This is a genomic window from Corynebacterium propinquum DSM 44285 (genome assembly GCF_000375525.1).
GTDB lineage: Bacteria > Actinomycetota > Actinomycetes > Mycobacteriales > Mycobacteriaceae > Corynebacterium > Corynebacterium propinquum.
On sequence record NZ_AQXC01000010.1, the window covers coordinates 57,672 to 114,136 of the forward strand.

Sequence of the window (56,465 nt, forward strand, 5' to 3'; positions counted from 1 at the left end):
TATCAAGGCTCCATGATCGATGCACCTCTAGTGCACCAGGCACGGCGCATGCTTGCTCTGGAATCACGGGACAATCCTGACCGGCGGTAGAGCTAATATACCGCTTTACTATTCCTCATGGCCGTAGCTATAGTTCACTGACAAATTTTTCGAAGCGGTGAGCAATAATTTCTGGTTGACGTGCCCACCGATTGTGGCCAAGTTGTTCGGGGTATTCCTCGATATAGATATCGGCGTTGGGCATACCAGCAGCGAGGTTTTCGGCGGCGCCTCGTGTGCAATCTGTGTCGTTGTCGAAGCGAGTGAGAACAACCGGAATCGTGAGATTGTGCTTGGCATCGTCGTAGTCTCGATCCTCGCCAAGCAAATTACGCTGCTGGTTGGTGTGGGAATATTTTCCCCATTCCAGCATGATGTGCTTCGCTTGACGTCCGTAACCAGTGAGATCCAATATGCCTGCTGGTTGGTAACCAATCGCCGACACGATGGCTTTGATGATGACGGTACCGATGCGTAGCTTGCGTCTGATGGAACCAGAATAGCCAGGATAGTAGGGGCTTCCCGCGCCAACCCCGAAAAATCCTTGTACGTTGAGCTCTGTGGCTTCTTTGCGAGTGAAAAACAGAGGGGCGATTTGACCGCTAAGGGAATGGCAAAGAAAGACCGTGGGATGGTCAACAGCGAGCCCGAGGTCTTTTTTGACGGATTTGATGGTCAAAGGATAATCCTGCGAAGCTAAATGGTGATAACCCCACGTGTGCGCACGTGTGGCTTGTGCCGTCGAGGTTTCTTGCCCACGTAATTCTCCGCTGGCGACGAGAAAACCTCGCGTGGCAAGCTCCCGACCCATGGGGTCGAAATAACGAGCTCCCATCCCAAATCCAGGCCAAATTATCACCAACGGCTTAGCGGAATCGGTAGCGGTGGATTTACTGGTTCTATTACTGGACTGGACAGCAACACTGTCCTGTCCGGCAGGCGCATTACCGTCACTTTTGTAGTGGTCATTTTGCGCACAGTGGTATTTCGGCTCGAAGATCCGGACTTGCGAAGTGGAGTTATCAGGCATGGTTACTTCGAGTAGCCGTGGTGAATGAGGTTGTGGACTCGTCGGCTGAGAACTAGGCATAGGACATCTCCTAACGGGCAGTGACGTTGCCGAATATACGTGCGAGCGGTGCTAGCACCATTGGTCGGGCAAAGACGACCGCTGCGAACGTGACTGCCAATCCGATGACGAAGAAAACAAAACCGGACCAATTTCCGGCGTAGACCGCAGGATCGGGATCGCCTTGTGCAGCCCACATATGGTTGAGGTTACGCAGTGCGCCCGTCGCAAAGACCATGAGCACGTGAATTACGGAAAAGACGATGAAATACACCGCGATTGGCATATGGATCTTGCGGGCGATGCTGATGGGGTAGATGCTGCTGAAAGCCTGCGATTGCGGCCAGAGGGTAGACATGCGCAAACCTGTGGCAATGGCGAGCGGAGCCACCACGAATACGGTGAAAAAATATAACAGTAGCTGTAAACCGTTGTAGTGCACCCAACCGTTTTCGGTTGGCCAATCCAATGATGCGTACTGCACAGCAGCAGAAGCCGCATGCGGAAATACATCCAGGCTGGTAGGAATGATGCGCGCCCATTGCCCGGTGGCAAAGAGCAAGACGAAAAAGATCACGCCGTTGATGACCCACAGCAGATCAAAAACCAGGTGCGTCCAGATAGTCAGACTGATCTTCTGTGCAGATTTCTTCTTCGGTGCCCAATACGCCGGTGCTTTGCGCTCGTAGCGGATCGACAGCCCCGTCTTGACGATCAAGGCCATGAAGAAGAAATTCAGGAAGTGCTGCCACGAAAGCCACGCAGGGAACCCAACTGGGGTACCTGCCGGGAGTTCAGGGTGTCCGTCGTAGTTTGCTATGAATTCTGCTCCGGTCTCCGTGTGTAAGAACCACCGCGCACCGACAACGATGAGTGTGGCGAGCGCGATGATGCCGCCAAGTGCAATCAAGCCACCGCCAAGCCATTGCTTCAGACTGAATGCGCCGTATTCGCGGTCGAGCACAGAATCTGTCTTCGATTGCTCTCTGTGTTTTCTCGAAACTGCAGAAACTGGTGCAGGACTTCCAGCTTCAGCCGATCCGGTGTTTCCGGCAGGGCGAGCGGGCGCAGTCGTCTCAGTAGGTTTAGTCGTGTCAGTAGACTTAGCATGTTGAGTAGGTGCAGTAGGCCGTGCTGGTTCACTGCTTACGGGGGATTTTGTGGAGCCGGTGGAGGGGTCCGCAGACTCAGGAGTTTGTGTCCCGTCGTTGAGTTCACATGCGGATACTGGAGGCCAAGGGCTACCACCAGGGGTTCGCGGTAAGCCTTGCCGCAACACAACGTGTGACGATGCCGTGCTTGTTGCACCGCTTTGTGCGGGTGCGCCGTGTGTTGGCACAGCACCGGAAGCTGAATGAATACCTGATGTAGAGTCTGCGACCTGGTGAGCAGCAATCTTGGTTACTGGCGGCCATGGCTCACCACCGCTCATACGCGGCAGACCACGGCGAAGCGTGAACTCTGTCGATGCCGGGACCGCCTCATTGTGAGCGGGACCAGCAACGCTTGCTGGCGGCCATGGCTCGCCACCCGGTGTTCGCGGAAGTCCGCGACGGAGAACCTGCGTAGAACTCATTGCTTAACCCTTTCGCTGTGCAAGCAAGCTCGTAAGCTTAGGGAGGATTTCGACGACATCGCCGACGACACCGAAATCAGCAAGATCGAAGATTGGTGCATCTTCGTCCTTGTTAATGGCAATGATGTGTTTGGATGACTTCATACCAGACACATGCTGGATGGCGCCGGAAAGTGCAAGTGCGAAGTAGACATCAGGCTGGACGGAAACACCGCTGTGCCCGATTTGAGCCGCAGGATCCGCATAGCCAGCATCAACAGCAGCCCGCGTAGCACCAACGGCACCACCGAGGGCGTCGGCAAGATCTTCTACGGCCTGAAACTCTTCCGTGGAGCTAAAACCACGGCCGCCGGCGACGACAACTTGTGCGTTGGGCAAAGCAGGGCGCCCGGAAGTCTGCGGTAGTGCGGTGGACTCAGTGATAATCGCCGCGTGTGACAACGCGGCTGCCTGTAGTTCTGTTTTACGTCCTGCACCAGGTTTGGCGCGTAGCTCGACTGCGTTACGGCGCAGAGTAATGATTGGAGAATTAAAGGTTGCTGCGGAAGTGACATCATATGTATCGCCAAGGACTGAGTGATAAGCAATGATGCCTTCGTCGTCGCGATCGATACCCGTGACGTTGGATAGCAGAGCGCGTTGCACATGGACAGCAGCGCGTCCAGCGAGATCGGTGCCGTCTGCATCTGCAATAAACAAAGTTGCGACTGGAGAAAATTCCGAAATCGCTTCTTCTACAGCGGCAACCGCCGAACCGAGCTGGCTATAATCTTGCACGACTATCGCAATATGCTCAGCGCCGGCTTGGGCAATTGTATTAGTGGTGGTCTCTGCAACTTCACCTGGTGCGATAAGAAGTACTACTGGAGTTCCAATAGCACTTGCTGCCCCGCACAATTCAGAAATTGTCTCCGGGAGCCCACCATCGGCAGCTAATTCGCAGACGACAAGGACACAGTTGTCAGGGTAGGTCATGGGAATACTCCTAAATAAGCTTATTGCGCTCGAGGTATTCGACGATCTTTTCCGCAGCGTCGCCCTCGTCGTTAATCTTGGTGCCAGCCTCGCGCGCTGGAGCTTGCTGCACAGCCGTCATGATTGCACGTGGGCGAGAAAAATCTTCTGCGTCGACACCTAGCTCCTCGAGGGTGAAAGTAGTGACCGGCTTTTTCTTCCCCGCCATGATGGCCTTGAAATTAGGAAAACGAGGATCTGGGAATACCTCAGAGATTGATACCACTGCTGGGCACGATGCTTTTAAGGATTGAACCGCATGCGTGGTACTGCGCGACGCCGTGATGGTGGCGATGCCGGATTCGGATGGCTCGAGGCTAAGCGACGTTAAATGACTTAAAAGGACCACATCGAGGTGTTCTGCGAGCATGGCTGGTAAGGCACCGGAAGCGCCGTCGGAAGAGTGCGTGCCCGTGATGATGAGGTCATAGTCTCGTTGGCGTAATGCTGCAGCTAAAACTTCCGCGGTCAGTGTTAAGTCCGCGCCTAGCAGCTTGTCATCGCGAATATGAACTGCTTCATCGGCCCCCATCGATAACGCGCGCCGAATAGATGTCAGTGCGGCCTCGGGAGCCATAGAGATAACCTCGATAGTAATCTCCCCAGCAGGGCTATCAGCGTCATGCTCTCTTAGGCGGAGTGCTGCTTCTACAGCACGCTCGCTAATTTCGTCGAGCACCATGTTAGCCCCGCTTTCGCTATCCCGTCGCTTGAGAAGGCCGGTTTCTAAACTGAGCTCTTGCTGTTTATTGGTATCGGGGACTTCTTTCACAAGGACTGCGATGCGCATAGATGATCCTTTCAGCAATCTTTCGGGGCTATTAGAAGCTTAGATGGCATAGTTCCATTGAGCGCAACCACCCGTTGTGCGAAAAACGCCCGCAGTGTTGGTGTAGTTACTTGTGGATCGGAATAAGAAGATCCAGAGTCCGCTGCTCGCGATCCGCCGGCAGGGGGGCGCCGATGACTGCCATGGCTGCGTCGGCAAGCATGACTGCCGCTTCTGGCAAGACGTCCTCACGCAATGGCTGGGGAGCGACGCCGTCGTTAGGGCGCATCTCGATGGTGGAGAGAGCTAAGTGGAAAGGGAGATCAACGCGAAGATCGTCGGCACCGACAATTTCTGCGGCTGATTGCCGGAAATACTCCGCCAAGCGCGCCTTACGACGGTGGTAATCGTCGAACTCAGGAGAATTCGCCACCGGCAACTGATACAGGCGCCCAACATTCCAGCGTCCGGAAAGCAGCAATCGAGATTCAGCAGCGACCAGAGCCCACAAGCGAAGCTCCACGGGGTTATCAGATGTGGACAGGAATTGCGCCAGTTTGAGGGAAGGCTCAATAGTCGAATTCAGCAGGGTAAGGAAAATTTCTGCCTTAGAAGGGAAGTGGTAATACAACGATGCCTGCCGGATTCCGACAGCGTCAGCAATCTGGTGCGTGGAGGTCATCGCAAAACCCTGCGTGGTAAAAAGCTCTGCGGACGCGTCCAAAATCTCCTCGCGTGCGTTTGCGCCCCGTCGACGTGGACGGTTTTTGCGTGGACGGCCGACAGTCCCCGTCATAGATGACCTCCCTTAACCTTCACTCTGTCCGAGAGCGTGCTTGCTAAAATATTCGTCTCTTATGGTCTCAAAAATATTGCTAGGCAATACCCCTCAAGAGTACACAACAACAAAAGACGGTCGATGGCATTGCGATACACAAAACCCCGGTCCATCCAAAGACAATGGATAAACCGGGGGGAAATGCTGATGGCTGCTGTTGTTGCCTTGTTCTAGCCCGTCTTTAGCGGGTAGTGAACGGCAGGAGTGCCATCTCGCGTGCGTTCTTGATCGCGGTAGCAACCTGGCGCTGCTGCTGCGGGTTCAAGCCGGTGACGCGACGGGAACGAATCTTGTGACGATCCGAGATGAACAGGCGCAAGGTTTCAGTATCCTTGTAATCTACCTGAGTGATGCCACGTGCCTTCAAAGGATTCTTCTTTGGGCGACGGGACTGTTCCATGCGGAACTTCTTTTGGTTATTACGCTTCGAAGCCATGGTGGTGTCCTCCCTTTACCAGCTGGACTTACGAACGCCAGGAAGCTCACCGTTGTGGGCCATCTGACGCATACGGACACGGGACAAACCGAACTTACGCAGGTAGCCGCGAGGGCGACCGTCGTGAGAGTCGCGGTTGCGAACACGCACCGGGGAAGCGTCGCGTGGCTGCCGGTTCAGTTCGAACTGGGCATCCAGGCGCTCTTCTTCGGACTTGGTCTGGTCTTTGATGATTGCCTTGAGTTCAGCGCGACGCTCCGCATAGCGGGCAACGATTTCCTTGCGCTGCTCATTCTTGGCGATCTTTGACTTTTTAGCCATTTCTATCGCTCCTCGCGGAATTCGACGTGCTTACGGGCAATCGGATCGTACTTCTTCAAGCTGATGCGATCCGGGTTGTTGCGCTTGTTTTTGCGGGTCACGTAGGTGTAACCAGTGCCTGCAGTGGACTTCAGCTTGGTGATTGGGCGAATGTCATTACGGGCCATCGTTATACCTTCTCTCCCCGTGCGCGGATTTTCGCGACTACGGATTCAATGCCATCGCGGTCGATGATCTTGATTCCTTTGGTGGACACGGTCAACGTGATGGTCCGGCCTTCAGAAGGCAGGAAATAACGCCGACGCTGCACATTGGGGTTCCAACGGCGCGACGTGCGGCGGTGCGAGTGCGAGACTTGCTTGCCAAATTCTGGCTTGCGTCCCGTTACCTGGCAAATAGCCGACATGGGTAATCTTTCTCCTAGCCGCCCACATCGTGACTGATTGCGACAACACTCGGTGAGGTCCTTTAAAAGTGAGGGTGTGAGGGTAAAGGACCCGAAGTGTTGCATATGACCAGTTGACGGGGCGTTTGCGAACATTTCGACAACAGCACTCAAAAACGTTACACCCTACAAGAAGAAAAACCAAGTGTAGCGGGCGGTTTTCTAAAACTAGCCTTGATCTGTAGGATAACTAGAGTTGTCCATTGTCGAACCCAACCTGGGTGCGATCTTCGAAAGATTTACTGCGCAAAACACGAGAGTACGTGCAGTTGCGCGTGGTAGGTCTGAATTGAAGAACCGGCCCAGTTACAAACCTTAGGGAATCGAGAGATGAAAAAAGATATTCACCCGGATTACCACCCAGTGGTCTTCCAGGACGCCGGTACCGGCACACAATTTTTGACTCGTTCAACCGCGAAGTCTGACCGCACAACTGAGTACGAGGGTAAAGAGTATCCACTGATCGTTGTGGACGTTACCTCTGAGTCTCACCCGTTCTGGACTGGTGCTCAGCGCGTCATGGACACCGCGGGTCGTGTGGAGCGTTTCCAGAACCGCTTCGGCGCCATGGCTCGTCGTCGCAAGAAGAACTCATAAAGGAGGGTAGAAGAACATGGCAGTTCCAAAGTTCAAGAAGTCCCGTGCGAACACCCGCATGCGTCGTTCCCAGTGGAAGGCTGACAATGTCGCCCTTCAGGAAGTCAAGATCGACGGTCAGACCGTCCGCATTCCGCGTCGTCTGGTGAAGGCCGCGCAGCTTGGTCTCGTAGACGTCGAAGAATTCTAAAGTTAGAGTTCGGGATATCGTGAGATAAATTTTGTCCGTTACAGGAGGTCTTCCTGCAACGGACAAATCAACGCAACCCCAGGTCTATTACTCCGAATACTGGAGCTAGACTCTGGGGTTTTGTCTATCTGTACAAACGCTGTGAGAATACCGCGTGATACTTGGTAGGGTAGGCGGGAGTAAAAATTACTTAAAGCTTATTTTTACATAGCCAGCAGAGTTTCAAAACCGGTAATACAGCGAGAAGACAGTCAGGGCTTTCATAATGTCATCCATGAACGAAAACGGATTCCGCGGCGGCGAGCGCCAGTTCGGTAGCGATCAGCCTAACGGCCAGCACCAGCAACAGTCAGCATTTGAGCAGACCTCTTCTCCATCTAACTCAGACAACTCAGTTAGCTCGAACAACTCAGGCAACTCAGCGTCGTCTTCACCGTCGCCCTACCAGGCGCCGTATCAATCCTGGAATAATGCGCATTCTGGCAACAATCCTGGCTCTTCTGGCCAAGGCCAAGCAGAAGGTCACGTACAAGCAGAAGGACACACACAACCGATTCGGACCGGATCCGATGTGCATGGTGGGGCTGAACCGTGGGGTCAGCAGCCGCAACAACTGCAGGATTCCATGCGAGGAATGAATCCACAAGTAAGCTCCCCAGAAGCGAAGAAACCAAAACGCAGTGTCGGTCTGGTGCCCGCTCTTGCATTGATGTTGGCTGGCTCTGTTGCGACTGGCGTTATCACCGGGGCAGTAGTTTCTTCGGGGGCTGATCATATAGAACAGCCTGCGACCACCGCGAGTGAAAATCTCAGCCATCCAGTATCCAATAATAAGGAGCCTGCAGCCGAAGGATCCGTGGAACAGGTTGCCGATAAAGTTGTTCCGGCTGTCGTGTCCATCCGAGTCGCTGATCAGCGCCAGGTAGCCGATGGCTCAGGTTCTATTATTTCCTCGGATGGTTATGTCTTGACCAACCACCACGTCGTTGCCAGTGGCGAAAATGGGCAAATCCAAGTCACGATGAGTGATGGAACCCGCCACGCCGCGGATTTTGTGGCCTCCGACCCGGCAACCGATATCGCCGTCATTAAGATTCGGGACGTCGAGGGGCTGCCAACGATTAACTTTGGCAATTCCGATGATATCCGCGTAGGGCAGCAGATTGTTGCGATTGGTTCCCCGCTCGGGCTTAGTTCTACAGTGACCTCGGGTATCGTTTCTGCGACAGACCGCCCCGTGCGTGCTTCCCAGCAAGGCGGAGAGTCTTCGCTGATAGATGGTATCCAAACAGATGCCGCGATTAACCCCGGAAATTCTGGTGGCCCACTGGTTGATATGAACGGCAACCTCATCGGTATGAACTCGGTGATCGCGTCGCTATCAGCCTCGAATGACCGGGCTGGTTCGATTGGCCTGGGCTTTGCTATCCCATCGAATTTCGTTGCTCGCGTGGCGCAACAGCTCATCGACCATGGGGAAGCTCGTCATCCATTGCTTGGCGTGCAAGTCGATGCCCGTAACCCAGTCAACGGCGCTCTGGTTGTGGCCGTGGAACCTGGTAGCCCGGCTGATGAAGCAGGATTGCAGCCTGGTGATGTGGTCACTCGGCTGAACGATCGACAGGTCGATGACTCGGATACATTGATTGCCGCCACACGTTCGCATGAGTTCGGTGACACTGTGACCCTCGAGGTGACCTCGGAAGGATCACAAGAGCCGCGAGAGGTAGAGGTAACGCTGTCGAACTAGTAAGTTACTAGTTAGCTTTGCCCCTTGCTCATTCGATAAGCACCTGGAGTTGGAATGTCAGAAGAATCTGATTTGCGCGCTACGAGCGCCGAACGGCCATCACTGCTGGACCTGGATGATCCAGACGCGGAATTCTTCTTGGCCGCAGAAAAAGAAGGCGACCTTCCTGCTTATCGACGTGCGCTGGTCGTTATTGTTAGCGATCGCGAACCAGAATCCTGGGAAGATACTGGGCGACTGGTGACTGAGCTTCTGGCCGAAGATGACTTCACGGTTGATGGCATCGTGATTGTTCGCAACGATCAAGCGCAGATCCGGCAAGCGATTGAAACTGCAGTTGTTGGTGGAGTCGATCTCGTCGTCTCCATCGGTGGGACGGGGGTTGGCGCTCGTGATTGCACTCCAGAAGCCACCAGCAGTGTGGTCGATATGCGAGTTCCTGGCGTAGCTCAGGCGCTGCGCTCATCAGGGCAAGCCTGTGGCGCGGTCGATGCTTGTACTTCCCGCGGAATCTGCGGGATTTCTGGGTCCACGGTGGTTGTTAACCTGGCATCTTCCCGGGCCGCTATTCGGGATGGCATGGCCACCCTAGGGCCTTTGGTGCACCACTTAATCGATCAACTGCAAAAGCATTCCTTGGATTCCTAGTTTACTTTGCAGCTGACTCTGCAATCGACTTTGCAGTCGATTCTGTCAGCTGAGGAAATCTGAAATGGTAGGAGAGGTTTGTTAATCGTGCATGCCGATGAATCGAGCGAAGACGATGGAGATAAGCCCCGTACTCGTGCACACCGGGCGGAGCGACGTCGGCGTGCAGTGCGAATCTCAAATACTGCGGATTATGACCGCGGTGCGGATAGCGCAAGCGGTGTCGGCGGCGACGATGAGGGCTTTACTGAGGAATTTTGGCTGGAACAGCGCCCCCCGCACAGTGTGTACTAACCGAGCATGCGCCGCGCCATCTCTGGGGGCAGTAGATTCTTAAGAAGATTCGGTTTCAGGAGCGCTTTGAGATCGCTCAGTCTGCTGAGCAGGTTGGGGCTGTTTGGTCGTGCCGGTTGCATCGTCGCGCAATAAATCGCGGATTTCCGCCAAGAGTTCGTCGGTAGTTGGCTGCGGCTCTTTGTCGTCCTCTTCGTTTTCGCCTTTGCCAATACCAAGGCTGCGTTTCCGGGCATTTTCCAGCTTGTTGATTGGAACGATGATAATGAAATATACTATGCCGGCGACGATGAGGAAGTTGATCACGGACGTGATGACCGCACCGAAATCCAGGAATGTGGCGTCGTTATCAGCGTCTAGGTAGAACCCGAAGCCGGAGACATCCGCGCTACCAAAAGACGCAATTAACGGATTGATGATGTGATCAGAAATCGAGGTCACAATCGCGGTAAATGCTGAACCAACGATGACGGCAGTTGACAACTCGATGACGTTGCCGCGCATGATGAAATCTTTAAAACCTTGCAACATGAGGTCGGATTTTAGCTGAAATAATCACAAGTATTTATGTGTCAGCCTTTCCGGTTGCTCGTTCACCAGTGAGCACAACGGTCAGTGGTGTTGATAATGACGCTACAGCCACGCGTTGTGCCGCACTGCTGGGCAGCGCCAGCATGACGGTGGCCCTGTTACCTGCAGAAGTGGCCTCCCGCGCCATGATGACACGAGCTCCTTCAGCGATCACCGTGGAATCCTGGACAGGTATGGGGCTAGCAGGAGAAACGGAGTTGTGTTCTCCGAGTTCAGTGGGATCCGTTGGAGCAGGCGCGGCTGCAGCGGCATGGTCAGCATCGCTATTGCTACGAGCATCGACTGCATCCTTGCTGCCTTCGGAAATCACGGACACGGTATCTCCATGGTTAAGCAAGGGGATAACTTCTGGATCAGCCAAAGAAATTGGCACCATGTGTGCCGATTCTGTGTTATCTGCTTCTTCCCCGATGGAACCAGAATCTTGCTTGTCGCCCGCCGTACCGTTGGTACTGCTCCCATGAACGAGCGTGGCTGTCAGTTCTGAGCTGATAAAACGCGATCCAGTGACTACCTCGCCAGGTTCTGCAGCAGATACCGCTACTGTGCCCATAACATCTTCTGTCGCAGTGAAGGCACCGTCTGGTGTGAATTCTGCTGGCCGTTCACGCAGGGCAACATCATTGATGGTAATCATGGTGCCGGCTTCCACGTGCCGGACAAAAACTACCACCTCGGGGTCACTACTATGACTGCGTACAGCTAACAGGGCGGCGACGCATACCAAAACCCCGGCAAGGCCGCGTCGAAGTAATACCGAGCGCCGGTATCCCGGGGTGCGCAACTGGTGGAATAAGGCAGAAGGCCCTGTATTTGCACCGCCTTTCTTACTTGCGGTGGAATTAGTTGCGGCCTGCTGCGAATCGCGGCGCGTAGCCCGTACCTGCTTTTTCATATCGCATTAGACTGCGCCCAACTAGGAAAGGTTCCGGACTCCCATTTCTGTCATGATCTTGTCGACGGCGCAGTCACGATGATTGTGAGGAACAGAATCACAGACTTCCGAGGCGAAAACCAGCCCTAGTAACTCTGGCATGGAGCTGGCGGCAGACTCTGTCTGAGATGAAACATAGGAGCGTGCTTCGGCAATCGCTCGATCATAAAAACCAGCGCCTTTCCCCAAACGATAGCCGTCGCGAGCGATCGCGAGAGCAGGCACAATAACAAGGTCTAACCGGGGTAAGCAGTCAGCACTTGCGATCCCAGGGCCCACCGGCTCTGAAACCGGCAACCGCGGATTCGGGATGTGCAGTGAATCTGGGCCAGCATAACGCGACCAATGAAGGCGAGCGTCTGGCATGCAGATCGGTAGCCAGAGCTCATCGACGTCGGTTTCTAAAGTTTCCAGGAGAAAACCTGCGCCTGGTTCGTCGGCAAGCGGTACGTAAGCCGCGATTCGCAGCGGCTGCCCCTCGCGCCGTAGCGAACGCACGTACTGCGCTGTGTATTCGGCCACCTGTGAGTTTTTTGCGCGCCAACTTTCAGCATCGCGGCAAGCGCGTCGTCGGGCCTTAACGTGGTGAGAGCGCAGCGCAGCTTTCGCTTCTGAGAGGTTGCCAGAAAAATTAACTTTATCGTCGGTGCACGTCGAATTAGTAGTCTCATCGGTGCCAGAGGACCTGGAACAGCGAGCAGAACTCATGGAAGACCGAGAAGAAGACCGAGAAGAACTCATGATTCCAGGATAGGGCTTTCGAAACGTAGGCAGGTGGTGAAGACCGTGTTTTGATTCGCACAGCCACCGTGGCAGTGCACGCTGAGCACAATTACCGAACTTGCTACCGGAAAGCCGTGGCCAATTGGAATCGGCGACCAGGTATTGTTTTGAGCATGTCTCTAGATTCTTCCGGACTCACACAGGCCTCCTCGCACGCGAACTCCGATGCGGTGCACACCGTCGTAGTCCCAGCAGCCGGCTTGGGAACGCGGTTTTTGCCAACGACGAAAACTGTGCCGAAAGAACTCCTACCAGTCGTTGATACCCCAGGTATCGAGATGATCGCGGAAGAAGCAGCAGCCTGTGGGGCCAAGCGCTTGGCGGTTATCACGGCGCCGAACAAGCAAGAAATCATGCGACATTTCGCAGACTTCCCGGAGTTGACGGACACGCTGCATACCCGCGGCAAAGAAGAACAGGCACGGAAGGTCCAGCGCGCCGGGCAACTGATTCACCCGGTGGCGGTGGAACAAGAACAACCGCTCGGGCTTGGCCATGCCGTCGGATTGGCTGCTGAGTTGTTGGATGAGCACGAAGATGCGTTCGCCGTTATGCTTCCCGACGACTTGGTGCTGCCGATGGGGGTGATGGAGGAAATGTGCCGCGTCCGCGCGCAGCTTGGTGGATCGGTGTTGTGCGCGTTTGAGGTAGCGCCGGAAGAAACGGTGAATTATGGCGTTTTTGATGTGGAACCGGCCGACGAAATTGCGGGCTTGTCTAATGACCGGGTGCGCAAAGTCAGAGGCATGGTGGAAAAACCAGATGCCGGGCAGGCGCCGTCCACGCTCGTTGCTGCCGGACGTTACCTGTTGGATCGGGAGATTTTCTCTGCACTTGAGCGGATTACCCCTGGCAAGGGCGGGGAATTGCAGCTTACCGACGCCATTGAGTTGTTGATTCAAGAAGGCCATCCGGTGCATGTGGTTGTGCATCAAGGCACGCGCCATGATCTGGGAAATCCCGGCGGATTCATTCCAGCGAATGTTGATTTTGGCTTACAACACGAGAAATATGGTCCGGCGTTGTACCAGTCGGTGAAGAAAATCTTGGCAGAGTATGAAGCAGAACACGGGATTTCTTAAGTAAAGCGGGCGTGCCCAGGAAGGTAGATCATAAATGCGTTCTGTTGAAGAGCAGCTTGCGCTGATTACTGATGCGGCCATGACCCCGGAGCCGGTGCGCATTGCGATTACCGACGCGCTGGGAATGATGTGTGCCGAGGAAGTGCAAGCAAGCCAGCCGCTGCCTGGGTTTCCGCAGGCAGCTATCGACGGTTATGCCGTTCGCGCTGTAGACATTGGGGGAGAGCGTGCTTTACGCGCCGCCCCATCGCGAGTGACAGCGGACGCAGCAGGCGCAGGAGACGCAGCAGGCGAAGCATCGCCATTACCGCCCACCCCACCGGCAGCAGAAAAATCTCTCCCAGTAGTTGGCGAGGTCCCCGCCGGCTCGCGGCAACCGTTACGCCTCCAGCCGAAGCAGGTTGTCCGGGTACACACAGGCGCACCTTTGCCGACGCTCTCCGATGCTGTTTTGCCATTGGAATGGACGGATCGGGGCCGTAAACGTATGACGCCACACCGCGCGGTCCGTTCGGGAGATTTTGTGCGTCGCGTTGGTGATGACATTCAGCCTGGTGACGTTGCTGTGGCTTCGGGCGCTATCTTGGGGCCAGCCCAAATTGGCTTGCTGGCGGCGGTAGGCCGGGAAAAAGTATTGGCCTACCCACGACCGCGCGTGTCGATTATTTCTTTTGGTCGCGAGCTGGTTGATGTGGACCGCGATCCTGGTCTGGGCCAGGTCTTCGATGTGAATTCGTATTCCTTGGCCGCGGCAGCGAAGGATGCTGGCGCGGATGTGCACCGGGTGGGCATCGCGGAAGGCGAACCGCGTCGTATTAAAGAGATGCTGGAATCGCAGATCATGCGGAGCGAGATCATCGTGATTTCCGGTGCGGTTGGGGGCTCTGGTGCTCAGGTGATGCGGGAAGTTCTCGATGATCTCGGGGATATCGATACCAGCCGTGTGGCAATGCACCCTGGGTCTGTACAAGGTTTTGGGTTGCTGGGTAAGCAGCGCGTGCCAGTGTTTTTGTTGCCGTCGAATCCGGTGTCTTCGCTGGTGATTTTTGAGGTTTTTGTTCGTCCACTGATTCGTTTGTCCCTGGGCAAGGGCAGCGCGCACCGCCGACTTGTACGAGCCCGGTCGATTAATCATTTGGCTTCTCGTCCTGGAAGGCAGGGCTATATTCGAGCGCGTCTGATGCGCGATGCACAAACCAGTGATTATTTGGTGGAGGGCTTAGGCGGAGCAACCGGGGCACCCGCACACTTGTTGGCGGGTTTGTCGCAGGCGAATGCCATGATTCGGATTCCAGAAGACGTCGCTGAGGTACGTCCGGGGGATGTCGTAGAAGTAATGTTTTTGACGCAGCGGGCGTAGTGGGTGCACGAATTGCGGTTGATTCATGCTTGATCCGTTTGGCTTAGCTGCGTGGCGCACGAAGAATCCAACCTCTGGCCCAACTAATCCTGTGCACCCCGGATGGCCAGAGTCGACCCCGAGCGTCACGACAGTGCATGGTGATGTGGTGCGTCTGCGTCCATTGCGGCGCAGGGATGGCGCATTATGGTGCGAGATGCGGCTGGTTGACGAATCCTGGTTGCGCCGAGTGGAGCCGACCACACCGCACGGCTGGGAAGCGGCGCATACGAAAGCCGCGTGGAAGGAATACCTGCAAGTATTGCACGCACAGTCCCGCCGCGGGGAGCTTATCCCGTTGGTGATTGAGGTCAATGGGGCATTGTGCGGGCAGTTGACCCTCGGTGGAATCCAACACGGCACGGCTGCTAGTTGTTGGGCAGGTTATTGGGTAGCTTCACCAATGATGGGGCGCTCGGTCGCGACAGCTGCGCTCGCGTTGGGCGTTGACCACGCGTTCCAACGAGTCGGGGTGCACCGGATTACCGCGACGTATCTGCCGGATAATCCAGCGAGCAAGCGGGTCCTTAGCAACAATGGTTTTCGTGACGAAGGCCTGCTGCGCGGATTTCTGCATATTGACGGCGCCTGGCGTGACCACCATCAATCGAGCTTGCTTGCCGACGATTTCCCGGAATCTGCGGTTGTGCGGTTACGCGCGCGTGGACGCCTGCTGTGAGTTTTCTGAGTTCTGCGAAGGTGCGGCGTGCCTGGCGAGTCGATCACATAATTCCCATTAGTCTAAAACGATAACTAGCGTCGGTCTGCTTACTTCGGAAGGTGGCAATTTCCTCATGTCAACAACCCTGATCATTGTTTTGATCATCGTCGTCTGGCTCGTAGTGCTTGCGCCGTTGATCTTCCGTGGACAAAAACCGATTCGTCATTCTGGCGACGGGTTTAATGACACGCGTGTGGTCTTTTCGGGTGGTAAAGACGTGCTGAAAACACCGATGCGACCAGGAACGGCGGCCGCTCGTCCAGTCTCAAACCTTGACAGAGAGGAGTCTGCGGACTACGAGCTGGTGGAAGCTGAGGAATACGAGATCGTGGATGAGCCGTGGAGCAAACGGGAGGCGGCGGAACAATCCACCGGGGTTGATAGTGATAGCGAAACCGCTGCCGATGTTGAGGGTGCAGTAATCGAAGGCGAGCTTGTCGACTCCTCCGAGGGCGCTTACGACTCTGTTGATGACGACGCAGCTGATTACGATGCTGGTGAGTATGACGCAGCTGATAATGACGAGACTGCTACCGCAGGATCTGCCGCAGTCCACGAGACAGGCAGCGAAACGAGTGCGCAGGGCGATCATCCGCGCGTGGTTATTTCGGAACTGGCACCAGAAGAAATGTATAGCCATGATGAGACTTACACTTCTCCGGTGGATCTTTTGTACCCGGGCGTGACTGATGCCGACGCGGTGATCACGAGAAGTGCTGCAGACAGTGCCGACAACGATGCCGACGCCGACAACGATGCCGGCGCTGCCGCGGAATCCGGTGCCGAAGAAGCCCCGGAGACTTCTGCGGCAAACGAGGCTGAGACCACGACTGCCACACAGTCCGGTGATCACGAGATGGTATTCGTTGATGATCGCGCACATGGGGCGACTGCTGCAGCGGCGCGTGCAGACCGTGAAGCGGAATTAACCTTGACAGAAGAAGAGCTTGCCTTCGCGGCGCGTCGTTCGCAGCGCGGCGGCTGGAACCCCGAAGCTGAACGCCGGTTGCAAGCTCAACGCACCAAACGCCGCCGTAACACGTTGCTGATGCTAGCAGGGCTGGTTGTGGTGATGGTGGCCATCGCGATCCCTGCCGGCGGTTGGTTCTGGGCTCTGCCTGCCGGTGCTGGTCTGCTCACTCTGTTTTACCTACTCGCCCTACGCGGACAGGTGCAGCAGGAACAAGAACTACGTGCCCGCCGTATCCGCCAGCTACGCCGTGCGCGCATGGGGGTACGGAACCGAGAAGACGATGAGCACCGCCCATCCGTCAATCCCAACCTTCGTCGACCTGGCGCCACGGTGCTTGAGGTCGATGATGCCAGCCCAGATTTCGATGAGCTGGCCACTGTGGATTACCAACAATGGGAAAGCGAGTCAGCCGATTATGCCTCGCGCCCGCTGCGCCGTCAGCAATACGTTCGTCGCGGACCGGCCTTGCGCAGCGTAGCCGAAGATGGCTCGTTGACAGACAAGCATGTGGTGCGCGCCGGAGGCCGCCGGGTAGTCTAGCGTCTAGTTTTTAGCTCTGGCTGTGTGCTGCCTTCTGGCGTAGCCCGGTCTTTGCCGCTCGGTGGTTTAGTTTCATGCCTGTGCCGATTCGACAGGGATGCCCGGGGAAATATCGTATTTCACCAAGCCGATTGCCTCGAGTAATGCAAACATAGTCGTGGGCCCTACGAAGCTAAACCCTTTTCTTTTCAACGTTTTGGCCAGTGCCGCGGATTCTTCTGATTTCGTCGGCACGTCGTTGCTATGTCCGTAGCATTCTTTCTTTGCTGGGGCGAAGGAGCGTACCAATTCTTCCAAGCCACCGGGAAAATCTGGATCATCCCGTAAAGCCACGCAGGCTCGTGCATTGGTGATAACCGCGCGAATTTTACGCTCATTACGGATCATCGCCGGACGTGCCAAGATATTCTCGACGTCCGCATCAGTAAATTCTGCAACACGGGCAGGATCAAAATTAGCGAATACCTCGCGTAGCGTCGGGCGACGTCGCAAGATCAGTTCCCACGATAAACCAGCTTGAAAGCTTTCCAGACAGAGGCGTTCAAAATAGGCTTGTTCGCCGGTAATAGGCTGGCCCCACTCGGTGTCGTAATAGTCCCGCAGTAACTCGTTACTACACGCCCAGGCTGGCCGGGCAGTACCGTGCTCGTCGACAAGAAATCCATTACTCAGCAACACCATTGCCGGTTGGCGTGCTGTGCTGTTGGGATTGGAATGTGCTTCAACGTGCATGTGTTACCTCATTCTGCTCGTGGTTTTGGGGTTCGTTATGCTTTGGCGCTCGTTATGCTTGAGCGCTCGCATCTACTAGTGGCGCGTACCGTGTTGTCATGATTTCTCATGGCTTGTGCATGTTCCAGCTGAGTATTTAGACCCCAGCAACGGCCTGTTCGGTTCCCACCGATGCGCCGGGTAGTCTAGTGAACATGCACAATCCTGCCATTCGTGATGCCATGCTGCTTCTGGTACGCATCGTCGTCGGAATCATCTGCATCATTCGTGGGCTGGATAAACTCTTTTTCCGCGGTATGGACGACACCATCGGAGCATATTCCGCGGCAGCGGTACCGGCACCAGCGATTACTGGTTGGATCACGATGCTGCTAGAAATTTTCTTGGGTGCTGCGCTCGTGGTGGGCATCTTGACGACGTTCGCTGCCGGTATCTTGTTTTTCGCCTCTGTAGCGTTGCAGTATTTTGTGGCAGAGATCGAGTTTCTGGGCGAAAACCCCAGCTATGAATCCCTGTTGATGTTTGTAACGCTGTTGTTGGTGATCGTCGTTTTCGGCGCGGGCCGTGCCAGTGTGGATGGGGTGTTAACACGTGCCGAATCATGATGAAATCCAAACCGCATTGTCCGCGCGCATCGATGGCGAGCCCACCGGAATTGCCGACGAGATCTTAGATGCGCATCTTTCTGGCTGCGAGGAATGCCAGCAATTTCAACGCCGGGCGCTTTCGCTGACTAAAAGCATGCATCAGGCCAGTGTGAGTACCGACGCTGAGATGGTGCCGCCGCAACAGCTCACGGAAAATATTTTGGCAGGTGTAGAACCTGCGTGGCGTCGTTCCGCGCGCAGAGCAGAGCTCAATACCATCATTGCTCGCCTTACTCTGCTGATCTGCGGCATTGGGTTCGGCATCTGGGCGGTGGTGCAGGTTGTGGCTTCCGGAGGGTTGATCCCGCAGAGCTTGGATGTCCACGGCGAAGCAGTGTGGGATCCGAGCGCGGATCCACACTTGGCGACGGCCCTCATGGAAGGTGCGGCGCTACGAGCCGGGGTGTCGTTGGGCTTACTCACTGCTGCGTGGCGCCCGTATTGGGCCGCGGGCGTGATGCCAGTGGTCGGGGCCATGGGAATGTTCTTGACTGGATTTACCATTCGCGATGTTGTTCTCGGGGTGGCTACTGGAGAGCAGATTTTGCTGATCGGCATGTTGATCATTAGCGCGCTGGCGACCGCCTGGTTGTGGTTGCGCTACCGTTACATCCAGCATCGTTACGTCCAGCTGGGCAGCCACATCATCGAGTGATACCAGCCGTCGGGAATCGGTAGCCCATAAAGAATCGGCGAGAAGTACACAAACATCGCGACAACCGTCGCCAAGTACACAATCACGACAACGCTGCCAGCGGTCAATTCGCGACCAGCCAAACGCGTGAGCAAGCGCCACCGAAGATAGCGACCCCGATGGGCGAGCCCGCCCAGGATGATTGCGTAGAGTGCTATGACAAAAGGAATAAAAGCGGCCGCATAGAAGAAATACATCTGACGGTCATACGCTGCAAGCCACGGCACGAACCCGGCAGCAAAGCCGACCAGGGGCCAGCCAAATGCCCGTTCTTTACGCACGAGCACTGCCCACAATGCCCACAACAATCCCGGAACGATGAACCACCAGATTGCCGGTGTACCGAATAAAAACAGCATCTCGCGGCAGCCGTTGTCACTACCACCAAGAGGGCAGGCTAGCTCGGTATTCGAGTAATACAGAATCGGCCGAACGCCTGCTAGCCAGGCCCAAGGTTTCGAATCCCACGGATGATCGTGCCCGCCGGATGTTGTCAGCGTCGCATGAAATTCCAAGACCGACTGGTGGTAATACAGCCAGCTGGCTACCGTATCGGGCAAAGCCTGCAGCCAAGAGTCATCTTCGATCGTGCCATCGGTTGCGGCATGGCGATACACAGCGGTTTCGCTGGCAAACCACGCCCGCCAGGTCCACAGATAGACCAGCACTGGCACGAGCACCAGTGAAGCTAGGGCAGCGGGAATATCGCGTAACCACACTGCAGAATACGGTCTGGCCACACCGTAACGACGGCGGATAATTAAGTCGCCGAAGACGCAAAACAAACCGAAAAAGGCGATGTAGTACAAGCCGGACCATTTCACCGCCAGGGCTCCACCAAGCAGTAAACCTGCGCCGAAGCGCCACCAGCGCACGCCAAAGCGCGGTCCAAACGGCGAAGGCCACAATTGCTGAGGGGAGGCGTCGGCAAGTGATTGCCAGGCGGAATGCATACGTGAGCGCATGTGGCGATGGTCGCGGGCCAGCATCCAGGCAGCTGCGGTGATGAAAAAGACTTGAAAAATATCCAGCATGCCAAACCGGGAACTCACCAACAGCACCCCGTCGAACGTGGCTAAAAGTCCGGCAAAAGCTCCCACGTTCCAGGACTGGGTGAGCTCGCGCGCCAATAGCATCGTTGCGATAACCACCCCGGTACCAAAAAATGCTGCCATCGCCCGCCAGCCCCACGGCGAGTACCCAAAGATTAATTCCGCTAGAGCAATGATCTGCTTGGCCAGCGGCGGGTGCACTACTAAGCCGTATCCAGGGTTGGATTCGATGCCTCCGATGAGCAGATGGTCCCAACTGCGCACGATGTCCCAGGCCTGGGGGACGTAGTGTTTTTCGTCAAAAATCGGGGTGCCACCGGATACCGGATGCCCCAAACCAATAAACCGGGTGAGTGCTGCGAACACGCCGATGAGCAACAGTGACCAACCGTCACGGCGATCGAGTGGGATGCGTGTGAGTTGAGACGCCGTATATGGGCGCACACTTGTGCCGTGCTCGTATCGTTTGCGCTGTTTCTGTGCAGGTGCGGAATTTGGCGCAGCAGCTCTTGTCGACGCATGCGAACGATCTGGGGTGTTCGGGCTGTGTGGGGTGCTAGCAACGGCAGTCACCCGCAATAGTTTAGGCGACGAGCCTCGTTTTCGGCACTAGCTAGCGCGCAAGTATCGGGAGCGTGTGTGCCATGCTAGAAGTGTGATGAATCAAGATGGTGTGCATACTGAAAACCCACACCAGCGTCTGCCGCAGGGAATTATCGTTGCTGCAACACCGCTGGGCAATCTTGCCGACGCCTCCCCGCGGCTCAAAAGTGCTTTGCGGGATGCGGAAGTGATTGCCGCTGAAGACACCCGGCGCGTGCGTAATCTCGCGAACGCGCTCGGGGTGGAATTGCGCGCGAAAGTGGTGTCGAATTTTGACCACAACGAAGCAGGCAGGGTTGACGAACTACTGCGCGCGGCACGAAATTCCAGTGTGTTGGTGATCAGCGATGCGGGAATGCCAGTGGTTTCTGATCCGGGGCATAATGTCGTGGCCGCAGCACATGAGGCAGGTATTGCGGTTACCGCGATTCCGGGCCCGTCTGCGGTACCCACTGCGCTTGCCTTGTGTGGGTTGCAGGTAGGGAAGTTTATTTTTGATGGGTTTGCTCCGCGCAAGGATGGGGCGCGACGCAGTTGGCTGGAATCATTGCGTCATGAACAACGTGCGGTGTGTTTTTTCGAATCACCGCATCGATTAGCGGATACGTTGCGGCTCGCTGCAGAAGTACTGGGGGCGCAGCGTCGCGGCGCGGTGTGCCGGGAGCTGACGAAACTTTATGAAGAAGTCAAGCAGGCGCCACTTTCTGAGCTTGCGCAGTGGGCTGAAAACGGAGTGAAAGGCGAGGTTACGGTTGTCATCGAGGGTGGTGAGCAAGCGGAGATTTCCGTGGATGAAGCTGTGCGCCGCGTTGCCGAGTTGGTCGATGGCGGGATGCGCTTGAAAGCAGCCTGTAAACAAATTGGCGCTTGGACTGCACATTCAAATCGCGAACTTTACGATGCGTATTTGCGGGCACGTGAAGAAAATGACTAAAAGTGTGTAATATCACATAAACTGTCTGTTGTGTGTTTTTGGCGGAGCTTGGGTGTTTTCGGGGTGTTTCTGGGGTCTTTCCCGGGGGTTTCTACGTGATTTCGCATGCTAGCGCGAGATAATGGCGGAACAGTTTCGTGACAAGTCACATAATTAGTGGGTTTATCTACTCAACAGCTAATTCTCAGCTTTTCTGAATTTGATTGCCGGGTGTTTTTCAACCACGCTGGTATCCATGACTAAACCTGATTCACACGGCGCCGATGGTGCCGATCGCGATGATGTTGTGGATGATCCACAGCTAGGAACAGATTCCAATCTGGTCCGGGAAGACCTGAATGAGCTGTCTGCCACCAGGCAGATTGCTTATATGCTGGAACACGAAGACGACGTCGCGGTCAGCGGCGTCGACGATTCTGTGGAGCTGGCTTCCGAAAATGACGACACTTCCATCGACTGGGGTGTGGTGCTGCCGGCAGGCATTTTGGTGCTGGCGACGGTTATTTGGGGTCTGGTTTTCACAGAATCTTTCAATGATTTTGCCAGCACAGCATTCGGTTGGATTATCGATAACTTCGGCTGGGCTTTCATGCTGTTTACCACGGTTTTCGTGGTATTCGTGATTACCATTGCCGCCTCGAAGTTTGGTGCTATTAAGCTGGGCTCGATTAATGAAGAGCCCGAATTTAATACCATCTCGTGGATCGCAATGATGTTTGCTGCGGGTATGGGCATTGGTTTGATGTTCTTCGGCGCAGCAGAACCGACATTCTTTTATAACGATAGCGTTCCGGGGATCGATAATGACCCAGTCGGCGGTGCCATGGCGCAGGCGATGTTCCACTGGACACTGCACCCATGGGCGATTTACGCGATCGTCGGCTTGGCCATCGCATATTCCACCTTCCGCGTCGGACGCAAACAGCTGCTGTCTTCGGCATTCGTTCCGCTGATTGGTGAAAAGGCGGCCGCCGGTGGCGTGGGCCGTTTCATTGACATTTTGTCCATTTTCGCGACTGTGTTTGGTACCGCATGTTCTTTGGGCCTCGGTGCGCTGCAGATCCAGGCAGGCTTGTCCGCGTCCGGCATTATCGACGACCCTTCGATGTCGGTTGTTATCGGAATCGTGTTGGTATTGACCTTGGCCTTTATTCTCTCGGCGCTGTCGGGCGTCGGCAAGGGCATCCAGTACCTGTCAAACGCTAACCTCATCATGGCCGCTGTCCTGGCCATTTTCGTGTTCATCGTGGGCCCAACCGTCGTGCAGCTGAACCTGATTCCAGGTTCACTGGGTTCGTATCTGCAAAACTTCCTGATGATGGCCGGACGCACCGCAGAAAACGGTGAAGAAGCCGCCGAATTCAGCTCTGCCTGGACGATTTTCTACTGGGCATGGTGGGTTTCCTGGTCACCGTTCGTCGGTATGTTCCTAGCGCGCATTTCCCGCGGACGTTCCGTACGGGAATTCTGCATCGGCGTGCTGCTGATTCCATCCGGTGTCTCCACCGTGTGGTTTGCGATCTTCGGTGGTACCGCGATCGATATGGAACGCAGCAACGAAGGCGTTGTGTACGGAGATGGCACCACCGAAAACATGCTGTTTAACATGTTCGATCAGCTACCACTGGGTGCGATTGCATCAATCGTGGCGATGGTCCTGCTCGCTACGTTCTTTATCACCTCGGCAGACTCCGCTTCGACCGTCATGGGTTCCATGTCGCAGCGCGGACGCATGGTGGCCACCCCATGGTTGTCGGCTACCTGGGGTGTTTTGACGGCTGCGGTTGGTCTGACCATGCTTATCGGCGGTGGTGAGGATGCCCTGGACTCGCTGCAGTCGGTCACGATCGTGGCAGCTTCACCATTCCTGCTGATCATTATCGGACTGATGTTTAGCCTGGTGAAAGACCTGCGTAACGACGTTATCTACGTTGAGCAGAAAGAACAGCAAGCCTTCGCCCGGAAGCTGGCCCGTGAACGTCGTTTGACTCGCGAGGCGCACCACAAGGAAGAGCTGAAAAAGCGCCGCGCAGAGCGTCTGGAGAGCTGGAAGCCAGAAAGCATGCGCAAGAATTAACTGCTACGGCTACTAGTTACTGCTACTAGCTAATTCTTGCTGCAGTTGCTAGGTGCGCAGTGCTCACATGAGAACTCAATGTGAACCTGCTGCGCACCCTGTGAGTTCTATGAACCCCGGTCACCATACGGTACCGGGGTTCAATTATGCTGGAAGGCATGTCTGAAAATGTGCTTGTGAATGTTGCCTGGCCGTATGCCAATGGCCCCCGTCATATCGGACACGTCGCAGGATTTGGCGTACCTTCCGATGTATTCGCGCGCTTTCAGCGAATGCGTGGCAACAATGTCCTGATGGTCTCAGGCACTGATGAACACGGCACTCCGTTGTTGGTGCAAGCTGATAAAGAAGGCGTCTCCGTACGCGAATTGGCCGATCGCTATAACCGTCAGATCGTCGAAGACCTGCGCGGTTTGGGCCTGTCCTATGACTGGTTTACCCGTACTGTTACCCGTACTCACTACGCGACGGTGCAAGAGCTGTTCAAAGGCCTGTACAACAACGGCTACATGGTCAAAGAAACCACCATGGGGGCGGTCTCCCCGTCTACCGGGCGCACGTTGCCAGACCGATACATCGAAGGCACGTGCCCAATTTGTAATGCCGACGGTGCCCGGGGTGATCAATGTGATAATTGCGGTAACCAGTTGGACCCAGCGGATTTGATCGATCCAGTTTCCAAGATCAATGGCGAAACCCCGGTTTTCCGCGAGACCGAACACTTCTTGTTGGACCTGCCCGCGCTTGCCGACGCATTGCGCGAATGGCTGTCGACCCGTCAAGGCTGGCGCCCGAACGTGCTGAAGTTCTCGCAGAATTTGCTGGCGGATATGCGTCCACGTGCAATGACTCGTGATATTGACTGGGGCGTTCCCGTACCGATCGAGGGCTGGGAAAACAACAACGCGAAAAAGCTCTACGTGTGGTTTGATGCTGTGATCGGCTATTTGTCGGCCTCGTTGGAGTGGGCACAGCGCACCGGAGACCCGGACGCGTGGAAACAATTCTGGTTGGATCCGGAAACCAAGTCCTATTATTTTCAGGGCAAGGACAATATCACTTTCCACTCGCAGATTTGGCCGGCGCAGCTGCTTGGTTATGCGGGTAAGGGCGCCAAGGGCGGTGAGCAGCACCGTTATGGTGACATCAATCTGCCGACTGAAATTGTGTCTTCGGAGTTTTTGACCATGTCTGGCTCCAAGTTCTCCTCATCTAAGGGCCTGGTCATCTACGTCAAGGACTTTTTGGAAGAATTCGGGCCGGATCCGTTGCGGTATTTCATTGCGGTGGCTGGCCCAGAAAACAACGACGCGGACTTCACTTGGGATGAGTTCGTCCGTCGTATCAACAATGAGCTGGCAAACGGCTGGGGCAACTTGGTCAACCGCACGGTCTCCATGGCACACAAAAACTTCGGTGAAGTACCAGAGCCCGGTGAGCTGACTGCTAGCGATCGTCGCATTCTGGACTTGGCAACTAATGCTTTTGACGTCGTAGGAGATGCCCTGGAGCATTCCAAGTTCAAGGCTGGAATCACGCACGCGATGCACGTCGTTGGTGAGGCGAACGCCTATATTGCCGAAAATGAGCCGTGGAAACTAGCTAAGGATGATTCCCAGCGGGAACGCTTGGCGACGGTTTTGTGGACTGCATTGCAGGTCGTGTCCGACTGCAACGTGCTTTTGACTCCATATCTGCCGCACCTGGCACAGCGCGTGCACGAAACCTTGGGCCGCGATGATTTGTGGGCTGCACAGCCAGAGATCGTCGAAGTTGTCGACGATTATGATGTCGAATTGGTTGGCGTCGGCACGCCAGAGAAAGGCCAGAAGTACCCCGCGATCACAGGTGATTATGCGGCACAGGCAGCAACTTGGAAACGCCTGGATATCACCCCGGGTACTACACTGGCGAAACCGAAGCCATTGATTACCAAGTTGGATCCGGAACTGGCTGAAACTGGCCCGGAATGGGCACCGGTGACGGATTCGGAAGACTAATCCGAAGCGTGCTGTGCACGGCAAGATTTGTGCACAGCACGTTTGTTTTCTCTCGAGCATTGTGTTGGAAGGTGAGTCTGACGAGTGATAAGCAGTCGAAGCACACGAAACTAGTTGCTGGTGGGGCGATTGCAGTCCCGCTTGCTCTCGGCGCAGTAATCTCCGCTGCGGCGAACCTGCGTGCCGGTATTTCTTCATTGGGCGCAGTCCTGGAACAAGTAATGGCCAGTTTCCAGGCCCCGGCCTCGGTGGCTGGTGTGCTCACCGCCATGCCGGGTTTTGCTTTCGCCATCATGGGGTTGGCGGCTGTGCCTATTGCACGACGCTTCGGGCTAAGCTTCACACTCTTTGCCGGCATGGTGGCCATGCTCGTGGGCCTTGCTTTCCGGCCTTTGATCGGCGCGTATCTACCGGGCGGTATGGGCACGTTCATTGTGCTGACCGCGTTGGTTGTCGGCGGGATCGCGCTGTTGAATGTGTTGTTACCGGCCTGGATTAAACAGCACGCGCCGCGACGCTCGGTGGTGTTGATGTCGTGTTATTCCGGTTTCTTAGGGCTTTCGGGCGCGGTTGCACCACTGAGTGCCTTGTGGTTTTCCGGCGAGGATGCTTGGCGCCCGGCACTGGGGATCTGGGCGCTGCTCGCGGCTGTGCAAGTTGTGGTCTGGATTTTGGTGCTAATCCGCGTTGGGGTGGATAAACCTGCCAAGCCACCCGTCGCACAACCCACAAACTCCGGCACGGAAAGTATGCCTACAACAACTACGACGGATACGGCAGTTGATGCGGACCCGGCGGCTGTTGCGAACAAGATCGCGTCGACGTCGTTATGGCGTTCTCCCACAGCGGTGGCGATGATGGTGCTGTTTGGCTTGCAATCCTCAAATGCCTATGTGCAAATGGGGTGGCTGCCGCAGATGTATATCGACCAAGGCGTTTCGCCGGGCAGGGCAGCCGTAGGGCTTGCCGTGCTGGGAACCGTCAACGTTATCGGTGGTGTGAGCATGCCGTTTGTGGTGGCCCGCATTCGTGACCTGCGCCCGGTAATCGTGGTTTTTGGCGTACTGACGACCGTTGGCTACCTCGGGGTCATGTTTGCTGGTGCCGTGGCACCGGAGGCGTGGGCAATCGTACTGGGCCTGGGCGGTATGTGCTTCCCGACGATCCTCGCTTTGCTTGCGGCGCGGACGCGTACCCCGGAGGTGACCGCACGTTTGTCTGGTTTCGTGCAGCCGTATGGTTATTTGCTTGCAGGAGTCCTTCCGCTGTTGATCGGTTTTGTGTACCAGGCCACCGGAGCCTGGACGCTGATATTGACGGTGATGGCATTGACCGGCGTGGGGATGTCTGCACTGGGGTATCGCGCGGGTAAGAAAGTATTTATCGACGACGAGCTCGCGCGCTAGTACGTGCAAGGACTGTGAATGAGCCGGCGCTTATTACAACGGTGCCGACCAGCACGGTGCCTATTAAGCTGGGGTGCTATGTCGAAGAAGAAATCACGCCCGCAGCCGTTTCCCGCCCCGGAAATTACTGGAATAGTTGATGCACACACGCACCTGACGTCGTGTCGTGGAAGTAGCATTGCGGAATTTGTTGAGCGTGCCATCGCAGGTGGTATTGGCGAGATATGTACCGTCGGGGATGATTTAGCCGAAGCCGAGCTGGCGTTGCAAGCAGCGCGCCAGCACCATAATCTGCATGCCGCGTGTGCGATCCATCCGACCAAGGCGCACCAACTGGATGAGAATGCGAAAATCCGGCTGTCCGAGATGGCTCGCGATGAAAACTGTGTAGCCATTGGTGAAACTGGTCTGGATTCTTATTGGATCGAGCACTCTCCAGAGTCGACGGCGACATTGGAACAACAGGAAGCCTCGCTGCGCTGGCATACGCAGCTTGCGCGCGAGGTAGGCAAGACGTTGATGATCCACAACCGAGAAGCAGACGCAGACCTGCTGCGCATCCTGGATGATGAACCAGCGCCACCACAAGTCATGCTGCACTGTTTTTCCTCCTCTGCCGCGATGGCGCGGGAAGCCATTGATCGTGGATGGATATTAAGCTTTGCCGGAAATGTGACTTTCAAGCGCAATGACGAATTGCGGAAAGCGGCGTCGCTGGTGCCGAAGGGCCAGTTATTGATCGAGACTGACGCGCCGTTTATGACTCCCGAGCCTTTTCGTGGTGCACCCAACGAGCCGTCGTCGGTGGGGCATACCGCGCTGTGTGTTGCGCAGCAGCGGGGGCAGAGCCCAGAAGAGTTGGCTGCGGAAGTACGTGGGACCTATTACCGCGTGTACGGGCTGGCTACGGAGTCCGCGTCGTAGGTAGCGGCATCGTGCCACACGGGAGCTTGTGGTAAATTTCACAGTTGCTATTTGGCCAGGCTGGTTGTGCCACGAGTGGTATTGGTGGCGTTTGAGTGCTATGTGAAGTTTGTGACAGATGAATTATGTTCGCGTTTCGCCACCGCTGAGCGCGTTATCGTATTGTTATCATCGTTACCGAGCGACAATGCTTTTTCACTAATAAAACTGTGATTGCGTGCTCGTATCTGGCTTTAGTGCGGTTTTGCGTAGAAACCAATTCGAGAAACCTAGAGATTTAGGGGAGTCCATGTCGACCAAAAAGCAGATCCAGCGGATCAACTCCAACGCATCGACGCCGTTGCGCGTTGCTACTGGAGGCGTCGTTGGTGCACTGCTGGTCGGGGGCGTCGTCGGACTGAATGCGCAGAAAGACATCGTCGTTGATGCCAATGGCGAAATGATTGAACTTTCGACCTTCGCCAGTGACGTTGAGGCAGCGCTTGCCGACGCCGATCTGGAGCTGAGTGCGCATGATGTTATTTCCCCAGCCCTGTCGGAAGGCGTGCGTGAAGGCGATACCATCACCGTACGCACCACTAAACCAGTGGCTGTTACCATCGACGGCGCCGATACCGAGCTGACTACTACCGCCAGCACCATTGATGAGCTACGCAACGAAATCGATGGCCTACATCGGAGTGCCAAATTGCTGGCGAATGGTAAGGAAGTCTCGGGCGATGATGAACTGACTACCGGAATGAAACTGGAAGCCGTGGCTCCAAAGATTGTCTCGATTACTGATGGTGGTAAGACCGTCTACACCCAGCAGGCAGTACGCACTGTCGGGGAATTGTTGGATGCTCGGGATATCCACCTGGGTGAATTCGACCGGCTGCACTTGCCGGAGGATACCGCGCTGACTACCGGTATGGATATTGCCATCGATCGGGTGCATTTTGAAGACGAGCGCGTCAACGAGCCGATCGAACCAGAAGTGGTGTACCGCGATGATGCGAATATGCCCGAAGGTGATGAGCAGGTGGTAGAACCCGGCACCATGGGTAACCGGGAAGTCACTTTGCGCAAGAAATTCGTCAATGGACATGAAGAATCCGTTGACAGAGTCGATGAGCACGAAACTTCCCCGGCACAAAAGCGTGTCATCGCTCGCGGTACTAAGCCAGCACCGGCTACGCCATCGGCGCCGGCAGCTCCGGCTGTGGCTGGTGGATCGGTGTGGGATGAGCTTGCTGCGTGTGAATCCAACGGAAATTGGTCCATCAACACCGGCAACGGCTACCACGGTGGTTTGCAGTTCAACGCCGGAACTTGGGCAGCGTATGGCGGGACTGCTTACGCGCCAACCGCGGACCTTGCTACCCGCGAACAACAAATTGAGATTGCGAAAAAGACCCAGGCAGCCCAAGGCTGGGGAGCCTGGCCAGCATGTACTGCCAAGATGGGGCTGCGTTAACAGCTGTTAAACTACCTGCATGGCAAATGATGAGGCGAGCGCCGAAAGCCCACGCACGGTAGATCTCTTAGGCCCGGTAGAAATCCGGGCCCTTGCCGACGACATTGGTATCACCCCCACGAAAAAGTTGGGGCAGAATTTTGTGCACGATGCCAATACGGTCCGCCGCATCGTCGATACCGCGAAGGTGCGTGCCGACGATCACGTGCTGGAAGTCGGCCCTGGTTTAGGATCACTGACTCTTGGTCTGCTGGAAGCAGCCCAGCATGTGACGGCCATTGAAATTGATGAACGACTGGCAGCGAAATTGCCAGAAACAGTGGCAGCGCGTGCTGGCCAACGGGGGGATAATTTTTCTTTGCTCAACGCTGATGCTTTGCGCGTGAGCCCAGAACAAGTTGCGGCCGCATCCCCGGAAAATATTGCTGCGCCCACGGCTTTGGTTGCTAATTTGCCGTACAACGTTGCGGTGCCGGTGCTACTGCATCTATTAGCGCAATTTCCGAGCATTAGTCGCGTACTGGTGATGGTGCAGGCAGAGGTTGCAGACCGATTAGCTGCCCAGCCTGGTAGCAAGATTTATGGCGTGCCCAGCGTGAAAGCCAGTTTTTACGGTACTGTTACTCGCGCCGGCACCATCGGGGAACATGTTTTCTGGCCTGCGCCGACGATTAAATCTGGGTTGGTGCGCATTGAGCGCTATTCAGATGATGACAGCCCGTGGTCAATTACCGAAGACACGCGCCGAGCTGTCTTTCCCATTGTCGATGCGGCTTTCGCACAGCGCCGCAAGACTCTACGCGCTGCGTTGTCCAAGCACTATGGTTCGGCAATCCAGGCAGAACACGCATTGCGGGCAGCCGATATCGATCCTGGTTTACGTGGCGAAAAACTCAGCGTGGCCGATTATGTTCGCCTCGCATTGGGGGAATAAGACCGAGACCACTGCGAATACGGCAAGGTAGCAACGATGGCAGACGAATTTTCCACACAAACAAGCGCTAATAACACGTGCACCGCGCGGGCATTTGCCAAGGTGAATTTGCATTTGGCCGTAGGTCCGGCGCGCCCTGATGGATTTCATGAGCTAGTGACTATTTTCCAGTCACTGGATTTAGCCGATACCGTACGGATAACTTGTGCCGAGGCCGAGTCGGATTCCTCTGTCGTCTCCGATGATTCTGGGCTCCACGAGTCCACCCCAGGACATTCTGTTGCTCACGATTCTCCAATCCACGGCACTTTTGTGCAGGCGCTGACAGTGACCGGGCAGGACAGTGAATCGGTGCCCACGGATGCGTCTAATCTGGCCTGGCAAGCCGTCGATGCCGTTGCGGCCGCGCTACGCGCAGAACATACGAAGGAATTGGCGCTGCCACAGGTAACGATCGCGATTACCAAAAATATCCCGGTTGCTGGGGGAATGGCTGGCGGTTCCGCGGATGCGGCAGCTGCCCTGCGTGCCGCGAATGCCTTGTTTGCTAGTTATGCAGGGATTTCCGCATTAGATGAGCAGGTAATACATAAGCTTGCGGCACAGCTTGGCTCGGATGTTCCTTTTTGTCTGCATGGGAATACTGCACTTGGCCAAGGAAGAGGAGAAAAACTCCACGCCGTGCCCACCAGCGGCATCTATCACTGGGCACTGGTGGCTAATGCCCAAGGCTTGTCGACGCCGCGCGTTTTCGCAGTCTTTGATGAGATTGTTGAGCGTGACAAACTCGTCGGCAAGCAGCCCCAGAAAAATCCCATCCCCAGTGAGACCGCATCATTGGCAGCGGCCTTACAAGCTGGTGATGCGCAACAACTAGCTGGTTTGTTACGCAATGATCTGCAGCAATCTGCGTTACACATCCGCCCGGATCTGCGCGAGATCCTGGATACCGGAGAACACGCCGGTGCACTCGCAGGAATCGTGTCAGGTTCCGGACCTACCTGTGCGTTTCTGTGCGCCGACGAACAAGCCGCACGCCAGGTGGCAGCGGAAGTAGAAAAGAAAATAGCCGGTACTCGTGGCATTATTGCCACGAGCCCGGCTGCTCGCGCAGAGCTTGTAGAAAGCTAAGCTTTTCGGGGGAAACTCACTAGCGTCCTACGTTTTTCTGCGCGGTGGGGTGAGTACCTTGCCGTTACTTCGCAACGCCCATTTCCACTGGCTCGAAGTCCAACTCGGTGCGGGTAAGCACTTCGCCTTCCTTCAGGTCCACCATCAGGAATTCCTTGTTTTCTGCGTCGGTGACGTAAGCGATATCGCCATCGACCTTCAGGATTGGGCCAGGTTCTTGCCACTCATCCTTTTCTTTCCATGGTTCGATAACCTCGATGCGGTCGGTAACTTCGCCGGATTCGACGTCGATGATGTTCACATAGCCGTCGTAGGTCAGCACCACGCCGTCGCCGTCACCGGTGCGGCCGAGGGAACGGAACCAGTAGGAATCCTCTAAGTCCACCTTCTTCATGGAGTAGTCGGTGGTATCAATCAGGACGACGGAGGTTGGGCGCTCCAGATCTGCGTCTTCGTCGGTCTTGTTGTCGCCGAGGACGATAGGGGAATCTTCGCTACCGGCCAGGTTTCCGGAACGCTGGTAGCCGTCTTTAGCGATGTCGCCGGCATCAACCTTGTGGAATTCTTCGTCTTCTACATCGAAGATGACTGGACCGTTGGTGCAACCGAAAGCGACGTTGCCGCCTTGCGCGACCGCTTCGCCGTGAATTCCTGGGCAATCGTCGGTGGAGGCCAATACTTCGTTGTCCATGCTGCGGTATTCGATGCGGTGGCGCTCGTCTTCGGTGCCGACGGTGGTCAGGTAGCTACCGTCTTCGAAGGGAACTGCCACACCGTGGTGCGGATCGCCGGATTCGGCGGTCACGATGTGTGCCGGGCGCATGGTGTCGGTGCCATCTTGGAGCTCGTCGTTGTCGAAGATGGTGATGTCACCAGTGCCATCGTCGAAAAGCGCAGTCTTGCCGTCATGCTGGACGACGTGCCCAGGCTTATCAGCTGGCAGGATGTTGTCGGTGAGCTCAGGCGACTTCTCGTAGTAGTGGTTGTGGTCTCCGTGTGGCTGGGTCACAGCACCGGTGTCGAAGATGGTGAAGCCGTCTTTTCCGGAAACATACAGGTGGCGGGTGTTGCCAGCTGGGTTCAGGCGGTGGAACCCGGAGATTTCTTCTTCGTCGACAATTTCGCCGGTGGATGGGTCGATCGTCGTCAAGCCTTTGTCGTGGGAGAGTACCACGCGTTGCGGTAGAGAAGAGACCTCGGTCAGATCCGCATCATCAGCGTCGGGGCCATCGTGATCGTGACCGTCGTGGTCGTGATCATTAGCCTCTGAGGTGGAGGTGGTTTCCTGGGCACTGGTGGCGTCTTCATCTGGGCTGGAGCAAGCAGCAAGCGCGAATGAGGTTGCTACTGCCATCGTGACTGTGGAAAATATACGGCGTTTCATAGAATTCACAGTAATGAAAATGAATTCAACGTGCAAAAAGTCTAATCTTATTTGCGCGTAGCTTTTGGGTGTAGGTCGTATCTCTTGGGGTGCGGACAGAAAGCGTTGCAACTTCAGCATCGTGTGCCGGCTACTCCCGGTCACTCAGAGCCGTCCTTAGCCGCTGATAGCCAGGGTGCTTTAAGATGGAATCACTATGGTGAACCTGTTAAATGCAGAGAATATCTCGCAATCTTTCGGCCTGAAAACCCTTCTCGACGGCGTATCGCTGGGTGTGCAATCGGGGCAGCGCATTGGTGTCGTCGGCGTGAATGGTGGTGGCAAAACCACGCTGCTGGAAGTGCTGACAGGCTTGGTGGAACCTGACAGCGGCCGGGTGGCGCGAAATTCGGATCTTCGAATGGCCGTAGTCACCCAGCGTGCAGAGCTTGACCCAGCAGCAACGATTGGGCGCACGGTGGTAGAGCCGCTAGGCCTCGATACCTTCGAATGGGCCTCGAACGCGAAAGTGCGCGATGTGCTGGGTGGTTTAGGCGTCGCGCAATTAGGGCTGGATACTCCGGTTGGTCAACTCTCGGGAGGGGAGAGGCGGCGGGTGAATTTGGCGGCTGCTCTCGTGCAAGACCTCGACTTGGTCGTACTCGACGAGCCCACCAACCATTTGGATGTGGAAGGCGTGCAGTGGTTGGCTGACCACCTCTTGCGCCGCAAGGTCGCGGTGCTGGTGGTTACCCACGACCGTTGGTTTTTGGACACGGTCGCGCAGCTGACGTGGGAGGTTCACGACGGCCAGGTGGATGTCTACGACGGTGGCTATAATGACTGGATTTTTGCTCGGGCTGAGCGTCAGCGGCAAGCAGAAGCAGCCGAACAACGCCGACAGAACTTAGCGCGCAAAGAATTGGCGTGGTTGCGTCGTGGCGCGCCAGCCCGGACGTCGAAACCGAAATACCGGATCGCGGCTGCTGAGGCATTAATTAAAGACGTCCCGCCGGTGCGCAATAGCGTCGAGTTGATGTCGTTTTCCAAACAGCGGTTGGGCCGCAAGGTTATCGAGCTGGAAAACGCGCGTTTAGAAACCCCTGATGGGCAGGTGCTTGTCGACGATCTCACGTGGCGCTTAGCTCCGGGTGAGCGCGTGGGACTGGTTGGGGTCAACGGTTCTGGTAAGACGACGCTGCTGCGCGCTTTGGCAGGCGATCACGAGCTCGCTGCCGGCAAACGCATAGAGGGGCAAACCGTGCGTCTGGGCTGGCTGCGCCAGGAACTCGATGACCTGGACCCGCAGCGGCGACTGCTGGATGCGGTAGAAGATGTCGCCACCTATGTGCACCTGGGCACAAAGGAGCTATCGGCCTCGCAGTTGGCGGAACGTCTCGGTTTTAGTCCGAAACGCCAGCGTACCCCAGTCGGTGATCTGTCTGGTGGCGAGCGTCGACGCCTGCAATTAACCCGGGTGCTGATGAGCGAGCCCAATGTTTTGCTTCTCGACGAGCCCACCAACGACCTTGATATTGACACGTTGCAAGAGTTGGAATCTTTGCTCGACGAGTGGCCTGGCACGCTGGTGGTGGTTTCCCACGACCGCTATTTGATCGAGCGAATTACCGATGCTGCCTACGCCTTGTTTGGTGATGGTAATTTGCAACATCTTCCGGGCGGAATTGAGCAATACCTGCAGGTGCGCGCCGCTTCTGCAGATGATGCACCGCGCGGAGCACTGGATTTGGGGCCAAATAGGTCAGGTGACATCACCGGGGACGGTGGTGGTACCAGTGCAGCAGCATCGCCCGGCAAACCCGAAATTTCTGCGCAGCAAGAGCGTGAGATCACCAAGGCTATGCGTGCGCTGGAGCGCAAGATGGATAAGTTGGAGAAATCGGAAGCACAGCTTGATGAGAAAATGGCGGCGGCTGCCGAAGACGTCGACACGCAGCGATTGACGGAGCTGAATGAAGAGAAATCTGAGGTGGCGCGGCGTCGGGAAGAACTCGAAGCCGAGTGGTTGGAGCTGGCTGATCAGCTGGATGCGCAATAATCGGCGCCGCGTCGACGTGTTGTTGGTTCTGGGGAGTCCGGCCAACACGCTGGGTTAAACGCGCGGTTTTGCCGGAAGGGTATGTCACCATGAAGGCATGGCTTTCTCACGTAAATTCTTTACCGCGCTCGCAGCAACCACAGTAATCGGCGCGGGAATTCCTGCGGCGGCATCGGCGCAGCCTGCTTCTTTTGCTTTGCCTACGCCGCAAGAATTGACGACTGGGTCCTCGGCTGCCAGCGCTGGTGTGGCGTCCTGGAGTTTGGAACAGGCTACGAAGCTGCACTTGCTGGCTATGGGGCACCACCGTAATGAAGAAGCCCAGCACATTGCTCAAGACTGGGCTAATCAGGCTGCGCGTGGGGAAGTAGAATTCCACGCCAACGTTGGCCGTGGCAATACTGCTCATGACCGTGGGACGGGCAATATCTACCGGCTGGCTCCGCATGAGGCTGCGCAGCGGATCGCCTGGTTGCTGAACCCTACAAACCGCACTGGTGATGGCAAGGGATTTGGTGTTTCAGGCGTTGATGCGCACGGCAACGTGTACCTGGCGGAATTTTTCTTGCATTAAATGTGTGTAGTCACACGCTAGCGTTGTGTACACATCAACTAAATTAAGCGTACAATTGAGACCATGATCTTGATTAACGTTTCTTACCAAGTAAAGCCAGAGCACGCAGAAAACTTCCTGGAAGAGGTTTCCTGGTTCACGGAAGCTACCCAGGCAGAAGAAAAGAACCTGTTCTTTGACTGGTACCGCGACCCGCAGGATGCCAACCACTTCATGCTGGTGGAAGGCTTCACCGATGATGGTGCGGAAGCCCACGTCACCTCTGAGCATTTCCAGCGTGCAACCGAAGAGATGCCAAAGTACCTGGTCGAGACCCCGAAGATCATCAACACCCTGATCGAGGGCAAGACCGAGTGGGACGAAATGGCTGAATTCCAGGTCAAGTAGTTCCAGGTCACATGGGCGTGGTGGAGCTTTTAGCTGTCACGCTACGTGCTGTACCCGAGGGCTGTAGTATCCAAGCTCCGTAGCGGAGCGGGAGTGCTACAGCCCTCACTTTATTGCGTTATCTGTGCCACAATGGTGCTATGACTAGTAGTGCTATGACTGATACACAGGATCGCCAAGTAATTACTTCTGTCCGCAATGGAACGGGAATTCTGGAACTCAACCGCCCGAAGGCGCTGAACTCCCTGAATCTGGAGATGGTGGAGATTATTCATCAAGCGCTGGATGCATGGGCTGAGGATGATTCCGTCACACAGGTGCTGATTTATTCTAATAATCCAAAGGGCTTTTGCGCCGGTGGTGATGTACGCGCGGCACGCGAACAAGGTCTCGCGGGCAATAAGGCCGGTGTCGACGAGTTTTTCCGCAAGGAATATGCGCTTAACGATGCCATCGATAAGTTCCCGAAGCCGTTCATTGCCCTCATGGATGGGGTTGTCATGGGCGGCGGTACCGGTATCAGCGCTTTTGGTTCGCACCGTGTGGTGACCGATAAAACTTTTGTTTCTATGCCAGAGATGCTCATTGGGTTTATCACCGATGTCGGCATGACGTATTTTTTCCAGCGCATGGTCGGCTCTCGGGGCAAAGCGTCCCGAGCCTTGGCACTGTACCTGGCGACGACCGCCTACCGCATGAAGGCCGCGGATCTGCTCTGGACCGGCTATGCCACCCACCAGATTGCCTCCGATGATGCAGATGCTTTCCGGCAAGCAGTCATCGAATCCGGATACGCGGCTGCGCTGGAAAAATATGCGAATACGAACCCGGATACCGCGCCGTTGGCCTCGCACATTGAGACCATCGAGAAGGTTTTTGCGCAGGATTCCTGGGCTGATGTCGTCGCTGCTGTGGAACAATGCGAGGATCAGGAATTTATCGCTGGCGTGAATGACACCCTGAAACATGCATCGCCTACTTCACTGGTGGCAGCTGCGGAAATCTTCCGGGCAAACGCCCAGGTTGATTCGCTTGCCGACGCCTTGGATAACGAATACCGGGTTGGTGAATATCTGCGCGGCCGTCCGGATTTCGACGAGGGCGTGCGCTGCGTGCTGGTCGATAAAGGCGACGAACCGCAGTTCCAGCCGGATGCGGTCTCCGAGGTTGATGTGGACGCGCTCCGTGCACTCCTCCGATAACACCGAAGGTCTCAACGCCGATCGTCTTCCAGCCCCGAAGTTTCAGTTTGGCTGGTACCTAGCGTGTATAGCAGTCATTGTTGCCACGCTAGGATTTATTTGGCTCAACTGGCATGCCGTGCCAGACCCGATGCCTACGCACTTTAATGCTTCGGGCCAGGCAGATGGTTTTAGCGAGAAATCTTTTCCGGCAGTGATAGCCCACGTTGCTGTGGGGCCAGCGATCACTACGGCAGTGTGCGCGGGAGCTGGCGGGCTTGTGGTAGGAATTGCACGCCAGACCAAAAACGGTTTACAAGACAAGCCAGAGCGTTCGATTAATCGGCAGCGTCTGATGGCACAGTTGATGCAGCCAATGTTGGGCAAGTTTAGTTTCGCGCTCGTGGCGGTGTTGTTGGTAGGCATCACCGCCGGATTATTTGGGTTGAGCGTTGTGGGTACCGGTGCAGCCAGCATTTGGCTGCTTATCGGTGCGATTCTCGCAGTCGCTGTCGGCATTGTGCTGCGCAGTGCGCAGATCATGCAGGAATTGGATAAGCGCTACCCACCGGATGATCCCCGAGACAAGCTCAAATATGGGTTGTTTTATCACAACCCGGATGACCCGAGGATATGGGTAGAGCTGGAAGCAGGGATGAATATCACCCTGAATTTTGCGCATCGCAGCGCGTGGTGGATCGCCGGAATCTTTGCTGCGTTCGTGCTGGCGATGGTGGTGCTGCCGATAATTGTGGCCTAGCCCCTGAATGCTGTCCAGGGTCTAGGCCATCTAGAACTCGTGCTCGTGTGCCTGTGCGCTGTTTCAGTGCTTAACTGTTTTTCGCTTTGAACTCACGACGACGAGCGTGCAAGATCGGCTCAGTGTATCCGGACGGAGACTCGGTGCCCTTGAAAATCAGGTCGCGAGCGGCCTGGAACGCCACCGACTCGTCGAAGTTCGGAGCCATATTGCGGTAGGCGTCGTCGCCAGCGTTTTGCTTGTCGACGACCTCTGCCATCTTCTGCAGCTCCTGCTCGACGAAGTCCTTGCTGACGACGTCGTGCTCAATCCAGTTAGCCAGCAGCTGTGAGGAAATACGCAGGGTAGCGCGGTCTTCCATCAGGGAGACGTCGTAAAGATCAGGGACCTTGGAACAACCGACACCCTGTTCTACCCAGCGGACCACGTAGCCCAGGATGGACTGACAGTTGTTGTCGACTTCTTCCTTTTTCACCTCATCGGACCAGTCTGGATTTTCAGCAACCGGGACGGTCAACAAGTTGTGGAAGTTGTCGCGCTCGCCGGCTTTGCGGAATTCTTCCTGTACCTGCGGCACATTGACGTGGTGGTAGTGAGTGGCGTGCAGGGTAGCACCGGTTGGCGATGGAACCCAAGCGGTTGATGCGCCTTCTTTCAGCTGGCCGATCTTTTTCTCCAGCATATCCGCCATCAGCTCGGTCATGGCCCACATGCCTTTACCGATCTGGGCTTTGCCAGGAAGCCCCAGTGCGACACCGGTGTCGACGTTGATGTCTTCGTAAGCTTGCTTCCATGGTGCGGTCTGCATATCAGCCTTGCGCACCATCGGTCCAGCTTGCATGGAGGTGTGGATCTCATCACCGGTGCGATCCAGGAATCCGGTGTTGATGAAGGCAACGCGTTCGCTGACCGCGGTGATCGCAGCAGCCAGGTTGGCTGAGGTACGACGCTCTTCGTCCATAACACCAACCTTCAGGGTGTTTTTCTCCAGGCCCAGCAGCTCTTCCACCGAAGCGAACAAGTCGTTGGTAAACGCGACCTCGGCAGAACCGTGCTGCTTTGGCTTCACGATGTAGATCGAGCCCGCACGGGAGTTCTTACGAGGGTTATCCGATTGCAATCCTGGGATAGCGCAGGCACTGGTCAAAACAGCGTCCATGATGCCTTCGAAAACTTCCTCGCCGTCGACCAGGATGGCGGGGTTGGTCATCAGATGGCCGACGTTGCGCACCAGCAGCAGAGCGCGACCGTGCAGGGATTGTTCGTTGCCGGAAAGGTCAGTGTAGGTGCGATCGTCGTTGAGCTTACGGGTGATGGTCTTACCACCTTTTTCCAGCTCTTCTTTCAGGTCACCGGTGTTGAGACCGAACCAGTTGTGGTAGCCCAGGGTCTTGTCTTCACCGTCGACGGCGGCCACGGAGTCCTCGAAGTCCACGATGGTGGAGGTGGCCGATTCTAGAATGACGTCGGAAACCCCGGCCTTATCGGTCTTGCCGACGGGGTGTTCTGGGTTGATCTGGATCAGGATGTGCAGGCCGTTGTTGCGCAGTACCACCTCGGATGGCGCGGACTTCTCGCCATTGAAACCGACGAGCTGTTCGGCATTGACGAGGCCAGTGGCAGAGCCATTCACGGTGACTGCCAGCTTGTCGCCGTCGATGGCATAAGATTCGGCGTCGGCATGCGAACCGTTTTCCAGGGGAGCGACCTCGTCCAGGAAGTTGCGTGCCCAGGCGATGACCTTGTCGCCGCGGACAGGGTTATAGGAATCACCTGGCTCAGCGCCGCCTTCTTCCGAGATAGCGTCGGTGCCGTACAAGGCGTCGTAGAGCGAACCCCAACGCGCATTAGCTGCGTTCAGTGCAAACCGTGCGTTGAGAACTGGAACGACGAGCTGCGGGCCAGCGACTTCGGCGATTTCGGAGTCCAGGTTGGCTGTGGTGACATCAGCCGGTGTTGGCTTGTCTTCCAGGTAACCGATCTCGCGCAGATACTTTTCGTGTTCTGCTGGATCTGGCTGGCCTGGGTTGGCACGGAAGTGCTCGTCGAGGGTCTTTTGCAGCTCGTCGCGGCGCGCCAGCAGTTCCTTGTTGCGCGGGGTGTGGGTGCGGATGATGTCTGCAAAACCGTTCCAGAATTTGTCGGCGTCGATGCCGATACGTGGCAGCACGGTGCCGTTGACGAATTCGTAGAGGGTGTTGTCGACGTTGAGGCCTGCAACCTCTGTGCGTGGGGTGGTGTCTTCGTTAGTCATAAAACTCCTTCTAATCCTCGCGGTCAGACCCTCAGGGGAGTAGGTGAGTCAGCGTGAGTGTGGACTCACGACAAACGTTCACTGTGCCCCGGGGCATGAGACCACAATAAGTGAATTGCCTCACTGTGTGTAGTGCGATTCTGGAAACGCGCATTTTCACCCCTGTTCGAATATCGAAAATAACTTAAGAAAACAGTCCAATCGTACTGTTTTAACAGTATGTCCGTACTGTTTGACTCCGGCATTCGCACACCGCACGAGGGGTTTTTGTCCTTTGGGGGCTGTTCAGTGGGTATTTTTATCTCGAAAACTTATGTGAATTCTGACACTACCCCCGTCGGTTGTAAGTCACACGCAATTCTTGACGTGATTGGTTTCATGGCTCATTATGTGAATCACCTCATAAGCCAACGAGAAAGGGAGTTGCGATGACTACTACCGGTCAAGCACGTACCGCCGCAGAAATCCAAAAAGATTGGGATGAAAACCCTCGCTGGGCCAATGTCACCCGTGACTACACGGCAGAAAAGGTAGCCGAGCTGCAAGGCACTGTCGTCGAAGAGCACACCCTGGCACGCCGTGGCTCCGAGATCCTGTGGGACGAGGTCTCGAAGGGCGATGGACACTACATCAACGCATTAGGTGCCCTGACCGGTAACCAGGCTGTACAGCAGGTCCGCGGTGGCCTGAAGGCTGTATACCTGTCTGGCTGGCAGGTTGCCGGTGATGCCAACTTGGCTGGCCACACCTACCCAGATCAGTCGCTGTACCCAGCGAACTCCGTTCCGCAGGTGGTTCGCCGTATCAACAACGCACTGTTGCGTGCCGACGAGATCGCTCGTGTCGAAGGCGATGACTCCATCGATAACTGGCTGGTTCCAATCGTTGCCGATGGTGAAGCCGGATTCGGTGGCGCACTGAACGTCTACGAGCTGCAGAAGGCCATGATCAACGCCGGCGCTGCAGGTACCCACTGGGAAGACCAGCTGGCTTCCGAAAAGAAGTGTGGCCACCTGGGCGGTAAGGTCTTGATCCCTACCCAGCAGCACATCCGTACCCTGTCGTCTGCACGTCTGGCAGCCGATGTTGCTGGTGTTCCAACCGTCGTTATTGCACGTACCGACGCAGAAGCTGCAACCTTGATCACCTCGGACGTTGACGACCGCGACAAGCCATTCATCGAAGGTGAGCGCACCGCAGAAGGCTATTACCACGTACGCCCAGGCATCGAGCCTTGTATCGCACGTGCGAAATCCTATGCACCGTACTCCGACCTGATCTGGATGGAAACCGGTGTTCCAGACCTGGAAGCCGCGAAACAGTTCGCAGAGGCAGTCAAGGCTGAATTCCCAGACCAAAAGCTGGCCTACAACTGCTCGCCATCGTTCAACTGGTCCAAGCACCTGGACGACGAGACCATCGCGAAGTTCCAGAAAGAACTGGGTGCCATGGGCTTTACTTTCCAGTTCATTACCCTGGCAGGTTTCCACTCCCTGAACTACGGCATGTTCGACCTGGCACACGGTTACGCACGCAACGGCATGACCTCGTTCGTCGAACTGCAGAACAAGGAATTCGCTGCAGCAGAAGAGCGCGGCTTCACCGCCGTCAAGCACCAGCGTGAGGTCGGTGCCGGTTACTTCGACAACATCGCCACCACCGTCGACCCAACGTCGTCGACCACCGCACTGAAGGGTTCCACTGAGGAAGGCCAGTTCTAATCATGGCGATCCAATTCGTTCCCACCGCCGACATCGGAGACATCCACGGTGAACAGCTACGCAGCTGCGATAAGCAGTTCACCAATTACGGAGGAAAAACCGAGTTTTGCGGCAAGATTTCCACCATTCAGGCAATTCAAGATAATGCCTTGGTGAAAGAAATCTTGAACCAACCGAACGAAGGCGGAGTCTTGGTCATCGATGCCCAAGAAAATCTGCACACCGCCATGGTCGGAGACATGATCGCTGGGGCAGGCGTGGACAACGGCTGGGCCGGGATCATCGTCAACGGAGCCATCCGGGATTCCCAAGAAATCGGCACTATGGATATAGGTGTCAAGGCCTTGGGAACCAACCCGCGCAAATCTGCGAAAGATAAGGTCGGCAAAGTCGATATCACCGTGCAATTCGGTGGCATCGAATTTGTTCCTGGACAGTATGTTTACGCCGATGCGGATGGCATCGTCGTCAGCGAGACACCAGTAGAAGCTAAAGAAAGCTAGTACTAACTAGCAAGTCGCTACACAGATCGAAGCCCGGGAGCTAGCACGTGTGAGAGCTAGCTTCCGGGCTTTAGGCTTGTATGCACAACCGGTATTACGCAGGAAAGACCAGGATTCCGTATGTGTGCTCATCGAGCTTGTCGACGCGGTGGGTAGAACACTGCGTTATGTGCGTACAAGCCGCAACTAGGGCTGTGATGACATCCGCATAGTCGTGCGCTGCCGATGCCACGGTGCTGCCGTAATTATCGGTTGTCGGGGCATACGTACTTCGCAAACAGTGACGCATCCGGCGCAGACTAAGATGTGGCCGGACGAAATCAAGCACACCGTTGTTGATCCCAAAATCCAAGACCTTGCGGCTTTCTTGTGCTCCTGGGGTACCTGCCAGGTTGGGATCGGCCCAGGCCCAGGTCCAAGTTTCATCCTTAATAGTCGCGAGAGCCCAGCCGCCTTCGACCCCGGAAGCTCCAGAAGCTCCAGCAGCTCCGGCAAGTCCTGAGACTCCGGAAGCAGTGGTTGTAGTTGCGGTGTTCTCGTCAGAATACTGCTGGATGTGCTGGTGACCGTGGCTGACGAGCTCGTCGATCGTGGGCTGTAATGGTGCCTGCGCACCCGCCGGGGAAGTGGAGACATCGATGGCAACACCATCCCGAATAGCTACCACGAACTGCTGTTCACCGGATCCGATGCGGATTACCTCTGCGCAGTCTGCAGTGCCATGAAATTCAAGATCGCGCACCACCGCAAACCCCTGCAGCGCACGCACGGTGTCGTATTCTTCGGGTAGTTGCGCCAGACCATGCGTGAGTGCCCGTGGAACCGGTCCTGCCTCCGCGAAATCTGAAATCATGACCACGGCGAAGCGTTGCGGCTCATCTGAGCGAGATTTCCCCGTAAGCGGAACTAACACTGCTGGAATATTGCGAAACAACGTGCGCGCGGCAGCCAGCAGTTGATCACTCGCCGTCTGCACCTGCTGCGGATCTAATTCGGGGATATTCGTTGCAAAATCTATGACCGCATTGGTCTGCCAATACCACTGCTCGTCGACGATGGTCGCGGCCCAGGTGCCAGCCAGCTCCACTTTGTGCTCGCTGTTTGCGCTTGTAAACGAGACCGTAACTGGCCGGTCCCAGGCGTCGGCAAGCGAGTGCTGTGCAGTATTGTGTCCCGGATGCCCAGCAGGGCGGCGGTCTGCGGCTACGGTCAGTTGCACGTGGGTAATCTCGCCGAAACGCGTGCGGAATAACGCCATAGAATCGGCTTGCGCCAGGAAACCATCGGTCGCGATATCGGTGACGGTACGCGGGGCAGAAAGCATGGTATTGAGTCTACAAGCCAGCGCCTGATCGGCTGTCTCACCCAGGGGTGGATCTATCAGGCTGGATCTATCAGTGAGCTGCCAGCCGCGCACTGTAAAGTGTCCACCATGCTTTACGCCGTCAGCTACGCCTTCATGGACTCGATCAATGTCTTGTCCATCGCAGTGATCGTTGCCCTGGGCGTGCTACTGCCAGCTGGAATGTATAAAAAGGTTACCCCGCTATTAGTGGCGGGCAATTGGTCTGGGGTTTTTGCGCTGGCTTTGCTGGTGACCGTCGTATTTTCTGGCTTCGGCGAATTGATGCAGAAAATCCTGGATTCTGCGGCCTTCGGCCTGACATTGATGGCCGTCGGTGTGATCACCTTGCTGGGTACGTGGATTTCGAAGGGAAAGCCGCCGGCGGTGGTGGGGCGTTTGCTCGGCGGGCTGCAGCGGCCATCCCCGATGACTTTTTGGACTGGCTTTGGTCTTGGCGTAGTGCAATCGGCTACTTCCGTGCCGTTTTTCGCAGGGCTAATCGTGCTGGCCGCCTTGCATCCTGCACCAGCGACTCTGGGGGCAGGCGTGGTGCTTTATGCCAGCATCGCGCTGTCGCTGCCGATCATCGCCGCTGTGCTCGTCGGTTGGGTCCGCATTGCTCCGAATTCACCTATTGGGCGGCTGTTTACTAAGGGATCACACAACACTGAGTTTTTGAGCAAGGCGGCAGGCTACAGTGTGGGCGTGCTGTTAATCGTGCTCGGCGCACTCGGGGTCTAAGCGCTCGTATATGTTCGCTTTTATTCAATAATTATGCCGACGCGTTCGGTCAGTTCCAGTTCACATGGTTTGGGTGCCAAGCGCTGGGTGATTGCAGAACGGAGCGCGGGGCTTAGTGGAAGCAGCCAACCATTGTTGGGGTCGTGTACCGGCAGATCATCAGTTTTCGTCGGCACTAGTACAATCTGCGCGTTGGGTCCCGCAACCACCGCGGCGTGATTATTGTGGGCGGCATCCAGAATGATGTCTGCTACCTGCACCGATCCTGTGATGATCACCATTTCTTCTGCCGTGTGTACTGCCAGCTTATCGACGCCTACATGGCGTGCAGTATCCGGAAGCTGGGTGAGAGCGGGCTTAGCAGAACCGCGTAGCAGGTCGAATAGTCCCATGCGGTCATTCTAACCGGTTAACGGTGAATCACTTTTAGTCACAATTTCACGAGCTCGCGACTATTATGGGCAAAGATGATCGACGCACGAGATACAGCTTTAGTGATTGAAGGCGGGGGAATGCGTAATTCCTATACCGCCGCCAGCATTGTGCACCTGCTGGAAAAGCAAGTGCAATTTGGCTGGGTCGGTGGTGTATCAGCGGGTGCCTCACACACCGTGAATTTCCTTTCTGGTGATAAAGAACGCGCCCGTAGTTCGTTTACGGATTTTGCGAACAACCCCTCGTTTGGTGGGGTGAGTCATTTCTTGCGCGGTCGGGGATATTTCAATGCAGAATTTATCTACGAAAAAGCTGCCGACAAAGATCTCCCGTTTGAATGGAAAACGTTCACGGAATCGTCGGCACAAGTCTGCATCAGTGCCACGCGTGCCGATACCGGAGAGACCGTCAACTGGGGCAGACAGGACATGACAAGCTTGCCGGATCTGATGATGCGCGTACGTGCCTCATCCACACTGCCGCTGATCATGCCGATGCGCTTGATCGATGATGTGCCGTTTGTCGATGGTGCATTGGGAGATTCCGGTGGCATCGTCATTGACGAGGCCGAAAAGGCTGGTTTTAGAAAGATTCTTTTCTTGGCGACGAAACCTCGCGATTATGTGCGCCCAGCCACGCAGCGTGAGGGCTTTTTGCGTCGAGCATTTTTTAAACACCCAGCCGTGGCAAAAGCCATGATTGAACGACCGGATAAATACAATGCCGCGAAAGATCGCCTGCTTACTTTGGAGAAACAAGGCCGTGCGCAATTGTTCTTTCCGACGGATTTGTCTGTGGAATCAACGGAACGCGATGCCGAAAAGCTGCTGCACAGCTACCGGATGGGCCAGATCCAAACGGAAAAAGAATGGCCGCAATGGGAAGAATTCCTGACCGGTTAAAGGAAAACGAACTTAGTCTAAGAATTATCTTCCACGACTACATTGTTCTGGTGAAGTGCCCTGGGTATTTGTTCCTAAGCATTTGCTCTCAATGTGAGGCAAATCATAAAAGGCGCACCTAGGTATTATTAGGTAGAGCTATATAAAATCTTAGCTGCACGAATGGATTCAATGGTGCAGCATGAAATGTTGCATCATGTAAATAGACAAGGGGTATTCATGAAGAAAATGTTCACTGCAAGTTTGGCTGTGCTTGCGCTGGCGGGCCTGGGAAGCAGCGGGGTTGCTCAAGCGACGCCTGTTCAGAAACAACTGGTGCAATCGTCCTCGGCTCAGCACAATCCAGTGTTGAATCAGCTCAGCTCGGCGCTGTCTATTGGCAGCTCCGTGCTCCGGAACGACCCGAGCGGTAATCAGCCAAGCAACCTCCGCGCATTGGTGGCGTTGCTGAAGAACGTGGATAACAAACATTACAATGCCTTAAATTATGGTCTAACAACCCCGCAGCAGGCTGCGGATTGTCGTGCCCGCTTCGATGGTAAGCCAGGTGAGCCACGTCTGGACATTTATGTCCCCCAGGATTGTTCCAAGGTTGAGGTCACTCAGGACGATTACGATCAGGCTCTGCGCGCTATCGGATTCTGATTACCGTGAGTTGATGACTTCCTGGCCTTGCCCGGTAAAAACGACCGGAACCCACCGTGCCGGTAGAATTGTCTGTCATGCGTTCGAGTATTTTAGCTGTGTTGACAGGTACTACTTTGTTGCTCGGGGCCTGTTCGGCTCCGTCTGATGCTGATGACGCGCTGAAGGCAGCGCCAGAACAGGCAACAACGGGGCAGAATACGGCTGCAGAAACTACCACGGCCACGGAAAAAACAACCGCCACCACCTATGAATTTGCGCTGGAAGATTACCAGGTTTCTCCAGAGACACATTTACCCGTCCGCGGCAGCGTGACAACGGCGGGGCACAGCAATGCTCCGCTGGTGGTAGTAAACCATTTACGCACATTTAATTGCGCTGACGATACTTTCGTCTATCCGTGCGCAGATGGGGTAGATGACGTACGGGCAGATCGCGGAATGCACTATTTGGCAGAAGATCTCGCAGAGGCCGGCTACACCGTCGTCGTTCCTGATTTAGGGCCGTTGTGGGCGCCAGAAAGCCCCACGCAACCATACGACCAGGTGGAAGCCTGGGCGGGTGTGGTAGGTGCCATTCGTGGGGAACTGGAGGCAGCGAACCAGGGCCAGTCGCAGCACTTAGATGACAGCCTTGCAGGCATGACAGATTTTTCTCGCACGGGTGTGTTTATGCACTCGCGTTCTGCATTGCTAGGAAATAAGGCTGCAGAAATGTGGCCTGAGGTATCTTTGGCCAGCTATGGCGGGTTCTACCATGTGCCAGAATTTCCAGAAGATAATTTTTCCCCAGCTCCCGCCGATGTGCCTACTTTGACCATTGATGGGCAAGCAGATGAGGATACTTCCCAGGCCGCAGCTGACTGGTTACCGGAATACGTGGGGCAAGACAGAAACACGGCTGCTTTAAACTTTATTGTGTCAGGGCTTGGGCACAACTACATTAACCGCGTTTTATCTCAGCGGGAATTTGATGACCGCATCGATGATGGCGAAATTAGCGACAGTGGTGCTGCAGAGCATGAGGAATTTTTAGCAGAAGCTCTCCGGCTTTGGTTTGATCAAACTCTCCGTGGCCAAGACGGGCCGTATCCATTGCAGGCTGATGACGAGCTACCCGCCGAGCTCGCAGGCAGAGAAGCGAGCGTGTATGCTGCCACCCCGGCCGCTGCAGAACAATGGATTGCTTCAGAACCAGAAGCGCAACTGCCGGGAAGTGAGGCCGAGTTCTGTCGGATTTATCCGTCTATGAATCCGGTGCAGTATGACGACCGCTGTGATTTCGTGGACATGGGAATCGTTAATTCCGCTTCTGTCAATGCCCGCGTGCAATTGACTAAATCCCCCGTAGTGGTTCCGGTGAGTTCTGCGGGTGCCGAAACTTTGAGCATGCACATGATGCCTACTGGCAGCCGGGAAGACGGGAAGAAAGAAACCAAGCTGGAAGTTACCGCGATCATGGACGATGGTTCCCGACAGCAAATACCAGTGCCGGCACCCAACCCGGTACTGAAAGATACCACCACGGAAACCAGCAACGGCGAATACTGGATACGCACCTTAAGGATTAGCTTGCCGGAAACAGTAAAGAACCGCCCGATTAGCCAATTAGAAATCACTGGTGATGGCAGTATTGACTTGCGGGCGGTCGACCTCTACTAGGTGATTTAAACGCAGCGTGGGCCGATAGCTAATCAGCTACCAACGGCTCCATGGTCAGCTCTGGGTGTTCTTTTTGCACGAACGCGAGCTTCCATTTATCGCCAAACAGCGCTATCAATTCGCCGTCGGTGCGGGTGAAAATTTCCACTCCGCGCTGGCGGCCTAGTTCTTCAGCTGAGGCCGCATCGGTGCGTCGTGCTACCGAATAGGGCACGGGCTCGACGACGGTTTCCACGTTATATTCGACCTCCATGCGGGCCTGCATGACTTCGAACTGCATCGGGCCAACGGCTGCCATCACAGGGGCAGCGTCGCCGCGGAGTTCGTTGCGCAGGATCTGGACGACGCCCTCGGCATCCAGTTGCTCCAGCCCTTTGCGGAATTGCTTGTATTTGCCCAGTGATTTGGCCCGCAGGGTTTGGAAACTTTCCGGAGCAAACTGTGGCATCGGGCGGAACTGGATCTTCTTGCCCGAATAAATGGTATCGCCGGGAGCCAGCGATCCCGCGTTGACCAATCCGACGATATCGCCAGGATAGGCGGCTTCGACGGTATCGCGGGTGCGGCCGAACACCGTTAGTGCGTATTTCGTCGAGAAGCTGCGTCCAGATTGGGCGTGTGTGACCTGCATGCCGCGTTCGAAGATGCCAGAGACCACGCGCATGAAGGCTAGGGTGTCGCGGTGGTTGCGGTCCATGCCGGCTTGAACTTTGAACACGACACCGGCGAAATCGTCGTCCACCTCGCGGGTTTCGGCGATGGCGCCGGTGGCCTTTTCCATTACCTTGGGGTCGCACTCGCGACTACCTGGTTCTGGGGCGATTGCGCACAACGTGTCCAAAATTTGGTGCACGCCGAAATTCAACATCGCGGAGGCGAAAATCAACGGCGAGGTCACACACTGTTCGAATAGGTCTTGATCGTGTAGCGCGCCATCGGCAGCCAAAAGCTCGGCTTCTTCCACTGCCGTTTCCCAAGCCTCGGCTTCTTTTTCGCCGGCTTGCTCCGGTGAGTAGTGCTCTTCCGGTGCGATGGTGGAACCACCGGCGGTGCGGATGAAGTGGATGTAATTGTCAGCTTCACCGTCGTCGTTAATGTGGGCGAGCCCGCGGAAGTCACCGGCTTCGCCGACCGGCCAGTATAGCGGTGTGGGCTGGAGCTGAATCTCGTTGACGATTTCGTCGACAAGCTCCAAAGGCTCGCGGCCAACCCGGTCCCACTTGTTGATCACCGTGATAATCGGCAAACCGCGAGCTTTACACACACGGAACAGTTTCAACGTTTGCGGCTCCAGGCCCTTGGCAGCGTCGATGAGCATGACTGCGGCGTCGACGGCGGTGAGAACGCGGTAGGTATCTTCCGAAAAATCCGCGTGTCCGGGGGTATCGACCAGGTTGATTACATACGGTTCGCCGTCGTGGCCTTCCGGGGAATAGTTGAACTGCAGAGCGGAAGAGGCCACGGAAATCCCGCGGTCTTTTTCCATGTCCATCCAGTCAGACACAGTCGCTTTGCGGTTTCCTTTGCCGTGCACCGCGCCAGCTTCGGTGATGATGTGTGCATGTAGCGCCAGCGCCTCGGTCAGGGTCGATTTACCCGCGTCGGGGTGGGCGATCACAGCAAAGGTGCGGCGGCGCGAGGCCTCGTGGGCAGGGGAGGAAACAGCAGTGGTCATGGTTGAACAGTCTAATGGTTTGGTGATGTGCGTGCCGAGGTGGATCGGGTTTTCACGGAGACCAAGAAGATATTGTTGACAGGTCAACCAAGGGCGTTTTATTGTTGTTGTATCAACTTCATTATTTCTAGGAGGTAATCGTGAATATTGGTGTCTTTATTGGTTCGATCCGTGCAGGCCGCGCTGGTGAAGCGATTGGCCACTGGGTGCACGAGCATGCATCTCACCGCAATGACGGCCACAACTACGAGATCATCGACCTGCAGGATCATGACCTGCCATTTTTGGCCGCAGATACCGTCCCGGCCATGGCCAATGGCGAATACGGTGATCCTAAGACCCAGCAGTGGGCCAAAGTCATCGCCCAGTACGACGGTTTCGTTTTTGTGACTCCGGAATATAACGGTACTGTACCTGGCCCAATGAAAAATGCCTTCGACCAGCTCGGCCAAGAATGGCAGGGCAAGCCAATCGGCTTCGTCGGCTACGGTTACTCGCAGGCTGGTAAGGGCTCGACGGCAACTTGGCGTACCGTCGTCAGTGGCATGTTGGCTATGCAGCTTGCCGACGAAGATGTCAACATCGACCTGAACACTGCATACCCAGAAGATGCCAACGGTGAATTCCGCGCATCCGAAGCAGAAAAAGCTGGGTTGGACAAGATTTTGGATCAGGTCACCCAGGCTGGTGCTAAAAGCTAATTAGCGAGAATGAATCTCGTTTTGCGCGGCGCCTAGCCCGTGGGCCACGATCAGTCGGGCAGCCTCGGCGCCGGTGGCAATAAACTCATCAAAACCAGCCCCTGCTGGTACTGGGCCCAGAACCCAGGCAATGATGTCGTTTCCTTTGCCAGGGCGGCCCACCCCCATACGTACGCGGGGATAATCGCGGGTGCCCAGGTGCTCAGTCGTCGATTTTAGTCCGTTATGTCCGGCTTCATTTCCGCCTTGTTTGAGGCGGATTTTGTGCTCTTTCAGATCTAATTCATCGTGAATAAGCAGCACTCGCTCGGCGGGAATGTCTAAACGCTGCGCAACCTCGGCAATCGCAGGGCCAGAATTGTTCATAAAACTGGCAGTCCGCAGCACCAGGGCGGTGTTCTTGCCTGCGACGATGGTGGCGCCGAAAGCCTGCACGTCCTTAATAGGCTGCAGGGTCTCACCGGATTCAGCGAGCAAATCATCGACCACCATATAGCCCACGTTGTGGCGCGTGGCCGCATATTTTTGCCCCGGATTACCCAAGCCGACGATTAGCCACTCGGCTGTGACCTCTGCGAGATTTAACACCGGCTGTTGGCTCGTGGCCCTTTGATAGCCACCGTCGGCAGGGTTAGCGACTGGGTCACCATCACCGTCGGCATTGCGGCCGAATACTTTCGATAACAAGTTGCGCACAATATTCACCCGCCCAGTGTCTCATTATTGCGCGTATTTTCTCTACTGACTGCCGCATGTGCCCGATCTGCATTAGCCTGGCAGGTATGTCGGAATTATTACGCCAGTTGGAATCGCGCATCCTGATTGCTCCGATGGCAGGTGGTCCGTCCACACCGCAGCTTGTCACCGCGGCCGATAACGCCGGATCCTTCGGTTTTCTGGCGTTCGGAACCACTCCGGTAGATCGCGTGCAGAGCATGCTTGCCAGCATTGATTCGGGGGTGCGTTATGGGGTGAACTTATTTGCCCCACAAACCCCTGTGGAAATTACTGAAGAGATCAGCAGGTTTCATCAACAATTACAGCGCGACTACGGTGTAGCGGAACAACTCGCGGATCCGGATTACACCAATGGTTGGCAGGACAAGCTGGATGCTGTCATATCTGCCGATAATCCACCGGCGGTGGTCAGCTCGACGTTCGGGTGTTTTAGCGCTGCGGAAATCAGCCGTCTGCATGAGGCAGGTATCGAGGCGTGGGTGACCGTCACCAGTATTGAAGACGCGTTGAGTGCACAAAACGCGGGTGCCGACGTTGTGGTCGTGCAAGGCCCGGCAGCCGGTGGGCACCGCGCAACGTGGTCGGTAGATGAGCAGCCTTCCGGGCTGGGGTTGGTTGATCTGATTGAGACGATGTCGATGGCTGGCGTGAATACGCAACTGGTGGCCTCTGGTGGGGTGCGTACTGCTGACGATGCCCGCGAGTTGTTGCAGCTTCCGCGGGTAAAAGCGGTGAGTTGTGGTTCGGCATTTTTGCTTGCCGACGAGGCCGGCACCAGTGATTTCAACCGTGCTTTGTTGCATTCCGGGGGTACCTCGGTAGCGACCCGGGCATTGTCTGGCCGGGTGGCACGTGGCCTCGAGACGGAATTTATCCGTGAACACCACGATGACGTGCCGGCGATGTATCCGCTGTTGAACTCATTGCTGGCGCCACTGCGACAAGAGAATGATCCGCGGGTGGCATATTGCTTGGTTGGCGACGACGTCGACAAGATCGGTCAGGGCAGCGTGGCCGACATTCTTGCCCAATTACGGGGGTAGTAACCAAAATCGGGGTAGGATGTGGGTTGTAATTTTGCACCCCGATACCCCCGCGTAAAGGAAGATGACTGTGAATCAGCCCGCCGAGGTAGGACACGACAACTGGAATGAACGCATCGCGCTGGCACAGGAGATGATCCCGCTGATCAGCTCGCTGCACCGCAACAACAACGTTGTGACCTCTATTTTTGGTCGTCTGCTGATTAGCGTCACCGACATCGACATCATCAAGGCCCACGAGCGCGCGCACCAGGTCATCGAAGAAGACTTGCCGCTGGAGCAAACCCTGCCGGTGCTGCGCGAACTCACTTCGATGGATTTGGGTACTGCATCGATCGACGTCGGGCGTTTGGCCGTTGGATTTGCACAATCCGGTGCTACTGATCTTGCTGACTACCTGCACTCCGAACTGGAGGAAGTCATCGGTGGCCGCACCAACGTGAAAGAACCGACCGACGTCGTGCTCTACGGTTTCGGCCGCATCGGCCGCCTGCTCGCGCGCATTCTCGTCGAGCGCGAAGCATCCTATGGCGGTGTGCGTCTGCGTGCGATTGTCGTGCGCTCCAAAGGCGACGGCGACATCATTAAACGCGCCTCGCTGCTGCGCCGTGATTCCGTGCATGGCGAATTCAACGGCACCATTTCCGTGGATGAAGAAAACAACATCATCTGGGCAAACGGCACCAAGATCCAGGTTATCTACGCCAACGCGCCACAGGAAATCGACTACACCTCCTACGGCATCAACAACGCTATTGTCGTCGACAACACCGGCGCATGGCGTGATCGCAAGGGCTTGTCGCAGCACCTGGAGGCCAAGGGTGCAGACCGTGTCTTGCTGACGGCGCCGGGCAAAGGCGATATCCCGAACGTGGTCTTTGGAATTAACGAAAATAGCGTTACTGATGATGACAAGGTGTTGTCCGCCGCATCGTGTACCACCAACGGCATTACTCCAGTGCTCAAGGCACTGGGCGCTCGCTACGGCGTCGCGCACGGCCACGTCGAAACCGCCCACTCGTTTACCAACGATCAAAACCTGATCGACAACTACCACAAGGGTGACCGTCGTGGCCGCGCTGCGGGTCTGAATATGGTGCTGACCGAAACTGGTGCTGCGAAAGCGGTATCAAAGGCTTTGCCGGAATTTGAAGGAAAGCTCACCGGTAATGCCATCCGCGTTCCTACCCCGAACGTTTCGATGGCGGTGTTGAACCTGGAATTGGAAACCGAGGTGACCAAGGACGAGGTCAACGATTATTTGCGTAAGGTGGCGCTGCTGTCGAACCTGCGCCAGCAGGTGGACTACGTCAATGATCCGGAATTGGTCTCCTCGGACTTCGTCGGCTCCGTGAAAGCCGGTGTGGTTGATGGCTTGGCGACGATTGCCAATGGCACCAAGCACCTGGTGGTCTACGTCTGGTACGACAACGAGTATGGCTACTCCAACCAGGTAGTGCGCTTTGTGGAAGATATTGCGGGTAAGCGCCCACGTGTGCTGCCGCACCGCAGCCCAATCAGCGAACTGTAATCCAGCTGGATGGACCTCGAAACTGGTACGCCGTCGGCGACGGAGCGGCCGGCCGGAGAGTCATCACGCGGCGCTCCGCATCGAAGAGCAGCTCCACGACATCAGCCTTGCCGATGAGAGCATGGGCGGCGGCGTTGATCAATAAGATGTCCCGCTTGTGCAGAGTCACGCTCGGAGTGCCCTGCATGGGGGACGCTTACGAAGACCTCGAATACCACTGTGATACCTCTCTTCCTAGTTGACGTAGAGAATCGCAGCATGTCCAAATAGTCCAGCGCATTCTCTATCGTTTCAAGTGTGAGTAGAAACGCAATAGCATCTACTCCTGCGGCGATTGTGGATGCGAATGATGCTGAAATGAACACAAAAGAACGCTATCTACTGAGTCTCCCGGGGCGAGCAAAATGTGAACGCACAGATGAGAGCGATAGTGGTCGCATAGCTATCGTAGAGAAGATAGCGTCTATCGGCTCAATGCAGATGATTGTCACCCAATCGAGCGTTCCAAATCGCAGGACAGAACCGGTTAACCGGCAAGGCGCAGTGTTTGTGGTTGATTGACCTGGTCTATGCGGACAGGGACTGCAAATCGCCCAATATGGCACTTCTGGCGGCGACGAGCCGGACTCTGGGCGGTTTTTGGGCCACGACCCGAACTTCGCCCACCGGTTCAGCCGCAGCCCCTTCTACACGGGTGAGAGCCCGGATCGCTATATCTGGTACCGGCAGCATCACCGTATTGACCGGTTGTCCGACTTTATCAGGGAGGTGCGCGAGGTGGCCGACGAGCCCCAGCATGTATCGCCCCGCCAGGAGTTCTCCAGTGGGCGCGAGCTCATCGAGACGGTCAAGGCACGCCGGGAGCCGGCCCAGGCTTTCCGTGCGATCGCCAAACCATGGCCCGGCGGGTGCGTGGTTATGTCACCCAGGGCAAGACCGACTCCTACGGCACACCGACCGCCCGTTATGCCACCACAAGCCAACGCAAGGCCCTGTCCACCATGGGCCGCAGAGGCGGCCAAAAAGCCGCCAAGAGGTGGGAAACAGACCCCGAAGGAGAATACGCCCAGAGCCAGCGGAAAACCTGCAAGAAGTTAATAAGCGAAAGCGGGCGCCCGGAAATAATACGCGCGTGCACAAGTCTTGGTTATTGCGTCACAGGCATTTAATCAAACCGGGCAGATTCCTGCATGGAAAGAAATATCCCAGGAGCTAGGCGTTTCAAGGCGTATGGTGGCCCACCACGTCGCCGAAGGTTTTCAGCATCTGTGTGTTTGCCAAGCTCTGCCGGGGTGAATTTACAGGGTTAGACGTGTCTACGGCGGTCGTTAGCTCCAGACATCCGCCTGGAAAATACTTATACAGGGGGCGTAGAGCTCGATGACCGGACCGTATCTGTCGGTGCGAGTCCGCTCATTGGAGAAAGTATTGAGCCGCAAGTGGAGTCAGGGGGAATGATAATGTGACTCATATTATATAAAAGTATGGTTTTAACCTAGCTCTCTGTGCTACTCTTGTGGCATTAAGGATCCACCTATAGAAGAATCGGTATTGTTTATGCGACTAGCGATCTTAGGCGTTGGGGCTGGAGGGACATTCCTTCTCAGCCGCTTGGCGGAGTTAAGTTCTCCGGATTGGGCGGGGGGAGAAATTTTCCTGTTCGAGGATCCTGAGTGCTTAGGGGCAGGGTTGGCTTTTAACCGGGATGTAGCGGAAGCGATTATTAACACGGGCCGCTCCCGTCTCGCGTCTTTAGCGCCGCCCTTTTATCCCCTTGATAGATACTTTTCTCAGAGCCCGTTTGAGTTATCCGATTTTAATAGCAATCCTCTTCCTCGTGAAGCGTACGGAACCTTTTTAATTAAGGCTCTTTCTTATGCGATTCGGATATTGCAAGAGCATGGTCTACGAATCAGTCTGGTTCCCGAAAAAGCGAAAGAGGTTAATTTTTCGCCGGGGAAAATTAAAGTACTTACTGAGGGAAAATTCCAGGTCGAAGTAGATCAAGCGGTGATATCTATTGGGACGTGGAATAAAAAAAATTCTGTTAAAACTGGCGGAATTCCTTATATTCCATTTCCTTACCCTCTGAAAAGAATTTTGCAAATTTTCGATAACCCGAGCGCAATAGGAGTGCTCGGGTCGGGATTGACTGCTATCGATATTGCTAGCGTCTATGAGAAAAGGGCAGCTACAGTGCATCTTTTTTCCCCGAGTGGGCGCTTACCCTGGGTGCAGGTGGAATCCGATGAAGATACGCTAGACCCGCTATATCTTACGGAGGATAATCTTGACCGCCTTCAATATTCAGGCAGTCTTTCTGCCTCCTCTGTGTTGGATCTTCTTGATGCTGAGCTTGCTAGATTCGGAATGAGTCGTGCTTCTTTCGATGACGAAAGTCGAATTACTCGTAATTGGCAAAATCCCTACAGTGATTCCGCAGACCTTTCATGTCATCGAACGATTAGTAAAACGAATCATGTGTTGAATGCCGCTTTTGCATCCTTATCAGTCGATGAGCGCTTCACATTGAGGCAAGGTCTCGGGTCAGGATGGCCGCGATACCGCGTACGTGTTCCTCTTGCGCGCTGGCGTCAGATTAAAAAAATGATTGAGGAAGATCGGATTATTCTCCATGCAGGCGTAT

57 protein-coding genes (2 of these 57 cut by a window edge) are annotated in these 56,465 nt (G+C 55.7%); 37 read left to right on the top strand and 20 right to left on the bottom strand.

The window, feature by feature from the left end:
• Window positions 1–90 carry the 3' portion of an HpcH/HpaI aldolase/citrate lyase family protein gene (locus tag B142_RS0108955; protein WP_018121205.1) on the top strand. The gene continues 771 nt to the left of window position 1, outside the view, so 90 of the gene's 861 nt are visible here — the last part of the coding sequence; the start codon falls outside the window, past its left edge; it ends in the stop codon at window positions 88–90.
• Between the two features lie 37 nt (window positions 91–127).
• Here B142_RS0108955 and B142_RS0108960 read toward each other — a convergent pair whose 3' ends face one another.
• Window positions 128–1,129, bottom strand: coding sequence for an alpha/beta hydrolase (locus B142_RS0108960; RefSeq protein WP_026168014.1), 1,002 nt, complete (start codon window positions 1,127–1,129; stop codon window positions 128–130).
• Window positions 1,130–1,139: 10 nt separating this feature from the next.
• A complete protein-coding gene (locus tag B142_RS13290; RefSeq protein WP_018121207.1) occupies window positions 1,140–2,072 on the bottom strand; it encodes a cytochrome b/b6 domain-containing protein in 933 nt (310 codons plus the stop codon).
• A gap of 254 nt (window positions 2,073–2,326) precedes the next feature.
• Here B142_RS13290 and B142_RS14060 point away from each other — a divergent pair, with 254 nt between their 5' ends.
• Window positions 2,327–2,479, top strand: a complete 153-nt coding sequence (locus B142_RS14060; RefSeq protein ID WP_018121208.1) for a hypothetical protein — start codon at window positions 2,327–2,329, stop codon at window positions 2,477–2,479.
• A 208-nt stretch (window positions 2,480–2,687) separates the two neighbouring features.
• Here the strand turns inward: B142_RS14060 and B142_RS0108975 are convergent, their stop codons facing one another.
• The 7 genes from B142_RS0108975 to rpmB form a co-directional block, all read right to left on the bottom strand.
• Window positions 2,688–3,659, bottom strand: coding sequence for an electron transfer flavoprotein subunit alpha/FixB family protein (locus B142_RS0108975; protein ID WP_018121209.1), 972 nt, complete (start codon window positions 3,657–3,659; stop codon window positions 2,688–2,690).
• Window positions 3,660–3,669: 10 nt separating this feature from the next.
• A complete protein-coding gene (locus B142_RS0108980) occupies window positions 3,670–4,488 on the bottom strand; it encodes an electron transfer flavoprotein subunit beta/FixA family protein (protein ID WP_018121210.1) in 819 nt (272 codons plus the stop codon).
• Between the two features lie 106 nt (window positions 4,489–4,594).
• Window positions 4,595–5,263, bottom strand: coding sequence for a TetR/AcrR family transcriptional regulator (locus tag B142_RS0108985; protein WP_018121211.1), 669 nt, complete (start codon window positions 5,261–5,263; stop codon window positions 4,595–4,597).
• A gap of 223 nt (window positions 5,264–5,486) precedes the next feature.
• Window positions 5,487–5,741 carry a 30S ribosomal protein S18 gene (gene rpsR, locus B142_RS0108990; RefSeq protein WP_018121212.1) on the bottom strand — a complete coding sequence of 85 codons (255 nt, stop codon included), beginning with the start codon at window positions 5,739–5,741 and terminating at the stop codon, window positions 5,487–5,489.
• A 15-nt stretch (window positions 5,742–5,756) separates the two neighbouring features.
• Complete coding sequence (rpsN, locus tag B142_RS0108995; protein ID WP_018121213.1) at window positions 5,757–6,062, bottom strand: 30S ribosomal protein S14; 306 nt, start codon at window positions 6,060–6,062, stop codon at window positions 5,757–5,759.
• Between the two features lie 2 nt (window positions 6,063–6,064).
• Window positions 6,065–6,229 carry a 50S ribosomal protein L33 gene (gene rpmG / locus B142_RS0109000; protein WP_018121214.1) on the bottom strand — a complete coding sequence of 55 codons (165 nt, stop codon included), beginning with the start codon at window positions 6,227–6,229 and terminating at the stop codon, window positions 6,065–6,067.
• A 2-nt stretch (window positions 6,230–6,231) separates the two neighbouring features.
• On the bottom strand, window positions 6,232–6,468 hold the full coding sequence (gene rpmB, locus B142_RS0109005; protein ID WP_018121215.1) for a 50S ribosomal protein L28: 237 nt from the start codon (window positions 6,466–6,468) through the stop codon (window positions 6,232–6,234).
• A 369-nt stretch (window positions 6,469–6,837) separates the two neighbouring features.
• Here rpmB and B142_RS0109010 point away from each other — a divergent pair, with 369 nt between their 5' ends.
• The 5 genes from B142_RS0109010 to B142_RS12430 all read left to right on the top strand — a co-directional run bounded on the left by B142_RS0109010 (window position 6,838) and on the right by B142_RS12430 (window position 9,986).
• A complete protein-coding gene (locus B142_RS0109010) occupies window positions 6,838–7,104 on the top strand; it encodes a type B 50S ribosomal protein L31 (protein ID WP_018121216.1) in 267 nt (88 codons plus the stop codon).
• 16 nt (window positions 7,105–7,120) lie between these two features.
• On the top strand, window positions 7,121–7,294 hold the full coding sequence (gene rpmF, locus B142_RS0109015) for a 50S ribosomal protein L32 (protein WP_018121217.1): 174 nt from the start codon (window positions 7,121–7,123) through the stop codon (window positions 7,292–7,294).
• A 274-nt stretch (window positions 7,295–7,568) separates the two neighbouring features.
• Window positions 7,569–9,044, top strand: a complete 1,476-nt coding sequence (locus tag B142_RS12425) for a S1C family serine protease (protein ID WP_018121218.1) — start codon at window positions 7,569–7,571, stop codon at window positions 9,042–9,044.
• Between the two features lie 54 nt (window positions 9,045–9,098).
• Window positions 9,099–9,692, top strand: a complete 594-nt coding sequence (locus B142_RS0109025) for a MogA/MoaB family molybdenum cofactor biosynthesis protein (RefSeq protein ID WP_018121219.1) — start codon at window positions 9,099–9,101, stop codon at window positions 9,690–9,692.
• A gap of 78 nt (window positions 9,693–9,770) precedes the next feature.
• Entirely contained in the window at window positions 9,771–9,986 is a 216-nt protein-coding gene (locus B142_RS12430) for a hypothetical protein (protein ID WP_126851375.1), read from the top strand.
• Window positions 9,987–10,025: 39 nt separating this feature from the next.
• On the opposite strand, the gene mscL is transcribed toward B142_RS12430, so the two are convergent.
• Genes mscL through B142_RS0109045 form a run of 3 tightly spaced genes read right to left on the bottom strand, consistent with a single transcriptional unit; the run spans window position 10,026 to window position 12,108 of the window.
• Complete coding sequence (gene mscL, locus B142_RS0109035; protein ID WP_018121221.1) at window positions 10,026–10,517, bottom strand: large conductance mechanosensitive channel protein MscL; 492 nt, start codon at window positions 10,515–10,517, stop codon at window positions 10,026–10,028.
• 34 nt (window positions 10,518–10,551) lie between these two features.
• Entirely contained in the window at window positions 10,552–11,472 is a 921-nt protein-coding gene (locus B142_RS13000; RefSeq protein WP_018121222.1) for an SAF domain-containing protein, read from the bottom strand.
• A 21-nt stretch (window positions 11,473–11,493) separates the two neighbouring features.
• A complete protein-coding gene (locus B142_RS0109045) occupies window positions 11,494–12,108 on the bottom strand; it encodes a 5-formyltetrahydrofolate cyclo-ligase (protein ID WP_244264082.1) in 615 nt (204 codons plus the stop codon).
• Between the two features lie 299 nt (window positions 12,109–12,407).
• Between B142_RS0109045 and B142_RS0109050 the strand changes: the two genes are divergently transcribed.
• The 4 genes from B142_RS0109050 to sepX all read left to right on the top strand — a co-directional run bounded on the left by B142_RS0109050 (window position 12,408) and on the right by sepX (window position 17,009).
• Window positions 12,408–13,376: a UTP--glucose-1-phosphate uridylyltransferase gene (locus B142_RS0109050; protein ID WP_018121224.1), complete on the top strand. Its 969-nt coding sequence runs from the start codon at window positions 12,408–12,410 to the stop codon at window positions 13,374–13,376.
• A 34-nt stretch (window positions 13,377–13,410) separates the two neighbouring features.
• Window positions 13,411–14,736 carry a molybdotransferase-like divisome protein Glp gene (glp, locus tag B142_RS0109055; protein ID WP_018121225.1) on the top strand — a complete coding sequence of 442 codons (1,326 nt, stop codon included), beginning with the start codon at window positions 13,411–13,413 and terminating at the stop codon, window positions 14,734–14,736.
• A gap of 25 nt (window positions 14,737–14,761) precedes the next feature.
• The gene (locus B142_RS0109060; protein WP_018121226.1) at window positions 14,762–15,454 is read left to right on the top strand and encodes a GNAT family N-acetyltransferase; all 693 of its coding nucleotides are present in this window, start codon (window positions 14,762–14,764) and stop codon (window positions 15,452–15,454) included.
• A gap of 115 nt (window positions 15,455–15,569) precedes the next feature.
• Complete coding sequence (gene sepX, locus B142_RS0109065; protein ID WP_018121227.1) at window positions 15,570–17,009, top strand: divisome protein SepX/GlpR; 1,440 nt, start codon at window positions 15,570–15,572, stop codon at window positions 17,007–17,009.
• A gap of 72 nt (window positions 17,010–17,081) precedes the next feature.
• On the opposite strand, the gene B142_RS0109070 is transcribed toward sepX, so the two are convergent.
• Window positions 17,082–17,741, bottom strand: a complete 660-nt coding sequence (locus B142_RS0109070; RefSeq protein ID WP_018121228.1) for a DNA-3-methyladenine glycosylase I — start codon at window positions 17,739–17,741, stop codon at window positions 17,082–17,084.
• 194 nt (window positions 17,742–17,935) lie between these two features.
• On the opposite strand from B142_RS0109070, the gene B142_RS0109075 reads away from it, so the two are divergent.
• The gene (locus B142_RS0109075) at window positions 17,936–18,346 is read left to right on the top strand and encodes a DoxX family protein (RefSeq protein ID WP_018121229.1); all 411 of its coding nucleotides are present in this window, start codon (window positions 17,936–17,938) and stop codon (window positions 18,344–18,346) included.
• On the top strand, window positions 18,333–19,043 hold the full coding sequence (locus B142_RS12440; RefSeq protein ID WP_018121230.1) for a zf-HC2 domain-containing protein: 711 nt from the start codon (window positions 18,333–18,335) through the stop codon (window positions 19,041–19,043). The genes B142_RS0109075 and B142_RS12440 overlap by 14 nt, the downstream gene beginning before the upstream one ends.
• Here the strand turns inward: B142_RS12440 and B142_RS0109085 are convergent.
• A complete protein-coding gene (locus B142_RS0109085) occupies window positions 19,010–20,707 on the bottom strand; it encodes a dolichyl-phosphate-mannose--protein mannosyltransferase (protein ID WP_018121231.1) in 1,698 nt (565 codons plus the stop codon). The genes B142_RS12440 and B142_RS0109085 overlap by 34 nt on opposite strands.
• An 85-nt stretch (window positions 20,708–20,792) precedes the next feature.
• Here B142_RS0109085 and rsmI point away from each other — a divergent pair, with 85 nt between their 5' ends.
• The 8 genes from rsmI (at window position 20,793) to B142_RS0109125 (ending at window position 31,599) form a co-directional block, all read left to right on the top strand.
• Window positions 20,793–21,671: a 16S rRNA (cytidine(1402)-2'-O)-methyltransferase gene (gene rsmI, locus B142_RS0109090; protein ID WP_018121232.1), complete on the top strand. Its 879-nt coding sequence runs from the start codon at window positions 20,793–20,795 to the stop codon at window positions 21,669–21,671.
• Between the two features lie 235 nt (window positions 21,672–21,906).
• Window positions 21,907–23,748 (top strand): BCCT family transporter, encoded by a 1,842-nt coding sequence (locus tag B142_RS0109095; protein ID WP_018121233.1) that lies wholly within the window; start codon window positions 21,907–21,909, stop codon window positions 23,746–23,748.
• A gap of 158 nt (window positions 23,749–23,906) precedes the next feature.
• Window positions 23,907–25,748, top strand: a complete 1,842-nt coding sequence (gene metG / locus B142_RS0109100; protein WP_018121234.1) for a methionine--tRNA ligase — start codon at window positions 23,907–23,909, stop codon at window positions 25,746–25,748.
• 71 nt (window positions 25,749–25,819) lie between these two features.
• The gene (locus B142_RS0109105) at window positions 25,820–27,154 is read left to right on the top strand and encodes an MFS transporter (protein WP_018121235.1); all 1,335 of its coding nucleotides are present in this window, start codon (window positions 25,820–25,822) and stop codon (window positions 27,152–27,154) included.
• Window positions 27,155–27,232: 78 nt separating this feature from the next.
• On the top strand, window positions 27,233–28,078 hold the full coding sequence (locus tag B142_RS0109110) for a TatD family hydrolase (protein ID WP_018121236.1): 846 nt from the start codon (window positions 27,233–27,235) through the stop codon (window positions 28,076–28,078).
• 289 nt (window positions 28,079–28,367) lie between these two features.
• Window positions 28,368–29,534, top strand: a complete 1,167-nt coding sequence (locus tag B142_RS0109115; protein ID WP_018121237.1) for a resuscitation-promoting factor — start codon at window positions 28,368–28,370, stop codon at window positions 29,532–29,534.
• Window positions 29,535–29,553: 19 nt separating this feature from the next.
• Window positions 29,554–30,468 (top strand): 16S rRNA (adenine(1518)-N(6)/adenine(1519)-N(6))-dimethyltransferase RsmA, encoded by a 915-nt coding sequence (gene rsmA / locus B142_RS0109120; RefSeq protein WP_018121238.1) that lies wholly within the window; start codon window positions 29,554–29,556, stop codon window positions 30,466–30,468.
• Window positions 30,469–30,504: 36 nt separating this feature from the next.
• Entirely contained in the window at window positions 30,505–31,599 is a 1,095-nt protein-coding gene (locus tag B142_RS0109125) for a 4-(cytidine 5'-diphospho)-2-C-methyl-D-erythritol kinase (RefSeq protein ID WP_018121239.1), read from the top strand.
• 64 nt (window positions 31,600–31,663) lie between these two features.
• On the opposite strand, the gene B142_RS0109130 is transcribed toward B142_RS0109125, so the two are convergent.
• Window positions 31,664–32,983: a hypothetical protein gene (locus tag B142_RS0109130; protein WP_026168018.1), complete on the bottom strand. Its 1,320-nt coding sequence runs from the start codon at window positions 32,981–32,983 to the stop codon at window positions 31,664–31,666.
• Window positions 32,984–33,179: 196 nt separating this feature from the next.
• On the opposite strand from B142_RS0109130, the gene B142_RS0109135 reads away from it, so the two are divergent.
• From B142_RS0109135 to B142_RS0109155, 5 genes are all read left to right on the top strand, one after another.
• Entirely contained in the window at window positions 33,180–35,021 is a 1,842-nt protein-coding gene (locus B142_RS0109135; RefSeq protein ID WP_018121241.1) for an ABC-F family ATP-binding cassette domain-containing protein, read from the top strand.
• Between the two features lie 97 nt (window positions 35,022–35,118).
• Window positions 35,119–35,595, top strand: a complete 477-nt coding sequence (locus tag B142_RS12445) for a hypothetical protein (protein ID WP_018121242.1) — start codon at window positions 35,119–35,121, stop codon at window positions 35,593–35,595.
• 63 nt (window positions 35,596–35,658) lie between these two features.
• Entirely contained in the window at window positions 35,659–35,982 is a 324-nt protein-coding gene (locus B142_RS0109145) for a putative quinol monooxygenase (protein WP_018121243.1), read from the top strand.
• 140 nt (window positions 35,983–36,122) lie between these two features.
• Window positions 36,123–37,184 carry an enoyl-CoA hydratase/isomerase family protein gene (locus B142_RS0109150; RefSeq protein WP_236588371.1) on the top strand — a complete coding sequence of 354 codons (1,062 nt, stop codon included), beginning with the start codon at window positions 36,123–36,125 and terminating at the stop codon, window positions 37,182–37,184.
• On the top strand, window positions 37,168–37,923 hold the full coding sequence (locus B142_RS0109155; RefSeq protein ID WP_161796704.1) for a DUF1648 domain-containing protein: 756 nt from the start codon (window positions 37,168–37,170) through the stop codon (window positions 37,921–37,923). Before B142_RS0109150 ends, B142_RS0109155 begins: the two co-directional genes overlap by 17 nt.
• Window positions 37,924–37,993: 70 nt before the next feature.
• Here the strand turns inward: B142_RS0109155 and glcB are convergent, their stop codons facing one another.
• Window positions 37,994–40,177 (bottom strand): malate synthase G, encoded by a 2,184-nt coding sequence (glcB, locus tag B142_RS0109160; RefSeq protein ID WP_018121246.1) that lies wholly within the window; start codon window positions 40,175–40,177, stop codon window positions 37,994–37,996.
• Between the two features lie 428 nt (window positions 40,178–40,605).
• On the opposite strand from glcB, the gene aceA reads away from it, so the two are divergent.
• The gene (gene aceA / locus B142_RS0109165; protein WP_018121247.1) at window positions 40,606–41,898 is read left to right on the top strand and encodes an isocitrate lyase; all 1,293 of its coding nucleotides are present in this window, start codon (window positions 40,606–40,608) and stop codon (window positions 41,896–41,898) included.
• A 2-nt stretch (window positions 41,899–41,900) separates the two neighbouring features.
• Window positions 41,901–42,401, top strand: coding sequence for a ribonuclease E activity regulator RraA (rraA, locus tag B142_RS0109170; protein ID WP_018121248.1), 501 nt, complete (start codon window positions 41,901–41,903; stop codon window positions 42,399–42,401).
• A 94-nt stretch (window positions 42,402–42,495) separates the two neighbouring features.
• On the opposite strand, the gene B142_RS0109175 is transcribed toward rraA, so the two are convergent.
• Window positions 42,496–43,725 carry a DUF6882 domain-containing protein gene (locus B142_RS0109175; protein WP_018121249.1) on the bottom strand — a complete coding sequence of 410 codons (1,230 nt, stop codon included), beginning with the start codon at window positions 43,723–43,725 and terminating at the stop codon, window positions 42,496–42,498.
• 108 nt (window positions 43,726–43,833) lie between these two features.
• Between B142_RS0109175 and B142_RS0109180 the strand changes: the two genes are divergently transcribed.
• On the top strand, window positions 43,834–44,487 hold the full coding sequence (locus tag B142_RS0109180; protein WP_018121250.1) for a hypothetical protein: 654 nt from the start codon (window positions 43,834–43,836) through the stop codon (window positions 44,485–44,487).
• Window positions 44,488–44,507: 20 nt separating this feature from the next.
• Here B142_RS0109180 and B142_RS0109185 read toward each other — a convergent pair whose 3' ends face one another.
• Entirely contained in the window at window positions 44,508–44,879 is a 372-nt protein-coding gene (locus B142_RS0109185; RefSeq protein ID WP_018121251.1) for a hypothetical protein, read from the bottom strand.
• Window positions 44,880–44,954: 75 nt separating this feature from the next.
• On the opposite strand from B142_RS0109185, the gene B142_RS0109190 reads away from it, so the two are divergent.
• The 3 genes from B142_RS0109190 to B142_RS0109200 all read left to right on the top strand — a co-directional run bounded on the left by B142_RS0109190 (window position 44,955) and on the right by B142_RS0109200 (window position 48,130).
• The gene (locus B142_RS0109190; RefSeq protein ID WP_026168021.1) at window positions 44,955–45,824 is read left to right on the top strand and encodes a patatin-like phospholipase family protein; all 870 of its coding nucleotides are present in this window, start codon (window positions 44,955–44,957) and stop codon (window positions 45,822–45,824) included.
• 162 nt (window positions 45,825–45,986) lie between these two features.
• Entirely contained in the window at window positions 45,987–46,469 is a 483-nt protein-coding gene (locus tag B142_RS0109195) for a hypothetical protein (RefSeq protein WP_126844422.1), read from the top strand.
• Window positions 46,470–46,546: 77 nt separating this feature from the next.
• Complete coding sequence (locus tag B142_RS0109200; protein WP_018121254.1) at window positions 46,547–48,130, top strand: alpha/beta hydrolase; 1,584 nt, start codon at window positions 46,547–46,549, stop codon at window positions 48,128–48,130.
• A gap of 28 nt (window positions 48,131–48,158) precedes the next feature.
• On the opposite strand, the gene B142_RS0109205 is transcribed toward B142_RS0109200, so the two are convergent.
• Window positions 48,159–49,805 (bottom strand): peptide chain release factor 3, encoded by a 1,647-nt coding sequence (locus B142_RS0109205; RefSeq protein WP_018121255.1) that lies wholly within the window; start codon window positions 49,803–49,805, stop codon window positions 48,159–48,161.
• Between the two features lie 140 nt (window positions 49,806–49,945).
• On the opposite strand from B142_RS0109205, the gene B142_RS0109210 reads away from it, so the two are divergent.
• Complete coding sequence (locus B142_RS0109210) at window positions 49,946–50,506, top strand: NADPH-dependent FMN reductase (RefSeq protein ID WP_018121256.1); 561 nt, start codon at window positions 49,946–49,948, stop codon at window positions 50,504–50,506.
• Here the strand turns inward: B142_RS0109210 and pth are convergent, their stop codons facing one another.
• Window positions 50,507–51,211, bottom strand: coding sequence for an aminoacyl-tRNA hydrolase (pth, locus tag B142_RS0109215; protein ID WP_018121257.1), 705 nt, complete (start codon window positions 51,209–51,211; stop codon window positions 50,507–50,509).
• A 77-nt stretch (window positions 51,212–51,288) separates the two neighbouring features.
• Between pth and B142_RS0109220 the strand changes: the two genes are divergently transcribed.
• The 4 genes from B142_RS0109220 to B142_RS0109240 form a co-directional block, all read left to right on the top strand.
• Complete coding sequence (locus tag B142_RS0109220; RefSeq protein ID WP_018121258.1) at window positions 51,289–52,287, top strand: nitronate monooxygenase; 999 nt, start codon at window positions 51,289–51,291, stop codon at window positions 52,285–52,287.
• Window positions 52,288–52,351: 64 nt separating this feature from the next.
• The gene (locus tag B142_RS0109225) at window positions 52,352–53,818 is read left to right on the top strand and encodes a glyceraldehyde-3-phosphate dehydrogenase (protein ID WP_018121259.1); all 1,467 of its coding nucleotides are present in this window, start codon (window positions 52,352–52,354) and stop codon (window positions 53,816–53,818) included.
• 639 nt (window positions 53,819–54,457) lie between these two features.
• Window positions 54,458–54,916: a replication initiation protein gene (locus B142_RS14065; protein ID WP_236658162.1), complete on the top strand. Its 459-nt coding sequence runs from the start codon at window positions 54,458–54,460 to the stop codon at window positions 54,914–54,916.
• A 459-nt stretch (window positions 54,917–55,375) separates the two neighbouring features.
• On the top strand, window positions 55,376–56,465 hold the 5' portion of the coding sequence (locus B142_RS0109240; protein ID WP_018121262.1) for an FAD/NAD(P)-binding protein. Its footprint extends 335 nt past the window's final position; only the first 1,090 of its 1,425 coding nucleotides appear in the window; its start codon is at window positions 55,376–55,378; its stop codon lies off the right edge, out of view.

Bases quoted from the DNA above. Each gene is read 5' to 3' on its own strand.
- B142_RS0109135 (WP_018121241.1), top strand. From the start codon at position 33,180: ATGGTGAACCTGTTAAATGCAGAGAATATCTCGCAATCTTTCGGCCTG.
- B142_RS0109190 (WP_026168021.1), top strand. From the start codon at position 44,955: ATGATCGACGCACGAGATACAGCTTTAGTGATTGAAGGCGGGGGAATG.
- B142_RS0109200 (WP_018121254.1), top strand. From the start codon at position 46,547: ATGCGTTCGAGTATTTTAGCTGTGTTGACAGGTACTACTTTGTTGCTC.
- B142_RS0109145 (WP_018121243.1), top strand. From the start codon at position 35,659: ATGATCTTGATTAACGTTTCTTACCAAGTAAAGCCAGAGCACGCAGAA.
- B142_RS14060 (WP_018121208.1), top strand. From the start codon at position 2,327: ATGCGGATACTGGAGGCCAAGGGCTACCACCAGGGGTTCGCGGTAAGC.
- B142_RS0109025 (WP_018121219.1), top strand. From the start codon at position 9,099: ATGTCAGAAGAATCTGATTTGCGCGCTACGAGCGCCGAACGGCCATCA.
- rraA (WP_018121248.1), top strand. From the start codon at position 41,901: ATGGCGATCCAATTCGTTCCCACCGCCGACATCGGAGACATCCACGGT.
- rpmG (WP_018121214.1), bottom strand. From the start codon at position 6,229: ATGGCCCGTAATGACATTCGCCCAATCACCAAGCTGAAGTCCACTGCA.
- B142_RS0109180 (WP_018121250.1), top strand. From the start codon at position 43,834: ATGCTTTACGCCGTCAGCTACGCCTTCATGGACTCGATCAATGTCTTG.
- B142_RS0109130 (WP_026168018.1), bottom strand. From the start codon at position 32,983: ATGAAACGCCGTATATTTTCCACAGTCACGATGGCAGTAGCAACCTCA.
- mscL (WP_018121221.1), bottom strand. From the start codon at position 10,517: ATGTTGCAAGGTTTTAAAGATTTCATCATGCGCGGCAACGTCATCGAG.
- B142_RS0109110 (WP_018121236.1), top strand. From the start codon at position 27,233: ATGTCGAAGAAGAAATCACGCCCGCAGCCGTTTCCCGCCCCGGAAATT.
- B142_RS0108975 (WP_018121209.1), bottom strand. From the start codon at position 3,659: ATGACCTACCCTGACAACTGTGTCCTTGTCGTCTGCGAATTAGCTGCC.
- B142_RS0109150 (WP_236588371.1), top strand. From the start codon at position 36,123: ATGACTAGTAGTGCTATGACTGATACACAGGATCGCCAAGTAATTACT.
- rsmI (WP_018121232.1), top strand. From the start codon at position 20,793: ATGAATCAAGATGGTGTGCATACTGAAAACCCACACCAGCGTCTGCCG.
- B142_RS12445 (WP_018121242.1), top strand. From the start codon at position 35,119: ATGGCTTTCTCACGTAAATTCTTTACCGCGCTCGCAGCAACCACAGTA.
- B142_RS0109195 (WP_126844422.1), top strand. From the start codon at position 45,987: ATGGATTCAATGGTGCAGCATGAAATGTTGCATCATGTAAATAGACAA.
- rpsN (WP_018121213.1), bottom strand. From the start codon at position 6,062: ATGGCTAAAAAGTCAAAGATCGCCAAGAATGAGCAGCGCAAGGAAATC.
- metG (WP_018121234.1), top strand. From the start codon at position 23,907: ATGTCTGAAAATGTGCTTGTGAATGTTGCCTGGCCGTATGCCAATGGC.
- B142_RS0109185 (WP_018121251.1), bottom strand. From the start codon at position 44,879: ATGGGACTATTCGACCTGCTACGCGGTTCTGCTAAGCCCGCTCTCACC.
- B142_RS0109115 (WP_018121237.1), top strand. From the start codon at position 28,368: ATGTCGACCAAAAAGCAGATCCAGCGGATCAACTCCAACGCATCGACG.
- B142_RS0108960 (WP_026168014.1), bottom strand. From the start codon at position 1,129: ATGCCTAGTTCTCAGCCGACGAGTCCACAACCTCATTCACCACGGCTA.
- B142_RS0108980 (WP_018121210.1), bottom strand. From the start codon at position 4,488: ATGCGCATCGCAGTCCTTGTGAAAGAAGTCCCCGATACCAATAAACAG.
- B142_RS0109225 (WP_018121259.1), top strand. From the start codon at position 52,352: ATGACTGTGAATCAGCCCGCCGAGGTAGGACACGACAACTGGAATGAA.
- B142_RS0109125 (WP_018121239.1), top strand. From the start codon at position 30,505: ATGGCAGACGAATTTTCCACACAAACAAGCGCTAATAACACGTGCACC.
- B142_RS12425 (WP_018121218.1), top strand. From the start codon at position 7,569: ATGAACGAAAACGGATTCCGCGGCGGCGAGCGCCAGTTCGGTAGCGAT.
- B142_RS0109075 (WP_018121229.1), top strand. From the start codon at position 17,936: ATGCACAATCCTGCCATTCGTGATGCCATGCTGCTTCTGGTACGCATC.
- B142_RS0109205 (WP_018121255.1), bottom strand. From the start codon at position 49,805: ATGACCACTGCTGTTTCCTCCCCTGCCCACGAGGCCTCGCGCCGCCGC.
- B142_RS0109060 (WP_018121226.1), top strand. From the start codon at position 14,762: ATGCTTGATCCGTTTGGCTTAGCTGCGTGGCGCACGAAGAATCCAACC.
- rpsR (WP_018121212.1), bottom strand. From the start codon at position 5,741: ATGGCTTCGAAGCGTAATAACCAAAAGAAGTTCCGCATGGAACAGTCC.
- B142_RS0109220 (WP_018121258.1), top strand. From the start codon at position 51,289: ATGTCGGAATTATTACGCCAGTTGGAATCGCGCATCCTGATTGCTCCG.
- glcB (WP_018121246.1), bottom strand. From the start codon at position 40,177: ATGACTAACGAAGACACCACCCCACGCACAGAGGTTGCAGGCCTCAAC.
- B142_RS0109095 (WP_018121233.1), top strand. From the start codon at position 21,907: ATGACTAAACCTGATTCACACGGCGCCGATGGTGCCGATCGCGATGAT.
- B142_RS0109175 (WP_018121249.1), bottom strand. From the start codon at position 43,725: ATGCTTTCTGCCCCGCGTACCGTCACCGATATCGCGACCGATGGTTTC.
- B142_RS0109010 (WP_018121216.1), top strand. From the start codon at position 6,838: ATGAAAAAAGATATTCACCCGGATTACCACCCAGTGGTCTTCCAGGAC.
- sepX (WP_018121227.1), top strand. From the start codon at position 15,570: ATGTCAACAACCCTGATCATTGTTTTGATCATCGTCGTCTGGCTCGTA.
- B142_RS0108985 (WP_018121211.1), bottom strand. From the start codon at position 5,263: ATGACGGGGACTGTCGGCCGTCCACGCAAAAACCGTCCACGTCGACGG.
- rpmB (WP_018121215.1), bottom strand. From the start codon at position 6,468: ATGTCGGCTATTTGCCAGGTAACGGGACGCAAGCCAGAATTTGGCAAG.
- B142_RS0109050 (WP_018121224.1), top strand. From the start codon at position 12,408: ATGTCTCTAGATTCTTCCGGACTCACACAGGCCTCCTCGCACGCGAAC.
- rpmF (WP_018121217.1), top strand. From the start codon at position 7,121: ATGGCAGTTCCAAAGTTCAAGAAGTCCCGTGCGAACACCCGCATGCGT.
- glp (WP_018121225.1), top strand. From the start codon at position 13,411: ATGCGTTCTGTTGAAGAGCAGCTTGCGCTGATTACTGATGCGGCCATG.
- B142_RS0109070 (WP_018121228.1), bottom strand. From the start codon at position 17,741: ATGCACGTTGAAGCACATTCCAATCCCAACAGCACAGCACGCCAACCG.
- aceA (WP_018121247.1), top strand. From the start codon at position 40,606: ATGACTACTACCGGTCAAGCACGTACCGCCGCAGAAATCCAAAAAGAT.
- B142_RS13000 (WP_018121222.1), bottom strand. From the start codon at position 11,472: ATGAAAAAGCAGGTACGGGCTACGCGCCGCGATTCGCAGCAGGCCGCA.
- rsmA (WP_018121238.1), top strand. From the start codon at position 29,554: ATGGCAAATGATGAGGCGAGCGCCGAAAGCCCACGCACGGTAGATCTC.